The organism is Desulfovibrio sp. OH1186_COT-070 (assembly GCF_003860215.1).
Taxonomy (GTDB): domain Bacteria; phylum Desulfobacterota; class Desulfovibrionia; order Desulfovibrionales; family Desulfovibrionaceae; genus Desulfovibrio.
The window spans coordinates 56956-111868 of the sequence record NZ_RQYH01000004.1 but is presented as its reverse complement, the minus strand read 5'-3'; the positions used below and the strand labels follow the sequence as shown (position 1 = coordinate 111868).

Annotated in this window: 57 protein-coding genes, 1 tRNA gene and 1 pseudogene (2 of these 59 running past the window's edge); 24 read left to right on the top strand and 35 right to left on the bottom strand. The window is 61.2% G+C overall.

Going from position 1 to position 54913, the window contains the following annotated elements; translation table 11 throughout:
• From aroL to lepA, 10 genes are all read left to right on the top strand, one after another.
• Window positions 1-70 carry the 3' end of a shikimate kinase AroL gene (gene aroL / locus EII23_RS02580; protein WP_260424558.1) on the top strand. 494 nt of this gene lie to the left of the window's left edge, so only the last 70 of its 564 coding nucleotides appear in the window; the start codon falls outside the window, past its left edge; the stop codon is at window positions 68-70.
• The gene (locus EII23_RS02575) at window positions 67-1125 is read left to right on the top strand and encodes a glycosyltransferase family 2 protein (RefSeq protein ID WP_124791829.1); all 1059 of its coding nucleotides are present in this window, start codon (window positions 67-69) and stop codon (window positions 1123-1125) included. The genes aroL and EII23_RS02575 overlap by 4 nt, the downstream gene beginning before the upstream one ends.
• Window positions 1126-1274: 149 nt before the next feature.
• Window positions 1275-1694 carry an ATP synthase F0 subunit B gene (locus tag EII23_RS02570; RefSeq protein WP_124791828.1) on the top strand — a complete coding sequence of 140 codons (420 nt, stop codon included), beginning with the start codon at window positions 1275-1277 and terminating at the stop codon, window positions 1692-1694.
• 86 nt (window positions 1695-1780) lie between these two features.
• Complete coding sequence (locus EII23_RS02565) at window positions 1781-2362, top strand: ATP synthase F0 subunit B (protein WP_124791827.1); 582 nt, start codon at window positions 1781-1783, stop codon at window positions 2360-2362.
• Complete coding sequence (atpH, locus tag EII23_RS02560; protein WP_124791825.1) at window positions 2359-2910, top strand: ATP synthase F1 subunit delta; 552 nt, start codon at window positions 2359-2361, stop codon at window positions 2908-2910. Before EII23_RS02565 ends, atpH begins: the two co-directional genes overlap by 4 nt.
• A gap of 4 nt (window positions 2911-2914) precedes the next feature.
• Complete coding sequence (atpA, locus tag EII23_RS02555; RefSeq protein ID WP_124791823.1) at window positions 2915-4423, top strand: F0F1 ATP synthase subunit alpha; 1509 nt, start codon at window positions 2915-2917, stop codon at window positions 4421-4423.
• 26 nt (window positions 4424-4449) lie between these two features.
• Window positions 4450-5334, top strand: coding sequence for a F0F1 ATP synthase subunit gamma (locus tag EII23_RS02550; RefSeq protein ID WP_124791821.1), 885 nt, complete (start codon window positions 4450-4452; stop codon window positions 5332-5334).
• Window positions 5335-5345: 11 nt separating this feature from the next.
• Window positions 5346-6764 carry a F0F1 ATP synthase subunit beta gene (atpD, locus tag EII23_RS02545; RefSeq protein ID WP_124791819.1) on the top strand — a complete coding sequence of 473 codons (1419 nt, stop codon included), beginning with the start codon at window positions 5346-5348 and terminating at the stop codon, window positions 6762-6764.
• Between the two features lie 69 nt (window positions 6765-6833).
• Window positions 6834-7235 (top strand): F0F1 ATP synthase subunit epsilon, encoded by a 402-nt coding sequence (locus EII23_RS02540; RefSeq protein WP_124791817.1) that lies wholly within the window; start codon window positions 6834-6836, stop codon window positions 7233-7235.
• Between the two features lie 245 nt (window positions 7236-7480).
• Window positions 7481-9286: a translation elongation factor 4 gene (lepA, locus tag EII23_RS02535; RefSeq protein WP_124791815.1), complete on the top strand. Its 1806-nt coding sequence runs from the start codon at window positions 7481-7483 to the stop codon at window positions 9284-9286.
• Window positions 9287-9299: 13 nt separating this feature from the next.
• Here the strand turns inward: lepA and EII23_RS02530 are convergent, their stop codons facing one another.
• The 14 genes from EII23_RS02530 to trmFO form a co-directional block, all read right to left on the bottom strand.
• Window positions 9300-9614 (bottom strand): hypothetical protein, encoded by a 315-nt coding sequence (locus EII23_RS02530; RefSeq protein ID WP_260424557.1) that lies wholly within the window; start codon window positions 9612-9614, stop codon window positions 9300-9302.
• Window positions 9615-9621: 7 nt separating this feature from the next.
• On the bottom strand, window positions 9622-10791 hold the full coding sequence (locus EII23_RS02525) for a phosphoglycerate kinase (protein WP_124791813.1): 1170 nt from the start codon (window positions 10789-10791) through the stop codon (window positions 9622-9624).
• 71 nt (window positions 10792-10862) lie between these two features.
• Complete coding sequence (gene tkt / locus EII23_RS02520) at window positions 10863-12866, bottom strand: transketolase (RefSeq protein WP_124791811.1); 2004 nt, start codon at window positions 12864-12866, stop codon at window positions 10863-10865.
• 30 nt (window positions 12867-12896) lie between these two features.
• Window positions 12897-13613 (bottom strand): ribulose-phosphate 3-epimerase, encoded by a 717-nt coding sequence (rpe, locus tag EII23_RS02515; RefSeq protein WP_124791809.1) that lies wholly within the window; start codon window positions 13611-13613, stop codon window positions 12897-12899.
• Between the two features lie 63 nt (window positions 13614-13676).
• Window positions 13677-14033: a MerR family transcriptional regulator gene (locus tag EII23_RS02510; protein WP_124791807.1), complete on the bottom strand. Its 357-nt coding sequence runs from the start codon at window positions 14031-14033 to the stop codon at window positions 13677-13679.
• Between the two features lie 40 nt (window positions 14034-14073).
• The gene (pheT, locus tag EII23_RS02505; protein WP_124791805.1) at window positions 14074-16485 is read right to left on the bottom strand and encodes a phenylalanine--tRNA ligase subunit beta; all 2412 of its coding nucleotides are present in this window, start codon (window positions 16483-16485) and stop codon (window positions 14074-14076) included.
• Window positions 16486-16595: 110 nt separating this feature from the next.
• Window positions 16596-17000, bottom strand: coding sequence for a translation initiation factor IF-2 (locus tag EII23_RS02500; protein WP_124791803.1), 405 nt, complete (start codon window positions 16998-17000; stop codon window positions 16596-16598).
• Window positions 16960-17997, bottom strand: a complete 1038-nt coding sequence (pheS, locus tag EII23_RS02495; RefSeq protein ID WP_124791801.1) for a phenylalanine--tRNA ligase subunit alpha — start codon at window positions 17995-17997, stop codon at window positions 16960-16962. Before pheS ends, EII23_RS02500 begins: the two co-directional genes overlap by 41 nt.
• Before the next feature lie 154 nt (window positions 17998-18151).
• Window positions 18152-18505, bottom strand: a complete 354-nt coding sequence (rplT, locus tag EII23_RS02490; RefSeq protein ID WP_124791799.1) for a 50S ribosomal protein L20 — start codon at window positions 18503-18505, stop codon at window positions 18152-18154.
• Window positions 18506-18688: 183 nt separating this feature from the next.
• Window positions 18689-18886 (bottom strand): 50S ribosomal protein L35, encoded by a 198-nt coding sequence (gene rpmI, locus EII23_RS02485; RefSeq protein WP_124791797.1) that lies wholly within the window; start codon window positions 18884-18886, stop codon window positions 18689-18691.
• Between the two features lie 114 nt (window positions 18887-19000).
• On the bottom strand, window positions 19001-19531 hold the full coding sequence (gene infC, locus EII23_RS02480) for a translation initiation factor IF-3 (RefSeq protein ID WP_124791795.1): 531 nt from the start codon (window positions 19529-19531) through the stop codon (window positions 19001-19003).
• A 1-nt stretch (window position 19532) separates the two neighbouring features.
• A complete protein-coding gene (thrS, locus tag EII23_RS02475; RefSeq protein WP_124791793.1) occupies window positions 19533-21464 on the bottom strand; it encodes a threonine--tRNA ligase in 1932 nt (643 codons plus the stop codon).
• A 164-nt stretch (window positions 21465-21628) separates the two neighbouring features.
• Window positions 21629-21705: transfer RNA gene (locus EII23_RS02470), tRNA-Val, on the bottom strand.
• Between the two features lie 83 nt (window positions 21706-21788).
• A complete protein-coding gene (trmFO, locus tag EII23_RS02465; protein WP_124791791.1) occupies window positions 21789-23156 on the bottom strand; it encodes a methylenetetrahydrofolate--tRNA-(uracil(54)-C(5))-methyltransferase (FADH(2)-oxidizing) TrmFO in 1368 nt (455 codons plus the stop codon).
• Between the two features lie 499 nt (window positions 23157-23655).
• Here trmFO and dut point away from each other — a divergent pair, with 499 nt between their 5' ends.
• The 3 genes from dut to EII23_RS02450 all read left to right on the top strand — a co-directional run bounded on the left by dut (window position 23656) and on the right by EII23_RS02450 (window position 25818).
• A complete protein-coding gene (gene dut, locus EII23_RS02460) occupies window positions 23656-24153 on the top strand; it encodes a dUTP diphosphatase (RefSeq protein WP_124791789.1) in 498 nt (165 codons plus the stop codon).
• Window positions 24154-24260: 107 nt separating this feature from the next.
• Window positions 24261-25466, top strand: coding sequence for an aspartate aminotransferase family protein (locus EII23_RS02455; protein WP_124791787.1), 1206 nt, complete (start codon window positions 24261-24263; stop codon window positions 25464-25466).
• 130 nt (window positions 25467-25596) lie between these two features.
• Window positions 25597-25818, top strand: a complete 222-nt coding sequence (locus tag EII23_RS02450) for a TraR/DksA family transcriptional regulator (protein ID WP_124791785.1) — start codon at window positions 25597-25599, stop codon at window positions 25816-25818.
• A gap of 147 nt (window positions 25819-25965) precedes the next feature.
• On the opposite strand, the gene EII23_RS02445 is transcribed toward EII23_RS02450, so the two are convergent.
• The 12 genes from EII23_RS02445 to EII23_RS02390 form a co-directional block, all read right to left on the bottom strand.
• Complete coding sequence (locus tag EII23_RS02445) at window positions 25966-26970, bottom strand: inorganic phosphate transporter (RefSeq protein ID WP_124791783.1); 1005 nt, start codon at window positions 26968-26970, stop codon at window positions 25966-25968.
• The gene (locus EII23_RS02440; protein ID WP_124791781.1) at window positions 26963-27592 is read right to left on the bottom strand and encodes a DUF47 domain-containing protein; all 630 of its coding nucleotides are present in this window, start codon (window positions 27590-27592) and stop codon (window positions 26963-26965) included. Before EII23_RS02440 ends, EII23_RS02445 begins: the two co-directional genes overlap by 8 nt.
• Window positions 27593-27737: 145 nt before the next feature.
• Entirely contained in the window at window positions 27738-28790 is a 1053-nt protein-coding gene (locus EII23_RS02435; RefSeq protein ID WP_124791779.1) for a pseudouridine synthase, read from the bottom strand.
• A gap of 1 nt (window position 28791) precedes the next feature.
• Window positions 28792-29997, bottom strand: coding sequence for a GAK system CofD-like protein (locus EII23_RS02430; RefSeq protein ID WP_124791777.1), 1206 nt, complete (start codon window positions 29995-29997; stop codon window positions 28792-28794).
• Window positions 29994-30647: a 3'-5' exonuclease gene (locus EII23_RS02425; RefSeq protein WP_124791775.1), complete on the bottom strand. Its 654-nt coding sequence runs from the start codon at window positions 30645-30647 to the stop codon at window positions 29994-29996. Before EII23_RS02425 ends, EII23_RS02430 begins: the two co-directional genes overlap by 4 nt.
• Before the next feature lie 4 nt (window positions 30648-30651).
• On the bottom strand, window positions 30652-32064 hold the full coding sequence (gene mnmE / locus EII23_RS02420; protein WP_124791773.1) for a tRNA uridine-5-carboxymethylaminomethyl(34) synthesis GTPase MnmE: 1413 nt from the start codon (window positions 32062-32064) through the stop codon (window positions 30652-30654).
• Between the two features lie 56 nt (window positions 32065-32120).
• Window positions 32121-33170 carry a protein jag gene (locus EII23_RS02415; protein ID WP_124791771.1) on the bottom strand — a complete coding sequence of 350 codons (1050 nt, stop codon included), beginning with the start codon at window positions 33168-33170 and terminating at the stop codon, window positions 32121-32123.
• Between the two features lie 107 nt (window positions 33171-33277).
• Window positions 33278-34939 (bottom strand): membrane protein insertase YidC, encoded by a 1662-nt coding sequence (gene yidC / locus EII23_RS02410; protein WP_124791769.1) that lies wholly within the window; start codon window positions 34937-34939, stop codon window positions 33278-33280.
• A gap of 8 nt (window positions 34940-34947) precedes the next feature.
• Entirely contained in the window at window positions 34948-35220 is a 273-nt protein-coding gene (gene yidD / locus EII23_RS02405) for a membrane protein insertion efficiency factor YidD (RefSeq protein WP_409360222.1), read from the bottom strand.
• Window positions 35217-35606: a ribonuclease P protein component gene (gene rnpA / locus EII23_RS02400; RefSeq protein ID WP_124791767.1), complete on the bottom strand. Its 390-nt coding sequence runs from the start codon at window positions 35604-35606 to the stop codon at window positions 35217-35219. Before rnpA ends, yidD begins: the two co-directional genes overlap by 4 nt.
• A gap of 28 nt (window positions 35607-35634) precedes the next feature.
• The gene (gene rpmH, locus EII23_RS02395) at window positions 35635-35769 is read right to left on the bottom strand and encodes a 50S ribosomal protein L34 (protein WP_124791764.1); all 135 of its coding nucleotides are present in this window, start codon (window positions 35767-35769) and stop codon (window positions 35635-35637) included.
• A gap of 246 nt (window positions 35770-36015) precedes the next feature.
• A complete protein-coding gene (locus EII23_RS02390; protein ID WP_124791762.1) occupies window positions 36016-36660 on the bottom strand; it encodes a hypothetical protein in 645 nt (214 codons plus the stop codon).
• Between the two features lie 109 nt (window positions 36661-36769).
• On the opposite strand from EII23_RS02390, the gene thrB reads away from it, so the two are divergent.
• Window positions 36770-37306, top strand: a complete 537-nt coding sequence (gene thrB / locus EII23_RS02385; protein ID WP_124791760.1) for a homoserine kinase — start codon at window positions 36770-36772, stop codon at window positions 37304-37306.
• Window positions 37307-37374: 68 nt separating this feature from the next.
• Here the strand turns inward: thrB and EII23_RS02380 are convergent, their stop codons facing one another.
• Together EII23_RS02380 and EII23_RS02375 are read right to left on the bottom strand one after the other, a co-directional pair.
• Window positions 37375-37941, bottom strand: a complete 567-nt coding sequence (locus tag EII23_RS02380; RefSeq protein ID WP_124791758.1) for a translation initiation factor 2 — start codon at window positions 37939-37941, stop codon at window positions 37375-37377.
• A 75-nt stretch (window positions 37942-38016) separates the two neighbouring features.
• Complete coding sequence (locus EII23_RS02375) at window positions 38017-39015, bottom strand: OmpA family protein (RefSeq protein ID WP_124791756.1); 999 nt, start codon at window positions 39013-39015, stop codon at window positions 38017-38019.
• A gap of 393 nt (window positions 39016-39408) precedes the next feature.
• Here EII23_RS02375 and EII23_RS02370 point away from each other — a divergent pair, with 393 nt between their 5' ends.
• From EII23_RS02370 to cobM, 4 genes are all read left to right on the top strand, one after another.
• Window positions 39409-40293: a hypothetical protein gene (locus EII23_RS02370; RefSeq protein ID WP_124791754.1), complete on the top strand. Its 885-nt coding sequence runs from the start codon at window positions 39409-39411 to the stop codon at window positions 40291-40293.
• Entirely contained in the window at window positions 40290-41525 is a 1236-nt protein-coding gene (gene cbiD, locus EII23_RS02365; protein ID WP_124791752.1) for a cobalt-precorrin-5B (C(1))-methyltransferase CbiD, read from the top strand. The genes EII23_RS02370 and cbiD overlap by 4 nt, the downstream gene beginning before the upstream one ends.
• On the top strand, window positions 41522-43045 hold the full coding sequence (gene cbiE / locus EII23_RS02360) for a precorrin-6y C5,15-methyltransferase (decarboxylating) subunit CbiE (RefSeq protein ID WP_124791750.1): 1524 nt from the start codon (window positions 41522-41524) through the stop codon (window positions 43043-43045). The genes cbiD and cbiE overlap by 4 nt, the downstream gene beginning before the upstream one ends.
• Before the next feature lie 80 nt (window positions 43046-43125).
• Window positions 43126-43905, top strand: a complete 780-nt coding sequence (gene cobM, locus EII23_RS02355) for a precorrin-4 C(11)-methyltransferase (protein WP_124791748.1) — start codon at window positions 43126-43128, stop codon at window positions 43903-43905.
• Between the two features lie 264 nt (window positions 43906-44169).
• On the opposite strand, the gene EII23_RS02350 is transcribed toward cobM, so the two are convergent.
• The 5 genes from EII23_RS02350 to EII23_RS02330 all read right to left on the bottom strand — a co-directional run bounded on the left by EII23_RS02350 (window position 44170) and on the right by EII23_RS02330 (window position 48080).
• Window positions 44170-44451, bottom strand: a complete 282-nt coding sequence (locus tag EII23_RS02350; protein WP_124791746.1) for a hypothetical protein — start codon at window positions 44449-44451, stop codon at window positions 44170-44172.
• A gap of 365 nt (window positions 44452-44816) precedes the next feature.
• A complete protein-coding gene (locus EII23_RS02345; protein ID WP_124791744.1) occupies window positions 44817-45002 on the bottom strand; it encodes a hypothetical protein in 186 nt (61 codons plus the stop codon).
• 215 nt (window positions 45003-45217) lie between these two features.
• Window positions 45218-45964, bottom strand: coding sequence for a TRM11 family methyltransferase (locus tag EII23_RS02340; protein ID WP_124791742.1), 747 nt, complete (start codon window positions 45962-45964; stop codon window positions 45218-45220).
• Window positions 45964-46827, bottom strand: a complete 864-nt coding sequence (locus EII23_RS02335; RefSeq protein WP_124791740.1) for a type II restriction endonuclease — start codon at window positions 46825-46827, stop codon at window positions 45964-45966. Before EII23_RS02335 ends, EII23_RS02340 begins: the two co-directional genes overlap by 1 nt.
• Before the next feature lie 176 nt (window positions 46828-47003).
• Window positions 47004-48080 carry a DNA adenine methylase gene (locus EII23_RS02330; RefSeq protein WP_124791738.1) on the bottom strand — a complete coding sequence of 359 codons (1077 nt, stop codon included), beginning with the start codon at window positions 48078-48080 and terminating at the stop codon, window positions 47004-47006.
• A gap of 150 nt (window positions 48081-48230) precedes the next feature.
• Here EII23_RS02330 and EII23_RS13325 point away from each other — a divergent pair.
• The 6 genes and pseudogenes from EII23_RS13325 to EII23_RS02305 all read left to right on the top strand — a co-directional run.
• Window positions 48231-48382, top strand: a pseudogene (locus EII23_RS13325) (IS5/IS1182 family transposase); the annotation flags it as partial.
• Window positions 48383-48432: 50 nt separating this feature from the next.
• Window positions 48433-49347, top strand: coding sequence for a serine O-acetyltransferase EpsC (epsC, locus tag EII23_RS02325; protein ID WP_124791736.1), 915 nt, complete (start codon window positions 48433-48435; stop codon window positions 49345-49347).
• A 39-nt stretch (window positions 49348-49386) separates the two neighbouring features.
• The gene (locus EII23_RS02320; RefSeq protein ID WP_124791734.1) at window positions 49387-49986 is read left to right on the top strand and encodes a MarC family protein; all 600 of its coding nucleotides are present in this window, start codon (window positions 49387-49389) and stop codon (window positions 49984-49986) included.
• Between the two features lie 42 nt (window positions 49987-50028).
• Window positions 50029-51339, top strand: coding sequence for an NCS2 family permease (locus tag EII23_RS02315; protein WP_124791732.1), 1311 nt, complete (start codon window positions 50029-50031; stop codon window positions 51337-51339).
• A 105-nt stretch (window positions 51340-51444) separates the two neighbouring features.
• Entirely contained in the window at window positions 51445-52062 is a 618-nt protein-coding gene (gene lepB / locus EII23_RS02310) for a signal peptidase I (RefSeq protein ID WP_124791730.1), read from the top strand.
• A gap of 18 nt (window positions 52063-52080) precedes the next feature.
• Window positions 52081-53613 carry a YifB family Mg chelatase-like AAA ATPase gene (locus tag EII23_RS02305; RefSeq protein ID WP_124791728.1) on the top strand — a complete coding sequence of 511 codons (1533 nt, stop codon included), beginning with the start codon at window positions 52081-52083 and terminating at the stop codon, window positions 53611-53613.
• Between the two features lie 81 nt (window positions 53614-53694).
• Here the strand turns inward: EII23_RS02305 and EII23_RS02300 are convergent, their stop codons facing one another.
• The gene (locus EII23_RS02300; RefSeq protein ID WP_124791726.1) at window positions 53695-54702 is read right to left on the bottom strand and encodes an Ldh family oxidoreductase; all 1008 of its coding nucleotides are present in this window, start codon (window positions 54700-54702) and stop codon (window positions 53695-53697) included.
• A protein-coding gene (locus tag EII23_RS02295; RefSeq protein WP_124791724.1) for a hydroxyacid dehydrogenase crosses the window boundary here: on the bottom strand, window positions 54703-54913 show its final stretch. Its footprint extends 722 nt past the window's final position; only the last 211 of its 933 coding nucleotides appear in the window; its start codon lies off the right edge, out of view; its stop codon occupies window positions 54703-54705.

Genomic DNA, 54913 nt, shown 5'->3' with positions numbered 1-54913 from the left:
TCTGGGCGAAGTCTGCGCATGCGCCCTGCGCCTGCTGGGCGCGCCCCCACTTGCGGAAAAAAGCACATGACAGCCCGCGGGGAAAGAGAGCCGGCAATCTCGGTACTGCTGCCTGCCCGCAACGCCGCCGCCACCCTGCCTGCGGCCCTGTGCAGCCTGCTGGACCAGACCCCCGCACCGGGCTGCCCCCTGCCCGATTTTGAAGTCATTGTGGCGGACGATGGATCCACAGACCAGACCGCCCTGCTGCTCCGGAGCCTGCACGCCCAGGCCGCGCAAAAAAACATCCCTCTGCGCTGCCTGCACCTTCCGCCCAGCGGCCTTGCCCCGGCTCTCAATGCCGGTCTTTCTCTGGCGCGGGGGGCGCTCATTGCCCGCATGGACGCCGATGATACGGCCCATCCCCACCGTCTGGCTCTACAAGCGGCCCATCTCGCGGCCAATCCCGGCCTGTGCCTTTCGGCAAGCCGCGTTGCCTTTGGCGGCGACCCCGTCCGGGCCGCGGGTTTTGCCCATTTTGTGGAATGGCAGAACAGCTTTTGCAGTCCGCAAGAGCTTGCCCACATCCGTTTTCGCGATACCCCCGTCTGTCATCCTTCGGTCATGTTCCGGCGCGAAGCCGCCGAAAAATGGGGAGCGTACCGGCACGGGGACTTTCCCGAAGACTGGGAGATGTGGCTGCGCTGGCTGGACAGGGGAGCACGCATGGAAAAACTGCCCCAGACCCTGCTGGTCTGGAACGACTCCCCCCGGCGCGCCACCAGAGCAGACAGCCGCTACGCACGGCAGGCCTGCGACCGCCTGCGGGCCTTCTGGCTGGCCCGCCACCTGCGAAAACACAATCCCTTCCACCCACAGGTCTGGGTGCTGGGCGCCGGGCGCGTGGCCCGTGCCCGCCTGCGTCCGCTCTGGGAATACGGCCCGCAGCCCGTGGCCTTCATTGACATTGACCCCAAAAAAATCGGCAACCGTGTGGAAAATGTTCCGGTGCGCGGCAGGGGAGATCTGCCCCCGCCGGGACAAGGCTTTCTGCTCAACGCCCTGACCGCACACGGCGCGGCAGAGGAGGCTGCCTGCTGGCTTGAACAGGCAGGATACACAGACCGGGACTGGCTGCCCGCCTGAGTCTTTTGCCGCAGACCCGAAAAAATTTTCGGGAGTTTGCGAAATTTGTCACCAATACCCTTTGACAGAACAGCTGGCTGCGGTTAAGCTGCAAAAGCTTAACGTTTTTTCCTTCCTTCAATCCGCCACCCAACGGGAGGATATGCGGCATGCTGGACATCAACATCACTTTCTTCTTCCAACTGGCGAATTTTCTCATTGCCGTCTATATTCTCAATATCCTCCTGATCCGGCCTGTACGAAAAATCATCAAAGAGCGCAAAGGCGTCATGAACGGCATGGCCGAAGAGGCTGGTTCGTTTGAATACCAGGCTGAGGAACGCCTCAACAACTATGAGGCGTCTCTGGCTGGTGCCCGCCAGAACGCGGGCCTTGCCCGCGAGCAGGGGCGCGCCCTGGGTGCGCAGGAGCAGCAGAAGCTCGCGGGCGAGGCGCAGCAACAGGCCCGCGACATTCTGGAAAAAACGCGGGTATCCATGCAGGAGCAGGCAAAAAAAGCTCTGGCAGATCTGCGCGGACAGACCGGGGCTTTTTCCGACAGCCTTGCCCGGCGGCTTCTCAAGGGCTAGTTGCGGCTTTTTTCGGCGCTATTGGCGCATGCGCGCCGACAGGCAGAGCCACTTTCGGACACAAATTCTCGAACAGGGGGTGGGCCTTGAGCAAATGGAGACATGCGGGTTTTGTTCTGCCGCTGGTTTTTTGCTGTGCCGCACTGGCGGCCATACCCGCGGAGGCTCTGGCCTCCGGGGAGCACGCCGCGCCGCGGTGGGGGGATTTTGTCTGGCGTGTTCTGAACTTCATCATTTTTGCCGGTATCCTCTGGTACTTTGTGGGCGGACTGGCCAAACGCTTTTTCAAAAACCGCCGCGAAGGCATCAAAAGCGAGCTTGACGGCCTTGAGGCGCGCCGCGCCGCCGCGAGGGAAAAGCTGGCAGCGGTGGAAAAACGCATTGCCAGCCTTGACGCGGAGCGCGAGGCCATTCTGGCCGAAAGCAAGGCACAGGCCGAGGCCCTCCGGCAGGGCATTGTGGAGGAAGCCCGCCGTCAGGCAGCCCAGATTGTGGAGCAGGCCCGCCTGACTGCGGAAAATGAAGGCCGCGCTGTCTTTGCCGAAGTGCGCGCCGCCATTGCCGATGAGATCGTGGACGCCACCGAAAAGATCCTGCGCGCAAAGCTGGACGCCGGTGACCACGAAAAACTCATCGCCAACTCGCTTACCAAGGTGGTGCTCCATTGAACAACACCGCAGTTGCACGCAGATATGCCAACGCCATCTTCGCGTTGGGCAAAAAGGACGGAGACAAAGCCCTGAGCGCGCGCGGCGCATGTCTGGCGGCTCTTGGCGAAATGCTGGCTTCCGCCCCGCAGCTTGACCTCACGCTGAAAAGCCCTGTCATCAGCGTAGACGAAAAAAAAGCGGTTCTCGCCAAGCTGCTGGGCAAGCTCAAGGCCGACAACACATTGCGCAACTTCTGCTTTCTCTTGGCCGACAAGGAAAGGCTCGCCTTTCTGGCCGAGATCGCCGCGCGTTACGGCAAACTGCTGGATGAGGCCAAGGGTGTTATCCGCGGCCAGTGCGTCACGGCGGTCAAGCTGGCCGTGGACAAAAAGGCGGAAATCGTGAAAGCCCTGCAGGAAAAGGCCGGGGCCGACATTGAACTGACCTTTGCGGTGGACAAAAACATACTGGGGGGAATGGTGCTCAAAATGGGCGACCGGGTGCTGGACGCAAGTCTGCGCGCGCAATTGGCTATCCTTCGGGAGAATTTCAAGAGGGGTGAATAAGCACATGCAGATCAAAGCGGAAGAAATAAGCAAGATTATCGAGGAGCAAATCCAGAATTACGAGCAGCGCGTGGAGATGAGCGAAACCGGCACCGTGCTCTATGTCGGTGACGGCATCGCCCGCGTCTACGGCGTGCAGAACGCCATGTCCATGGAACTGCTGGAATTTCCCGGCGGCGTCATGGGTATGGTGCTCAACCTCGAAGAGGACAACGTGGGCGTGGCCCTGCTCGGTTCGGATGTGGGCATCAAGGAAGGCGATCCTGTCAAGCGCACCGGCAAGATCTTTTCCGTGCCCGTGGGCGACAAGGTCATGGGCCGCGTGCTCAACCCGCTGGGCGAGCCCATCGACGGGCTTGGCCCCATTGAAGCCGCGGAAGTGCGCGCGGTGGAAATCAAGGCGCCGGGCATCATCGCGCGCAAGAGTGTGCACGAGCCCATGCCCACGGGCCTGAAGGCCATTGACGCCATGACGCCCATTGGCCGCGGCCAGCGCGAACTGATCATCGGTGACCGCCAGACAGGCAAAACCGCCGTGTGTATTGACGCCATCCTGGCCCAGAAAGAAACCGACATCCACTGCTTCTATGTGGCCATCGGCCAGAAAAAGGCCTCTGTCGCCCTGGTGGCCGACACCCTGCGCCGCCACGGCGCGCTGGAATACACCACCATCATTTCGGCCACGGCCTCGGATCCTGCCCCCTTGCAGTACATTGCGGCCTACACCGGCTGCACCATGGCCGAGCATTACCGCGACAACGGCAAACACGCCCTGATCATTTACGACGACCTTTCCAAGCAGGCCGTGGCCTACCGCCAGATGTCCCTTCTGCTCCGCCGCCCTCCGGGACGCGAAGCCTTCCCCGGCGATGTCTTCTACCTGCATTCGCGCCTGCTGGAACGCGCGGCCAAGGTCAACGACAGTCTGGGCGCGGGTTCCCTGACCGCCCTGCCCATCATTGAAACCCAGGCCGGGGACGTGTCTGCCTACATTCCCACCAACGTGATCTCCATCACCGACGGTCAGGTCTATCTGGAGCCCAACCTGTTCAACGCGGGTGTGCGCCCGGCCATCAACGTGGGGCTCTCCGTTTCCCGTGTGGGCGGCGCGGCCCAGATCAAGGCCATGAAGCAGGTGGCGGGCACCATGCGTCTGGACTTGGCCCAGTACCGCGAACTCGCGGCCTTTGCCCAGTTCGGATCGGATCTGGACAAGGCCACCAAGGCAAAACTGGAACGCGGAGCGCGGCTGGTGGAACTGCTCAAGCAGACCCAGTACCAGCCCATGCCGTCCCACGAACAGGTGGCCTCCATCTACGCGGCCACCCGCGGCCACATGGACGATGTGCCGGTGGACAAAATCCGCGTCTTTGAGGCGGACATGCTCGCCTTCCTGCGCGATACCAGAAAGGATGTGCTGGACGCCATCAAGGACAAGAAAGTCATTGACGAGGCAGTGGAAAAAGCGCTTACCGAGGCCATTACCGCCTTCAAGCAGGGCTGGAAAGCCTAGGAGCCCCCAAGAGACGGGAGACAAGCATGCCTTCACTCAAAGACGTCAAAATGAAGATCGTGGGGGTCGGCAAGACCAAGCAGATCACCAAGGCCATGAACATGGTGGCCTCGGCGAAGCTGCGCGGCGCGCAGGCCCGCATCGAACGCTTCAGGCCGTATGCGGCCAAATATCATGAGGTGCTCGCGGAACTGTCCGGCAAGGCGGAGGGCAACGCCCATCCCCTGCTCACGGAACACGAAGAAAAAAAGCATTGCGCCATTGTGCTGGTGACTTCTGACCGCGGCCTGTGCGGCAGCTTCAACAGCAACATCATCTCCGCCGCCCTGCAACTGGCCAGGGAGAAGACCGCGGAGGGCATGGAGATCCATTTCACCTGTGTGGGGCGCAAGGGGCGCGATGCCATGCGTGCCGCCGGACACACCATTGCCACTGCTTATGCCGACCGCATGGGCAGCATAGACTTTTCTCTGGCCGCGACCGTGGGCCAGGAGGTCATTCAGGGTTACGAGAGCCTTGCCTATGACGAAGTCTGGCTGATCTACGGGGAATTCGTGTCCATGGCCCAGCAGCCTCCGCGTACCCTCTGCCTGTTGCCCCTGCAGCCCCCCAAGGCCGATGACGCCGTGGCCGGTTCCGGAGAGCCGCGCTGCGAATACGTCTATGAGCCGCAGGAAGAAAAGCTGTTGGCGGAGCTTCTGCCCCGCTATATCAATGTGCAGATCTACCGAGGCATCCTGGATACCTCGGCCAGCGAGCACGCTGCCCGCATGGCCGCAATGGACAATGCCACGCGCAACTGCAACGAAATGATCAACATGCTGACCCTGCTCTACAACAAGACGCGGCAGGCCTCCATCACCAGCGAACTCATCGACATCGTCGGCGGCGCGGAAGCGCTGAAGGGTTAAGGAGCCAAAACATGAGCAAAAATATGGGTAAAGTCGTTCAGGTGATCGGCGCCGTCGTGGACGTCGAGTTCAGCGACGGCAATCTGCCGGATATCTTCACCGCCCTGGAGATAAAAAACCCGAACAACAACGACGCCCCGGAGCTTGTCTGTGAAGTGGCGCAGCATCTGGGCGACAATGTGGTGCGCACCATCGCCATGGACGCCACGGAAGGCTTGGTGCGCGGCATGGAGGCGCTGGACACCGGCAAGCCCATCATGGTGCCTGTGGGCAAGGCTTCCGTGAGCCGCATTCTCAACGTCATCGGCCGCCCCGTGGACGAGCTTGGCCCCATCAAGGCCGAAAAATACTATCCCATCCACCGCCCCGCCCCCGAGTTTACCGAGCAGAACACCAAGGTGGAACTGCTGGAAACCGGCATCAAGGTTGTGGACTTGCTGGTGCCCTTTCCCAAGGGCGGCAAGATGGGCCTCTTCGGCGGTGCTGGCGTGGGCAAGACCGTTATCCTGATGGAAATGATCAACAACATCGCCAAGCAGCACGGCGGTTCGTCGGTGTTTGCGGGCGTGGGCGAGCGCACCCGCGAAGGCAACGACCTGTACAACGAACTCAAGGAAGCCGGGGTTCTGGAGCGCGCGACACTGGTCTACGGCCAGATGAACGAACCTCCGGGAGCGCGCGCCCGCGTTGCCCTCACGGCTCTGGCCTGCGCGGAATACTTCCGTGATGAAGAGCATCAGGACGTGCTGCTCTTCATCGACAACATCTTCCGCTTCACCCAGGCCGGTTCGGAAGTATCCGCCCTGCTGGGCCGCATGCCTTCGGCCGTGGGCTACCAGCCCACACTGGGAACAGACCTTGGCGCCCTGCAGGAACGCATCACCTCCACCAGCAACGGTTCCATCACTTCGGTGCAGGCCGTGTACGTTCCTGCGGACGACCTGACAGACCCGGCCCCGGCGACCACCTTCTCGCATCTGGACGGAACCCTGGTTCTTTCCCGCCAGATTGCGGAACTGGGCATCTATCCCGCCGTGGACCCGCTGGACTCCACCTCCCGCATCCTGTCCCCTGATGTGGTGGGAGAAGAGCACTATTCCGTAGCGCGCCGCGTACAGATGGTTTTGCAGAAGTACAAGGAACTTCAGGACATCATCGCCATTCTGGGCATGGACGAACTGTCGGACGAGGACAAGCTGACCGTGGCGCGCGCACGCCGCATCCAGCGCTTCCTTTCGCAGCCCTTCCATGTGGCGGAAACCTTTACCGGAACGCCGGGCCAGTACGTCAAGCTTGAAGACACCATCAAGGGCTTCAAGGGCATTCTTGACGGCGAATACGACCATCTGGCCGAAGGCGACTTCTATATGCTGGGCGACATCGGACAGGCTGTGAGCAAGTACGAGCAGCGCAAGCAGCAGGATGCATGACAACTTCCGGGCGGTTCGGGCTTTCCCGGAACGGGAGGCCCGGACCGTGCCGCAGCATGAGGAGTATGTATGGGCACTCTGCAACTTGAAGTGGTGACGCCTGACAAAACCGTGGTCAGCAGTGCGGTGGAAATGGCCGTTTGCCCCGGGGTGGAAGGCGAATTCGGCGTGCTGCCCAAGCACGTTTCCCTGCTTTCCGCGCTGAAAATCGGCGGACTGCGCTACCGCATTGACGGCAGGGACGAGTACGTCTTCATTTCCGGCGGGTTTGCCGATGTGAACAACGATGTGCTGACCGTTCTTGCGGAATCGGCGGAACTGGCTCAGGACATTGATACGGCCAGAGCCCAGGCCGCCAGGGAGCGTGCGGAAAAGCGCCTTGCCCAGCAAGACGATCGGGTTGACGTTGCCAGGGCCGAGGCAGCCCTGAGCCGTGCCGTCACCCGCCTGTCTCTGGCCCAGTTGCGCTGAGGGCGGCGCGAACAGAAGCACGCCATGCTTTTTCGCCCAAAGTTTTTTGCGGCGTGACGGCATAACGTCCGCGAAGCGCGCATTTACCATCAATTTGAGGCCGTACCGGCTTGCCGGTGCGGCTTTTTGCATACCGTGCACGGCTCGCAGCATGGACTTTTTCAGCATTTTTTTCTATAGTATATGATTGCGGAAGCCGCGCACCAGCGTCCGCGCCTCCCTTGCACCGAACCCCGGACACGACCATGCCCAAACAGGAAAATATCCGCAATTTCTGCATCATCGCCCACATAGACCACGGCAAGTCCACTCTGGCTGACCGCATTCTGGAACTGACCAAGGTCGTCAGCCAGCGGGAAGCGCGCCAGCAGTACCTCGACCGGATGGATCTGGAGCGTGAGCGGGGCATTACCATCAAGGCCCAGACCGTGCGCATTCCCTACACTGCGTCTGACGGCAAAACCTATCAGTTGAATCTTATCGATACTCCGGGCCATGTGGACTTCAACTACGAGGTTTCCCGCTCGCTGGCGGCCTGCGAAGGGGCTTTGCTGGTGGTGGACGCAACGCAGGGAGTGGAAGCCCAGACCCTGGCCAACGTCTATCTGGCGCTGGATCACGACCATGAGATCATTCCCGTTCTGAACAAGATTGATCTCCCTAGTGCGGAAGTGGAGCGCGTCAAAACGGAGATAGAGGAGGGCATCGGCCTTGACTGTTCCGAAGCCGTGCCTGTTTCAGCCAAGACGGGGCTGGGCGTGGATGCCGTGCTGGAAGCCATTGTTGCGCGCCTGCCCCCGCCGGAAGGCGACCCCGAAGCTCCGCTCAAGGCGCTGATTTTTGACTCCTGGTACGACAGTTATCAGGGCGTGGTCATTCTTTTCCGTGTCATGGACGGAACCGTCAGACTCCATGATTCCGTCCGCCTCATGAGCACGGGCAAGGAATACGAAGTCCTGCGGCTCGGCGTTTTTTCGCCGGAATCCACTGATGTGGCGTCCCTGCGCGCGGGCGAGGTGGGTTTTTTGTGCGGCTCCATCAAGGAACTCGGCGATGCCCGTGTGGGCGACACCATCACCCTGGCCCAAAATCCGGCGGCCGAGCCTGTGCCGGGCTTCACCGAAGTCAAGGCCATGGTCTTTTGCGGCCTGTACCCCACAGATTCCGACGAGTACGAAAACCTCAAAAGCGCCCTGGAAAAGCTCCAACTCAATGACGCGGCCTTTTCTTTCGAACCGGAAACATCCCAGGCTCTGGGCTTCGGTTTTCGCTGCGGCTTTCTTGGCCTGCTGCACATGGAAATCATTCAGGAGCGGCTGGAAAGGGAGTTTGAGGTCGGCCTGATCGCCACCGCGCCCTCTGTTGTCTACAGGGTGGACACCAATGACGGCAAAACCCTGGAAATCGACAATCCCAGCCATTTGCCCGACCAGACCAAAATCCAGGCGTTGTACGAGCCGTATGTGGCCATGGACATTCATGTGCCCAACGAATTTGTGGGCAATGTGATGAAGCTGTGCGAAGAAAAACGCGGCACGCAGAAAAACCTGCACTATCTGGCCGCCAACCGCGTGGTGCTCAGCTACGAACTGCCCTTCGCGGAAATCGTTTACGACTTCTTTGACCGCCTCAAGTCCGCCACCCGCGGCTATGCGTCCATGGACTACCATCCCTTGGACTACCGCGCCTCACATCTGGTGCGGCTGGACATCATGCTCAATGGCGAGATTGTGGACGCGCTGGCGGTCATTGTGCACCGCGACCGCGCCTATGCCTACGGCCGGGCACTGGCCCTCAAACTCAAGCGCAGCATCCCGCGCCAGCTTTTTCAGGTGGCTATTCAGGCGGCCATCGGGCAAAAAATCATTGCCCGCGAAACCGTATCGGCTTTCCGCAAGGACGTGACCGCCAAATGCTACGGGGGCGACATCAGCCGAAAACGCAAACTTTTGGAAAAGCAGAAAGAAGGGAAAAAGCGCATGAAGCGCATGGGCAATGTGGAATTGCCCCAGGAGGCTTTTCTGGCGGCCTTGCGGGTGGGCGACGAATAAGCGCCCCCGCATCCTACCGCATCTTGCGGATATCCTGCTCCGCAACTCCCATGCGCCGCATGCACATGTCATAATAGGCCCGCCACGGAAAACTCTCACGGAAAAAATGACGGCCCTCGGGATTCATTTCCGTGGCTTCCCGACGGCACTGTTCGTGGGCCGCGCGCGCCTGCTCCTGCTCAAAGGTCAGGGGAGCGGCTTGGCGTGTGGCGCAGCCAGCCAGAAAAAACGCAAGGCAAAGGGCCGCAAACCCTGCTCCGGGCAGCATTTGACCACGCAAAGGCGCGCGGCCAAATGCTGCCCGCTTCAACGTACGGCAGAAAGCCATAAAAGACCTACGCCCTGTCGGCAAGGGCGGCCACCGAAGGCAAAATCTTGCCTTCCAGCAATTCCAGCGAAGCTCCGCCCCCTGTGGAGATATAGCCCATCTTGTCGGCGAGGCCATATTTTTCCACAGCCGCCACCGAGTCGCCGCCGCCCACCACCACAAAGGCCTTGCCTTCGGCCAGATGCCGGGCCAGGCTCTGGGTGCCTTCACCAAAAGGTTCTGTTTCAAAAGCGCCCACAGGGCCGTTCCAGACCACGGTTGCCGCTGTGCGCAGCATGTCCGCATACATGGCCACTGTCTGCGCCCCCACGTCCAGAATCATCTGGTTCTGCGGCACGGCATCCGCGGCCCGCGTGACAGCCTGCTGCCCCGGTGCCAGTTCCGCCGCGGTCACCACGTCCACGGGCAGGGGCAGAAGGCGGTTCAGGCTTCTGGCCCTTTCCATGATTTTTTGCGCGGCGGGGATCAGATCCGGCTCGCAGAGGGACGCTCCCACGCTGTACCCGGCCGCCGCCAGAAACGTATTGGCAATGCCCCCGCCCACAATGAGCATGTCCACCTTTTCCAGAAGGTTCTCCAGAAGCGCCAGCTTGGTGGAGACCTTGGAGCCGCCGATAATGGCCGCCAGCGGACGGGCGGGATTGTCCAGCACTTTGGCAAAGGCATCGAGTTCCGCCTGGAGCAGAGGCCCGGCGCAGGCCAGAGCCGCAGCCCGGACAGCGCCTTCTGTGGAGGCATGGGCCCTGTGGGCCGCCCCAAAGGCATCCATGACGTAAACTTCCCCCAAGGCGGCCAGACGGGCAGCCAGATCAGGATCGTTTTTCTTTTCGCCCTTCAAAAAACGGATATTTTCCAGAAGCGTCACTTGGCCCGGCAGCACGCGAACGTCTTCCAAGGTGTCCGCCAGTTTCACGGGCAACCCCAAAAGTTCGGAAAGCCGGGCCGCCACGGGCTTGAGCGAAAATTCTTCCTCATACTGTCCTTCCGTGGGCCGCCCCAGATGGGAGAGCAGCACAAGCCCGGCACCTTTTTCCAGCGCAACGCGCAGTGTGGGCAGGGCGGCGCGTATGCGCTTGTCGTTGCTGATCTTTCCGCCCTTCATGGGCACGTTGAAATCTTCCCTGATGACCACGCTCTTTCCCGCGAGGTCGAGATCCTGCATCTTTTTGACGGGCATGACCCCCTCCTTTCAGCAATTTTTTTCTGACACCAAAAATTGCATGACCAAGCTTTCCGGCTGTGGTCCGCTCAGGCAAGGGCCGTGAGCACATCCTCCGCCACTTCCACCACATGCTCCACACGAAAACCGAAGCGTGCAAACAGTTCGCTGGCAGGGGCCGATGCGCCGAACCGCTCCATGCCCACCACCGCGCCGTCCAGCCCCACATATTTGCGCCAGTAGTCCGCAGCAGAAGCCTCAACAGCGATGCGCGCGCGCACGGCGCGGGGCAGAACGCTTTCTTTCCAGGCAGCGTCCTGGGCATCAAAAATTTCGGCGCACGGCAGGGAGACCACCCGCACCCTTCGTCCCGAAGCCGTGAGGCTGTCGGCGGCGGCAAGCGCCAGATGCACTTCGGAGCCTGTTGCCAGCAGGATGAGATGGGGCGTACCCTCGCAGTCGCGCAACACATATCCGCCGCGGGCAATGGCGGCCACCTGCTGCCGACTGCGTGAACATGCGGGCAGGGCCTGGCGCGAGAGTGCCAGCACACTGGGCGTGCAGGAATTTTCCAGGGCACAGCGCCAGGCAAGGGCTGTTTCTGTGGCATCGCAGGGCCGCCAGACATGGCAGTTGGGCGTCAGACGCAGCATGCCCAGTTGTTCCACAGGCTGGTGGGTAGGCCCGTCTTCGCCCACGCCTATGGAGTCATGGGTCAGCACCCATACCGCGCGCAACCCCATGAGAGAAGCCAGACGCAGGGCGTTCTTGGCCTGATCCGCAAACGACAAAAAGGTTCCCGCGTAGGGGATGAATCCCCCGTGCGCGGCCAGCCCGTTCATGATGCAGCTCATGCCGAATTCCCGCACCCCGTACTGCACATAATTTCCCGTTCCCCGGCTGGCATCCATTGCCACAGACGCGGAAGTCCGCGTGCCCACCGAACCGCTCAGATCCGCGGAGCCGCCCACAAGTTCGGGCAAATACGGCACAAGGGACTCCAAAACCTTTTGGGAGGCCACACGGGTGGCCAGACTTTCCCCGCAGGCCGCAGCCGCCTCCACCATGCGCCCGGAAATCTGCTCCCAGTCGGCGGGAAGATCGCCGCGCATACGCCGCAGAAATTCCTCCGCCAGTTCCGGATGATCCTTGGCGTAGGCTGCAAAAGTGTTTTCCCACCGGGCTTGCAGCTCTTTGCCACGTTCACGGCCATCCCAGGCGGCACGCACGGCATCGGGCACGGCAAAAGGCGGTTCTTCCCAACCCAGAGTCTTGCGCATGGCAAGGATATTTTCCGCGCCGAGAGGCGAGCCGTGGCAGGACGCGCTGTCTGCCTTGGCCGATCCGTATCCGATGGATGTCCGGCAGATGATCAGGCTGGGATGATCCACATCGGCCCGCGCCCCGGCCAGGGCCGCGTCCAGAGCTTCGGGGCTGTGCCCGTCCACAGGCCCGATGACCTGCCACCGGCACGCGCGGTAGCGGGCCGCCACGTCCTCGGTGAACCAGCCGTCAATGCTGCCGTCAATGGAAATGCCGTTGGCATCGTACAGGACAATGAGCTTTCCCAGGCCCCAGGTTCCCGCAAGAGAGCAGGCCTCGTGGGAAACACCTTCCATGAGGCAGCCGTCACCCGTAAAAACATAGGTGTGGTGATTCACAATGCTGTGTTCCGGCGTATTGTACCGGGCGGCCAGCAGTTTTTCTGCCAGCGCCATGCCCACAGCCGAGGCAATGCCCTGCCCCAGCGGGCCGGTGGTCAGGTCAATGCCCAGTTCCGGTTCCCTCTCGGGATGCCCCGGCGTTTTGGATCCCCACTGGCGAAAATTGCGGATCTCCTCCGTGGGCATGTCATATCCGCTCATGTGCAGCAGGGCGTACAGCAGCATGGACGCATGGCCGTTGGAAAGCACAAAGCGGTCGCGGTCAGGCCAGTGCGGATCTGCAGGATTGTGCTTCAGGACATGACGCCAGAGGGCTTCGGCCATATCCGCCATGCCGAGGGGGGCGCCGGGATGGCCGGAGCGGGCCTGCTCAATGGCATCCACGGCAAGAAAACGGAGGGCATTGGCGCACTGTTTGCGGGTGGGCATGAAAAAATCCTTTTTCTTGGAGGTGGCGGATCATGCCCGCGGCAGGCGGGCTTTCCATTGGGCTGCGGCCGACAGCGCAGGACGCGCCACCCGGCCCGCCAGCGGCCGCAAAAAGGCCTCCAGCCGCTGGTCATAAGGTTTGTGACCAAAAAAGGCTGATCCGGAAACCAGAATGTCCGCGCCGGCTTCCGCCAGCAGGGCCGCGTTTTCCGGGCAGGCTCCTCCGTCCATCTGGATGGGCACTCCGGCCCCTCCGCTCTCGTCCAAAACGCGCCGGGCGCTGCGGATTTTTTCGTATGTGCCGGGCAAAAAGCTCTGTCCGGAAAAACCGGGGTTGACGCCCATGACAAGCAAAAGATCCATGTCCGCCGCCAGCCAGCGGAGGGCATTCACGTCCGTGCCGGGATTGAGGGCCAGACCGGCCTTGCGCCCCATGCCCCGGATGGCAGCCAGTGTGCGCTGCGGATGCCTGTCGGCCTCGGCGTGGATGACCAGAAGATCCGCCCCGGCCTCGCAAAAGACTTCCAGATAACGCGCCGGATCCTCCACCATGAGGTGCACGTCAAAAAAAAGCCCGCTGACCCGGCGCAAGGCCGCGATCACCGGGGGACCAAAGGTGATGTTGGGCACAAACGCGCCGTCCATCACGTCCAGATGCACCCAGGTCAGCCCGGCGGCTTCCAGAGCGGACAGTTCTTCAGCCAGGCGGGAAAAATCCGCCGAGAGCAGGGAGGGAGAAAGAATCATGGTTTTTTCCTGAAAAAGCTCGTGCTTTGCCTGTTGCATCCCGGCAAGGGGGAATGCGGCGACTCATCCTTCCTTGCCGAGCAGACGCTGTACGGCCGCAAGCTCGCGCTTGAGCATGCGCATGAAATTGGCGTCCGGCACGGCGACAATTTTTTCCGGCAAGGATTCGTCCAGCACAGCACTGCCCTGGAGCACACGCCGGGCGCCTTCGATGGTCATGCCCTGCTCGTGCAGCAGCTGCCGGATACGCCGCAGCAGGGCCACATGCTCCGCAGCATACAGGCGCTGGCCCTTGGCCGTACGAAAAGGATCCAGTTGGGGAAATTCCGTTTCCCAAAAGCGCAGAACATGCGGCTTGAGGTTGAGCATTTCTGCAACCTCGCCGATGCGGTATCTGTGTTCCGGCTGCGAATCCGGCATGCCCACCTCTGCCCAACAGCCCGCGCACGGCGCGGCCGCGCTATACCGTGACTCCCAGAGTCTTTACCAAGGATTGTGCCACCTTTTCCCGCTCCTTGTCCACCTCCGCATCCTTGAGGGTGCGCTGCGCATGGCGGAAAGTCAGGCGGAAAGAAAGCTTGCGCACAGGCTCTTCCCCGGCGGCAGGTTCCGGCTCGAAACAGGCCACCAGCACCACATCTTCCAGAAGGGGCAGAGCCATGCCGCGCATATGCTCCATGATGAGCCCCACCGTGACTCCCGGCCCGGCAGCCACCGTAATGTCACGCCGCACCGGCGGATAGACGGGCAGGGCTGCAAAGCGCACCCGCACGGCATCGTGCAGGTCCCGCAGGATTTCCAGATTCAATTCCGCCAGCCACACATCCTTGCGGGCATGGTATACGTCCGCCATCTGGGGTTTGACGCGCCCCATGACACCTGCCTTCTTTCCTCCGATCTCGATATCCACGCACGGCAAGAGAAAGGGGTGCGCCTCCGCCGCGCGACACAGCGGCGGCTCCAGATGCAGAAAGTGCAGCAGATTTTCCACCAGTCCCTTGAGGTCGGCATAGTCCGCGTCTTCCTCGGGCTGCGGCCAGGCCGCGTCATGCCGGGAGCCGCAAAGCAACAAACCCAGCATGCCCGTTTCCCGCACACCGCTCTCTGCGGAAGGTTCGGCCGCAAAAACGTGGGCCAGTTCAAAAATCCGCAAGCCAGCCGCTCCCTGCGCCAGATTGTTGCGCAGGGTATGGAGCAGGCCGGGAGCCAGCACTGTGCGCAGGGCGTCCTGCTCCGCGGAAAGGGGATTCATGATGGAAACCCGGCCTTCGCGCGGCAGGGAAAGAAGATCCAGATCCCTGTGCCCCACAAAGCTGTAATTCACGGCTTCGTTCAGGCCGAGCCCAGCCCCCCACCGCTTGAGGCGCGCCCAGAAACCGTGGCGCGATTCCGGGGCTCCGGCACGCGCGAGAGAGCGCGTCAGCGGCGGCAGAACCGGCTCAATGCTGTCCAGACCGTGAAAACGACCGATTTCTTCCACCAGATCGGCCTCGCGGGTCAGGTCAGGACGCCACGACGGCTGCACAACATGCCACACAGCGCTGTTTTCGCCCGTGTCCACGGCGCAGCCCAGGCCAGCAAGCGTCCGTTTTGCAAATTCCGGCTCAATGCGCACCCCCAGCAGGGCATTGGCACGGGCCGGACGAAAGTCCACACGCGCAGCCCGGAAAGGGCGCGGCTGGCTGACGGAAAGCCCGCGCCGCACGCGGCCGCCGCCCAGGGCGGCCATCATGGCGCAGGCCCGGTCCAGCGCCCACAGTGTGCGCTCCTGGTCGATGCCGCGTTCAAAACGGTAGGAAGATTCGGAGGAAAGCCCCAACCTGCGGGATGTTCTGCGGATGGATGCCGGCTGGAAGACGGCGCTTTCCAGAAAGACCGTGCTGGTGGACGCCGTGACTTCCGTGGCCAGCCCGCCCATGACTCCCGCCAGAGCCACCGCACGTCCGGCATCACAAATGCACAAATCCCCCGCCGCAAGGCGGCGCTCCTGCCCGTCCAGCGTGACAAGGCATTCCCCTTCCACGGCCCGGCGCACCACAATGCGCCCGCCCTCCAGCCTGTCCAGGTCAAAGGCGTGAAGGGGCTGACCGCATTCAAAAAGAATGTAGTTGGTCACGTCCACAATATTGGAAATGGGGCGCACGCCCACAGCATGCAGCCTGTGGCGCACATGCGCGGGCGACGGCCCCACGCGCAGCCCGCCAAGCACGCGCCCCGCATACAGCCAGCAAAGCTCCGGCTCTTCGATATTCACGGGAACAAGGGCTTCCGGAGCGGACTCGTCCTCCGTCAGGGGCAGTTGCGAAACGGACAGGGGCAGACCGAAGGCCAGAGCTGTTTCACGGGCAAGCCCCAGCACGCTCAGGCAGTCCGCCCGGTTGGGCGTGACGGAAATATCCAGAATTTCCCTGTCCAGAGCCAGTTGATCCACCAGCGGCCTGCCCGCCACAAAATTTTCCGGCAGAACCATGATGCCGCTGTGCTCGTCGGCAAGGCCCAACTCCCGTTCGGAACAGATCATGCCCTCCGACGGCGCTCCGCGCAGTTTGGCCTTCTTGATCACCAGCCCGTCAGGCATCACTGTGCCCACCAGAGCCACGGGAACTTTCTGCCCTTGGGCCACATTGGGCGCTCCGCAAACAATGTCCAGCAGGGCTTCCTGCCCGGCGTCCACCTTGCAGATGTGCAGATGGTCCGATTCGGGATGGGCCTCGCAAGACACCACATGCCCCACCACAATGGACGCAATGGCGTCATGGGGCCGCCGGATGTCTTCCAGTTCCAGCCCCAGCATGGTCAGTCTGTCGCCCAGAGCCTGGGCAGTGCCTTCGTAGGGAGTGAACTCACGCAACCATGAAAGTGAAAGCAGCATACTCTTTCCTGTGGGCGCACCGCACGCTGCGGACGCAGAGGTTGTACATCGCCGCCGGCTCCTCCGGCAGCGGAAAGGGCGGGGACTCCCGGCACACGCCGCGTGTCCGCCTACCGGAAATTCCAGACCGGCGTTCTGTCTGCCGGAACATCGGGCAGAGGGCGCTCTGCCGGGGGAGCTTCCCGCACGGGAGACGGCCTGCGGCGGGGGGCATCTGCGCGGGCATCGCCGCCCCGCACGGCATTGCCGTATGCGTCGGTATATCCCATGCCGCCTTCAGGCGTACGCCCCACAGACGCACCCGGTACATTTTCCAGTGGACGCGGGCCTCCCGGCGGCTCAAGACCGGAGCGCCGCGCACTGTACGCCGAAGCCGCCATGGCCGCAGGCTCCGGCACGATCAGGCACAAAGCCAGAAAAGCCAGCGCCGCGCGCGCCCAGCAAGTAGCACGACCGTGCAGGACGGTGCCCGCCTCACGCACCGAATTGCCCCAGAAAGCGCGTATCGTTCTCAAAAAACATGCGCAGATCGCCGATGCCGTACTTGAGCATGGCCACACGCTCCACCCCCATGCCAAAGGCAAAGCCGCTCACATCGGCGGGATAGCCCACAGCCTCGAAAACCGCCGGATCCACCATGCCGCAGCCCAAAATTTCCACCCAGCCCGTGCCCTTGCACACGCGGCAGCCCGTGCCGTCAATCTGCCCCTGACCGCCGCAGATGCAACACGAAATGTCCGCTTCTGCCGAAGGTTCCGTAAAAGGGAAAAAGCTGGGGCGAAAGCGCACGCGGGTTTCCGCGCCAAAAACCGCATGCACAAAGGCCGTCAGCGTGCCCCGCAAATGGGCCATGCTGACGCCGTCACCCACCAGGAGCCCTTCTATCTGGTGAAACATGGGGGTGTGGGTCAGATCACTGTCGCGCCGGTAGACCTTGCCGGGCGCGATCACGGCCAAGGGGGGGCGGGAGGCCAGCATGGCGCGCACCTGCACGGGTGACGTATGCGTCCGCATGAGGACGCTGTCGGTGATGTACAGGGTGTCCTGCATGTCGCGGGCGGGATGTTCCGGCGGCATGTTCAGGGAGGCAAAGTTGTAATGATCAGTTTCCGCTTCCGGCCCGGAGGCCACATCAAAGCCCAGCCCCTGGAAGACACGACAGATTTCTTCCGTCACCAGCGTTGTGGGGTGCAAGCTGCCGCGCCAGGGAGCGCGGCCGGGCATGGAGGGATCAAAGCGCCGCAGGGCCTCGGCCTCGCGGGCAGCCTCCAGAACCGCCTTGCGGGCCTCGAAAAGCTCGTTGCAGCGTTCCTTGACGCTGTTGGCCGTCTGCCCCACCGCAGGGCGCGCACCTGGCTCCAGCTCCGGCAGGCAGGACATGATCCGGGCAATACGCCCCTTGCGCCCCAGCACGTCCACGCGCAGGGCTTCCAATTCCTCCGGCCTCGTGGCCCGCTCCAGCCCATCGGCCAGTTGGGGGACAATATCTTCCAGTGCAGCAATAAGATCCATGAGGGCTTTCCCGCGCCGGGAACCGGCGCTGACGTTAGAGCATAATAAAGAACGGACAGCGCGAACGCCGTCCGTTTCTATCATATGGCCCCGTGTTCCCGCAAGCGGGCGGGGCCGTCCACGCAGGCTGCATCCGGCACCAAAAGCAGGCGGCTTACGCCAGAGCCGCCTTGGCCAGATCCACAATCTTGGAAAAATCGTCTTTCTGATACACAGCCAAGTCCGCCAGCACCTTGCGGTTGAGATCAATGCCCGCCTTCTTGAGTCCGTGCATGAAGCGGCTGTAGGAAAGCCCGCTGAGGCGCGCGCCCGCGTTGATACGCAGTATCCACAGGCTGCGGAAATCGCGCTTGCGCAGTTTGCGGCCCACATAGGCATATTGCATGGAGCGTTCCACAGCCTCGCGGGCAGTGCGGTACAAACGGCTGCGTCCGCCGCGAAAACCCTTGGCGGCGGTCAGGTATTTCTTGTGGCGGCGATGGGCTGCCAATCCTCTCTTCACACGCATGAGCGTATCCTCCTTGCTCCCGGCAGGCGGAGGGAAGCCTGGAAAGGAGCGTATGGCATAAAACTGTCTGCCCTCCGGAGAGGGATGCGGATTGAACTCTGGTCACGGCTCCACACGCGCCGCTGGCGCACATGCGCCTTGCCGCCAACGGTAACCCGCCACGCGGCATGTGCCCACAGGCAATCAACCGTTGGGCAGCATCCGGCGCACGGCCTTTTCGTTGGCACTGTCCACAATGGCGGACTGGCCCAGGCGCATTTTGCGACCAGGGGCTTTCTTGGTCAGAATGTGGCGCATGTTCTGGCGGCGACGCTTGAACTTGCCGCTGCCGGTGAGCGAAAAACGCTTGGCAGCGGAACGCCGGGTTTTGATCTTGGGCATGGCGTACTCCTTGGCAAAAACATATGCTCCCGGCGCGCAGGGCACACCGGAAGAAACGGCATGATGCCCCAAAGCCTTGCACCGCGCAAGAAAAATTTCCCCTGCACAGAAAGGCTATTTTTTGGGCACCAGCATCATCTGCAACGTGCGGCCTTCGGCGCGCGGCTCCTGATCCACCTTGGCCACATCGGCCAGATCCCGCACCACTCTTTCCAGAATGCTCATGCCACGGTCCTTGTGGACAATTTCGCGCCCCCGGAAAAATACCGTGATCTTGCAGCGGTCGCCTTCTTCCAGAAACCGCCGGATATGGCGGACCTTGGTTTCGTAATCGTGATCGTCGGTCTTGGGGCGCACCTTGATTTCCTTGATCTGCACCACAGCCTGACGCTTTTTGGCTTCCTGCTTCTTCTTCTGCTGTTCGTACTTGAACTTTCCGTAGTCCATTATCCGGCACACAGGGGGCTCGGCCGTGGCGGAAACCTCCACCAGGTCCATGCCCGCCTCCTTGGCCAGAGCAATGGCTTCGTTGCGTTGCAGAATGCCCAACTGCTCGCCGTCGGCGGCGATGACGCGCACCTCCCGCGCCCGGATCAGTTCGTTGCGGCGCACGCCGTCCTGCGGCACGTCGCGCCGGAATCTCATGTTAGGAGAAGCTATAGCACATACCTCCCTGTTTGAAAGGCTCTTCGGCATCCGCCCGGACAAGCCCGGCAATCTCCGTCACGGATTTGAGCCCCAGATTTTCTCCGCTGCGCAGGCGCACGCTGGCTCCGCCCTCCTGCGCCTCCTTCTCTCCAACCACAAGGACATAGGGAACCTTGGCCACCTGGGCCTCGCGCACCTTGAAGCCCAGCTTCTCGTTCCTGAGATCGGACGCAACCCTGATTCCCGCATCTTTCAGCCGGGCACAAAGCTCCTGCGCCGCGGCGTCTCCAGCCCCGGTAACCGTAAGCACGCGGGCCTGCTCCGGCGCGAACCAGACGGGCAAAGCCCCAGCATAGTGCTCCACAAGAATGCCGATGAACCTTTCCAGCGAACCCATGATGGCCCGGTGCACCATGACAGGCCGATGACGCCCGCCGTCCTGACCGATATAAGCCAAATCGAAACGCTCGGGGAGGGTAAAGTCCACCTGTATGGTGGAACACTGCCACTCGCGCCCGATGCAGTCCAAAAGGCGCACGTCGATCTTGGGGCCGTAAAAGGCTCCGTCCCCCTTGTTCACGGTATAGGGCAGGCCAGCCTTTTCCACCGCGCCCACAAGGGCGCTGGTCGCCATTTCCCACGCCTCGTCCGTGCCTATGCTCTGTTCGGGACGGGTGGAAACCGCCACTTTGTATTCAAAGCCGAACAGTCCCATCAAATCCCGTACCAGATGGATGACGCCGAGGATCTCCTCCTCCAGTTGTTCCGGCATGCACAGAATATGGGCATCGTCCTGGGTGAACTGGCGCACGCGCAAAAGGCCGTGCAGCACGCCGCTTTTTTCGTGGCGGTGCACCACCCCCAGTTCAAAGTACCGCTGCGGGAGGTCACGGTAGCTGCGCAGCTCGTTTCCGAAAATGAGCATGTGCGCAATGCAGTTCATGGGCTTGATGCCGTAGGCATCCTCGTCAATGCTGCTGAAATACATGTTGTCGCGGTAATTGTCGTAATGCCCGGATTTCATCCAGGTTTCCACGCGCAGCATCTGCGGCCCCTGAACAAGCTCATACCCGCGCCGCAAATGCTCGCGCCGCCAGAAATCCTCCAGAATCGTGCGCACCAGCATGCCCTTGGGCAGCCAGAAAACCATGCCCGGAGCCACATCTTCCCTGAAGGAAAAAAGGCGCAGATCCTTGCCCAGCTTGCGGTGGTCACGCCTTCTGGCTTCCTCAAGCTGTTGCAGATACGCTCCGAGCGCCTTTTCGTCGGCAAAGGCCGTTCCGTAAATGCGCGAGAGCATGGCATTTTTTTCGTCACCGCGCCAGTAGGCTCCGGCCACGCTCATGAGTTTGGAGGCGCGCACAAAACCCGTATCCGGCACATGCGGACCACGGCAGAGGTCGGTAAATTCGCCGCAGGTGTACAGCGAAACCGTGTCCCCCTCAATGCCCTCCACAATTTCCACCTTGTAGCTTTCGCCTGCGGCCCGAAAAAACTCCACAGCCTCGGCCTTGCCCATTTCCCGGCGCACAAAAGGCTGACGGGCGTCCACAATGCGCCGCATCTCTGCCTCGATAGCCGGAAAATCCTCGCTGGAAAAAGGCCGCGCCACGGCAAAATCGTAGTAAAATCCGTTGTCAATGGCCGGGCCGATGGTCACCCTGGCTTCGGGAAAGAGCCGCTTGACAGCCGCCGCCATGACATGGGCCGCAGAATGGCGGATCAGTTCCAGCCCGCGGGGATCTTCCCCGAACACCGGCGTCAGCGCATCACAGCCCGCAGGCAGGGGTGCGTGGAGATCCAGCAGTTCGCCGCTGGCTCCACATGCGGCCACCACTGCCTTGAACCTCTTCCCGCTCAGGGCTTTGCGGAGCGTGGACGCCACGGAATCCCCGGCTTCCACCATCTGCCCCTCCACACGGACATCCATGTCACTCTCCTTGCGCGGCGCACAACAAATGCATAAAAAATGGGGAGGCAAACCTCCCCACTGCGCCAGTACCGGTCTTTGGCTGCCCTGCGGCAACCTTTGCTATGGGCGGGGCACCAAACCTTCCGCCGCCTGTGAGGGGGCAAGCCCCTGTGCGTCTTTTTTGGTAGGAACGAGCAGACTTGAACTGCTGACCCCTTCCGTGTCAAGGAAGTGCTCTAGCCACCTGAGCTACGCTCCTACAATGAGGCAGATTCGTCTTATACCCGCAAGATAAAGCTCCGTCAATATTTTTTTGCCATATGGCAGAACCGGCCCGACCTCTCACGCCAGCCCCTCCTCCCGCCGGGCTTGCAGCCAGGCGCGAAAAGCTTCCTGCGCCCGTGCCGCATACAGGGCTTTGCGGTCCTTTTTTCTTGCCCTTTCTCCCAGTTCCGGCATGAGCCCAAAGTGCGCATTGGAAGGCTGAAAATGCCTGGCCGGTGTGCGCAGATGGCGCAACAGCGCCCCCAGGGAGCTTTCTGCGGGCGGCAGGGGCAGATCCCTCCCCCGTGCGCGGGCCGAAAGCAGCAGGCCCAACCACAGGCCGCAGGCCGCCGACTCCACATAGCCTTCCACGCCCGTAATCTGCCCGGCAAGATGGATGCCTGGGCGCGCCACAAGCGAAAGATCGTCCGCCAGGGCAAGGGGCGCATTGACATAGGTATTGCGGTGCATGCTGCCGAAACGGGCAAATTCCGCCGCCTCCATGCCGGGCACGAGCCGGAAAACGCGCGCCTGCTCGCTCTGGATCAGCTTTGTCTGGCAGCCCACCAGATTGCAGGTATCGTTGTTGGCGTTTTCCGCGCGCAGTTGCAGCACGGCCCAGGGGCGGCGTCCGGTGCGCGGATCCACAAAGCCCACCGGCTTGAGCGGCCCGAAAACCAGTGTGCGCGCTCCCCGCCGGGCCAGAGCCTCCACAGGCATGCAGCCCTCGAAATGCTTTTCCTGCTCGCAGCCGTGGGCTGCAACTGTCCGGGCTTCCAGCAGGGCCTCATAAAAAGTTTCGTATTCTTCCCTGCTCATGGGGCAGTTCAGGTAATCCCCCTGCCCTGCGGGCTCGCCGTTCTCCTGCCCGTAGCGCGAAGCGCGAAAAACCACGGAGTGGTCCAGCGAATGCGTCCAGACAATGGGCGCAATGGCATCGTAAAAGTAGCAGTGCTGCGCGCCCACAGCCTGGGCCAGAGACGAGGAAAGCCCGTGGGACGCCAGAGGCCCGGCGGCAATAACCACCCGCCCCCCTTCCCGCGCAAAGGGTTCCAGCACCGGGTCTTCCAGAGAGCTGACCTGTTTTTCCACACGGCGGATATTGCCCTCGGCCTCGACCCGCGCGGTCATGGCCCGGGCAAAAGCCTCCCTGTCCACAGCCAGGGCCTTGCCTGCGGGCACGCGGCATCCCTCGGCCACGGCCAGAAAGTCGCTGCCCAGAAGACGCATTTCGGCCTTGAGCAGCCCAATGCCCGATGTGGACTCGTCAGAACGCAAGGAATTGGAGCAGACCAGTTCAGCCAGACAGTCGCTCACATGAGCAGGCGAACGGTGGGCAGGCTTCTGCTCCAGCAGGGTGACGCTGTGCCCGTCACGAGCCAGTCGCAGGGCGCATTCGCAGCCCGCAAGGCCGCCGCCCACCACGGCAATGGACATTTTTGACATGATATTTCCTCTACCCCGATCCGGGGAAATGCTCCGGGTTCCCGCGTTCAGCCCGCCCACAAAAAACGCTTTTTCACTGCTCTCCCGGCAGCTCACGGAGATGATCGCATCCAGATTATAAACGTCCACGTTACGGGAAACGCTGCGCCCGCCTTCATTTTGGACTGTTCGGAATTTCCGGAGATTCGCCCCGGAAAATTCCATTTTGGAAGTCATTTCATGGTCAGCCTGAGCCATTCGTGCGGGAAACAGCCGAAAAAGTCCAGGTATTTTCCAAACCAATCTGTTTGAGTATCGGGATGCCATGCAGCGTGCAAGGAGGGAACCTGACAGGTCTGTATTTCGCGGCGTGTGCGGTCGGCGATGGCTTGCCCCCGCGCGCGAACTGCGCTACCCTCATGCACATCCTCATGGACAAGTGTATCCCCCTTGCCCCCGCGCGCGAACTGCGCTACCACAAGCGTCTCTCTGAAAAAACTGCCAAACGCGGAACGTCTGCATGAACCCCATCGTCCCCCCTGCTTCTCCCGGCCCCGATGCCCGGCCTGTGGATGTGGCCTTTGTGCGCCAGGAGGCGCGCCTCCATTACCGGCAGAGCCTGACCCCTGCCACACGGGATTCGGTGGGGCTGGATCTCTGCGCCTGTCTGGAAACAGAAGAAGCCCTCATTCCCGCCGGTGCGCGGCTGCGCGTGCCCACGGGCATCAGCGTGCAGCCCCACGTCCCGGGAGTAGCCGGTTTTGTTTACTCGCGCAGCGGTCTTGGCGCGTGCGAGGGGCTGGTGGTGGCGCAGGGCGTGGGCGTTATCGACCCCGACTATACCGGAGAAATTTTTGTCTTTCTGCTGAACACCTCCGGAGAGGAGCGCCGCATCAAAAACGGCGACCGCATCGCCCAACTGGTGTTCCAGCCCTGCGTGCGGCCGCTCTGGCGTGAAGTGGCGGCCCTTGCCCCCACGGACCGCGGTAGCGGAGGTTTCGGGCATACCGGCCGCTAGCCTTTGCCTGCCGCCGCACGCCGCTTTGCATGCCTGCGGCTTGCCGGATGCCGCCTCCCCCGCAAGGCAACCGCCCCTCATTGTCACCAGAAAAAGGAGTTTGCCCCATGTCCCAAGCCTTCGCCTCTGTCAAAAAAGAGGAAGAAAACCTGCTTTGCTCCACCTACAGCCGTTATCCCCTGGCCGTGGCACGCGGCAAGGGCGCGCATCTTTGGGATACGGACGGCAAAAGATATGTGGATCTGCTGGCGGGCATTGCCGTAACGGCCCTCGGACACTGCAATGACGAACTCTGCGCAGTGCTTGAAGCCCAGTCCCGCAAGCTCTGGCATGTGAGCAATCTTTTTTATCAGGAAGAGCAACTGGAACTGGCCCGCCTGCTCCTGTCCACCAGCCATCACGAAAAAGCCTTTTTCTGCAATTCCGGGGCAGAAGCCAACGAAGCCTGCATCAAGCTGGCCCGCCGCTACATGCGCACCGTCAAAAAACGGGACGCCTGCGAGATCGTCACCCTTGAAGGCTGCTTTCACGGGCGGACTCTGGGCGCTCTGGCCGCCACCGGCCGCGCGAACCTGAGCGAAGGCTTTGCTCCCCTGCCCGAAGGCTTTCGCCAGATCCCCGCCGACATGGCCGCCCTTGAAGCGGCCCTGACGCCAAATACCGCGGCCCTGCTGGTGGAGGTGGTGCAGGGAGAGGGCGGCGTTGTGCCCCTTTCCGGCGACTGGCTGCGCGCGGCCGAAGCCCTGTGCCGGAAAAGGAACATCCTTTTTCTGTGCGACGAGGTGCAGGCCGGGCTGTGCCGCACAGGCTCCTTCTGGGCCTTCCAGCAATTCGGGCTGAAGCCCGATGCCATCAGCATCGCCAAGTCTCTGGGCAACGGATTGCCCATAGGCGCCATGCTGGCTACCCATGAAGCAGCGCGGGGCTTTGCGCCGGGCAGCCATGCCACCACCTTTGGCGGCGGCTCACTGGTTTCGGCTGTGGCAGCAAAGACCGTGGAAATCATGCTGCGCGACAAGCTGGCCGACAGGGCCGCCCTTCTGGGCACGCACCTGCGGGCATCTCTGGAAGCTCTGCAAAAACGCTGCTCGCCCAAAATCCGCGAAGTGCGCGGGGCCGGGCTCATGGTCGGCATAGAACTCGACGTGCCGGGCAATGAAGTATGGCAGGAACTGCTGCGCCGCGGCTATATCTGCAACCTGAGCCACGGCACCACCCTGCGCCTGCTGCCGCCTCTGACCATAGAGCAGGACGATCTGGACGTCTTTGTGGCCTGCCTTGAGGACATTTTGCACAAAACGGAAACACGGTAAGGGCTTTACAAAAGCCCTGCCATGCCCTACATAACGCTTTCCGGGACGCAAAGGCTCCCCAAAAAGACAAAAAAATCCACGGCAACCCCCCTTTGGCGGGGTTGCCGCTTGCTTTCCCAAGGAGGACTTTATGGACGTGTTTGATCAGGCGACGGAACTGGAACGCCTTGACCGCGAATCCGCCCTCATGCGCGCCCGCGCTTCCGTGGACCGCGCAGGTCCGGACTGGATCAACGGCGTGGCCTGCTGCCGCGAATGCGGCGAAGCCATTCCTTCCAAGCGCCTGGAAGCCCTGCCGGGCGTGGGCCTGTGCCGCGTCTGCCAGGAGGAACGCGAAAGCGCCGGGCGCTGACCTGTTACGGAGCAGACCCCGGACGCATCCCCGGACACTGCTGGGGGCATCTCCGGAGATGCTTTTCGTGTCGCGGGGAATTGTCCGGTTTTTTTGGAGGCTTGAAAGGCTGCCGGGCACATCGTCGAACGCGCCCCGCCTGTGCCGCTAGTTCCAGATCATGTTCAGTACATGACAGGAAACAAAGCCCACGATGCTCGCCGCCGGAAGAGTCAGAACCCAGGCTACCACCAGACTTCCGGCCACGTTCCAGCGAACCGCAGAGAAACGTTTGCTGGATCCCACCCCGAAAATGCAGGCCGATATGGTATGGGTTGTGCTCACAGGCGCGCCCAGAAGAGAAGCTCCGGTGACCACGGCCGCAGCCGATGTTTCGGCGGCGAATCCATGCACCGGCTCCAGCTTGAAAATGCGGTGCCCCATGGTCTTGACGATCTTCCAGCCGCCGATGGCAGTGCCCAGAGCCATGGCCCCGGCGCAGGAAAACTTGACCCACAGGGGAACCTCCACCGAGTCAATCTTCCCGAAAATGAGCAGAGCCAGCGTGATGATGCCCATGGTCTTCTGTGCGTCGTTGAGCCCGTGACTGGTAGCCATGAACCCGGCGGAAAGCAGTTGCAGACGCCGGAAGGCGCTGTTCACCTTTCGCCGGTGGATATATGCGCAGATCACGTTGACCGCATGCATGAGCAGAAAGCCTGCGGCAAAGCCCGCCAGAGGAGACGCCACCAGGGGAACAAGCACTTTTTCCAGAATTCCCTGCCCATTGAGCGCGCCGAAACCCGCATCAGCCACCGCCGCTCCGATGAGCCCGCCGATAAGCGCGTGGGACGATGACGAGGGAATGCCGAAATACCACGTCAGGCAGTTCCAGAAAATGGCCCCTGCCAGCGCGGCCAGCACAAGCACATGGCTGCCCTCCACCACCTGCGGCAGAACAATGCCGCTGCCCAGGGTTTTTGCCACTTCCGTGCCCAGCAGAGCTCCGCACAGATTGAGAAGGGCTGCCGCCCCCACGGCAAAACGCGGCGTGACAACCTTGGTGGAAACCACTGTGGCAATGGCGTTGGCGCAGTCGTGCGCGCCGTTGGTGAAGTCAAAAATCAGGGCCACGATCACGATGATGGCCAGCAGCACCGGGATGTCAGGCATTTTTCAACACCGCTTCCTCAATGGTTTCCGCAACGGAATTGACCCGCTCCAGCAAAATGCTCATACGCTCATAGGTCTGGCTCCACTTGAGCACCTGCATGAACAGGGCGGGTTCCGGCTCCGGATTTTCGTCCATGACTTCCGCCAGCCCCACGGCCAGCAGCATGTCGCACTCGGAACGCAGGGAGCGAAAGGCCCGCGTCAGGTGACAGTCCTTCCGGTGGGCGAGACCGTCCAGCATTTTCCGGGTGAGTTCCAGCATGGAATTGATGGTACGCACCAGTTGCAGAGCCGGGAAACGGATGCGCCGGAACTCGAAAATGTGCAGGCGGGTGCTCAGGCTGTGCAGACAGTCCATGCATTCTTCCTGCTCCTGATTGATGCGCAGAATGTCCTCGCGGTCAATGGGGGTGATGAAGCTCTGGGAAAGAGCGCGGATGATTTTTCCGTACAGATGGTCGGCTTCTTCTTCCAGAAAGGCGATATCCTTGTAGATACGGTCTCTTTCTTCAGGATTTTCCAGCATTTCCACAAGCAGGGCGACCATCCGTCGCAAAAACCCGTTCTGTTCCGCAAGCATGGCGAGAAAAGGCGCGGATTTGGGCAACAGTGCGGCAAACATCCATACTCCTTGTTGGTTCGGAAAGCCCCGGCGCAAGGAACAAAAAAGACACACGGGCAGGCAACACTTGCGCCATACTCTCCGCAACATACAGGACGGGCAGCCCTGTGCCAAGAGTTCCGGGCGCAAAATTTGTCGGGCAGCGTCAGTCCGGCGCGCCCGCAAGCCATTCCCTGACCAGAGAGGCCAAGTGCGCGGGCAGCGGCCAGGGCGCATCCGCCGTACAATATGCGCCGGGAAAGCGCATGCCGCCGTGATGCAGAAAAAACTTTTCCTGATCTCCGCCATGTCCCTGACCGCAAAAGCCGTACCGCACATCCCCCCAAAGCGGATAGCCCAGAGCGGCGGCGTGAGCGCGTATCTGATGCCTGGCTCCGCGCCGGATGCGGCATGCGGCCAGCGTCATCCCCTGCGGCGGCAGAAGCGGTGGTTCAAAAAAACCGTGCCCCGCCAGGGCGGCCAGCACCTTTGCCCCCTCCCCGTCCTGCGGCTGCCAGACGCGCAACGGCAAAAAATCCGTCCAGCGTTGGGGTTCCGCCCGGACGGAAGTGACGCGGCTTGTCGCACGGTTGTCTGTCTGCACAACGCCCTGTGCGGTCACACTGCCCGGCAGCCTGCCCGTCAGCAAGGCCACATAGCGTTTTTCGCACCTGCCCGCAGCCTCCGCAGCGCGAAAAGCGTCTTCCGCCGCAGGGCTGAGCGCCCCGCAGACCAGACCAGATGTGGCGTGATCCAGCCTTTGCAACAAACGGCAAAAGGCAAGATGCCCGTGCCCCCCTTCCCGCAGCAGGCGGGGCAGCGTACCTTCCAGACCGGGGTTGCCGCCAGCCAGAGTGACAGTGTGCCATCCCGCGGGTTTGAAAAAAAAGCAGAACTCCCCGTGCACTTGCACCAGGCGCGGCATACCCGCCGGGAAAAAACCGGACCCGGATTCCGCCTCCTTTTTCGGCGCAAGGGCAATCCTGTCTCCCGGACACACCCGGTAAGCCGCCCGGCACGGCTTTCCGTTGACCAGCACACCTCCCGCCTCAAGGCAGCGCCTGCGCCCCCGCAGCCCCAGATGCGGCAGAAGCGCGCCCAAGGCATAATCCAGCCTGTGCCCCGCCATGTGCGATATGTCCAGCGCGCCGCCCTTGTCCCCGGCTTCCGGAATTTCCGCTCCTTCCGCACAAGCGTCTTTTTTCCCGCAGCCTGTCATGTCAAAAAACCTCCCCGGCGCTTCCGGGCACAAGTTCCATCAGGGCGCGGGCCGTGAGCAGCGGATCGTGGCGCTGGGGGTCGTTGCCGCACACCATATCCCTTTCTGTCAGGCGCACACCCATGCGCTCCAGAGCCTGACGCTCCGCGGCGTCAAGCCCGCCCTCGTAGCAGCCATTGCGGCTGTCTGCCAGAACATGGTGCAGCAGGCTGTCTGTGGGCGCATCGGGCGCATCTTCGCGCAGATGCCGCAAAAGCATCTCCACCTGCCGGGAAACCGTCAGTCCTTGCAGTTCCACATCGCGTCCGGAATTGGGGATAAATATCTTGGGACAGGGCGTCTGGGCCACGGCGCGGCCTACCCCCTGCGGCAGAAGATTGGCCAGCACGCTGGTATAAAAACTGCCCATGGGATAACAAATGGCCGCCGCGCTGCGCAGATAGACGCCGCAGGTCGGGGCCAGGGGAGGGCGGCAGGCCGTCTGCTCCAAAAGCCGCTCCCCTTCCCTGTCCGGCTCATGCACGGTCAGAAAAAGTTGCCGTACGGGCTGGGCCAGATGCCTGAAATGGTGCTGGCCCACAACCGTTGAACCGTCCGCCAGTCGGGCCGCCAGATGCAGGCTTTCGCCCACAATGGGCAAAACCACTCCCCGCGTGTGGAGCAGGCGGCTGAAAAAAGCCATGACCGGGGAAAAATCGCGCTTGTGGTGCAAATATCCCCCGGCCAGGACAAGGTTGCCCAGACAGGCGCGGAAGGGATCAAAATCCGCGGGCATCCGCTGAAGAAAAAAATTCAGGTGCAAACGCAAAGGTCCGGCAAAGTCCGACGGCATGCCCGCCCAGACAGCATGGTTTTTTTTGCCCATGCTCTCCAACTCCTGCCTGAGCTTGCGGCGCATGTTCTCGTGGTCTATTCTGTCCGTGCCTTTTGGGGCACCCGCTCTGTCCGGCAGGCGGGATGCGCAGAAATCCAGCACGGAAGAAGGCACCAGATCACCGTCGGCCAAGGCCAGCAACCTGTTGCGCATGTCGCCCACGGCAGGCATGGCAAAGGCCCGGCGCAGGGCAGCCGAACTGCCCCCGGAATCAAAGGGCGTCACCAGATGAACGGAATTGCGGGTAAATACGGCAAGCTGGCGGCTCAGGTCGCGCAAGGCTGTGCCGCCGGTAAAAAACACCAGACGCGGCCCCGGCGCGGGGGCAGTCATCCCTCTTCCTCCGCTTCCGCGCCCTGCGGCAGGCAGGCCTCCACTCCGGCAGGGCATGCGGGGATCAGCCCCAGTTCGCACATGCGCAGAAAAAGCAGCCGCCCGATCCAGGCATCGGTGGCGGCATAGACGATCTGGCGCGGCGTCAGCTCTGCCAGATCCCAGTTGGAGCACTGCGATCCCTTGGAAATGCGCCAGCCAAAAAAGTGGGCAGCCATACTGCGCAGCCCGTGGCAGGGCAACTTGTGCGCGCGGGCCACGCCGCCGAGATCCGTCAGGCCCGCCGGTTCAAAGTCGTGCAGTCTGGTCAGATCGCACATATCGTCCCTGATGCCCACACCAGCCTTGATTTGCAGGGGATTGGCGAGAATTTCCGCAAGGTGGGGGCCGAAAGGCAGGGCGGAAAGCTGTATCAGATAAACCGCGCGGGCTGTGGCAAGCTGCACCAGAGCAGGGGCATTGCGTTTGCCCTTGCGGAAGGAAGGCCGCGTCTCCGTGTCAAAACCCAGCAGCCGCGTCGAACGCACGTCAGGCAAGGCGGCTTGCCACTGCTCGCAGGAACGCACCACATGCACAGGGCCGTCATAGCGGAACTGGGGCAGGGCATTGATTTCTTCGCTGCTCAGGCGGCGCGGCATGTCGGTCTTCATGATATCATTTGCCGATGCAGAATTGCTCAAAAATGCTGTTCAGCACCTGCTCGGCACTGGACAGGCCCGTGACCGCCTCCAGATGCCCGGCAGCCAGATCCAGGCGCGCGGCACAACAATCATGGGGCTGCCCTTCCAGCACATCCAGACGCAGAGCCTCCAGATGCTTCAGAGCTTCCTCCAGTTCCAGCGACTGCCGCGCATTGGGGGCCAGACCATCGCCGGGAACATGCTCGCGCCCGTCGGCCAGCAGAAGCGCGCGCAGCCTTTCGGCCAATTCCTCCACGCCTTCGCCCGAAAGGGCGCTGACAGCGCAGCATTCCGTTTTTTCCAGCCAGCGCGGGGGAAATACCGCAGGCAAACCGAGATCGCTCTTGTTCCAGACCGCCAGCACCGGGCAGGTTTCCGCAGCCTCCAAGACCTCTCTGGACGCGGCATCAGGACACCGGGCCGCGGCAGCCCCGGCTTCGCCCAGGCGCCCGCCGTCCAGCACAAGCAGCACGGCATCAGCTTCGGAAATTTTTTCGCGGCTTCGCTCCACGCCCATCTGCTCCACAATTCCGGCATCCCGGCGCAAGCCCGCCGTGTCTGTCAGGCAGACAGGCAGACCGTCAAGCATGCAGGCTTCTTCCAGAAAATCCCGTGTGGTGCCGGGAATGTCCGTGACCAGAGCGCGATTGCGCCCCAGCAGCGCGTTGAGCAGGCTGGATTTTCCGGCATTGACGGATCCGGCCAGCACCACCCGCGCGCCGTGTTGCATGGCTCCCGCTCTCCGGCTGCCTGCCAGCAGGCGGCGCACCCCCAGAATCAACCCGTCGACCAGAGCGCAAAAACTTTCCGCATCCAGTTCAGGCACTTCTTCTTCGGGAAAATCCACAGACAGGCATACCCGTGCGCGCAACCCGTCCAGATCTTCCCGCAGGGCCTTCACCCGCTGGCCCAACAAACCGTCAAGCCGGGCCAGACCGTACCGCAATGCCTCGCGCGACGGTGCGGCAATCATTTCCGCCACGGCTTCGGCCTGGCTCAAATCCATACGGCCGTTGACAAAAGCCCGGCGTGAAAACTCCCCTCTCTCGGCCTGGCGCACGCCCCGGCGCAGAACGCTCTCCAGCACCGCCCGTACCAGAAAGGCCCCGCCGTGGCAGTGTATTTCCACAACGTCCTCGCCGGTGAAGGAGCGCGGACCCGGCATGTGAACGGCCAGCACCTCGTCCAGAGGCTCGCCGTTTTCATCCAGAATGCGGCCCCGGTGCAGAACCCAGGGGCGAAAGTTCGCAAAATGGGGAGAAAGCGGCAAAAACATCCGGCTCAGGACTTCCTTGGCCTGCGGCCCGGAAATCCGTACAATACCGATACCGCCGGTTCCGTGCGGGGTGGCGATGGCGGCGATGGTGCTTTGCGGTTCGGCATTCATGCGCGTATCCCCGGCCTTCCGCCGGGCGGGCAGCGGCAGGCACGTTCACGGCGGTTCTAATTTCTGTCGCTCTTTCTGCGTGTGATGACCACACGCTTCAGCGGGCCGTCGCCCGAACTGCGCGTCTGGACATCCTCCACTTCCTGCAGGCAGACGTGAACAATGCGCCGATGGTAGGAAGAAAGAGGGCGCGTGGAGCAGGAACGCCCGCTCTCCCGTACCCTTGCGGCCAGAGCCAGGGCCATTTCGCGCAACTTGTCGTCCTGGCGCAGCCGGTAGTCCCCCGCATCCAGATGGATACGCACACACGCGGCCATGCCGTGAGAAACAATGCGTGAGAGCATGTATTGCAGGGCAGCCAGCGTCTGTCCCTCACGGCCGATGAGCAGGCCGGAGTCTTCCCCGCAGTCAATGCCCACATGCACCTTGCCGCCTTCCACACGCACGGAAAGCTCGGGATCCCGCCCCAGAATGGGCTTCACCAGCGTGCGTGCCGCCTCCAGCACAGAAGAGCGAAGACGTTCGGCGTCCAGTTGTTCCAGAGGTGTGGCGGGCAGTCCTTCAGCGCCTTCTTCAAGCTCGTCATCCGGCCCTTCCGGGCTCGCCGCTTCGGCGGCTCCTTCCTTTGGCCCGCGTCCGCGCCTGCCCCGGCGACTTTCCTGCGAAATTTCCTTTTTTTCGGGGGCAGAGGGCGCGGCTTCGGCCACAGGCTCCGCAGCCGCATCTTCTTTCTGCAGAGAAGCGGGCGCGCCTTGTGTCGCGGCATCGTCGCAAGCCGGCCGTGCCCCGCCGCGCCTGCCGTTTCCGGCATTGCTTTCCCTGACCATTTGCGGTTCTTTCGCCGACGCTCTCGAAGTCCCCTCCTGCGCAGAAGAAACTTCCTCCGCGCCGGATTTTTTGCCCAAAATGCTTTCCACCGCTTCGCGCAGCCGGACGCGGCGCGCCCGTACCTTGGCCTTGCGTGCGCCCACGATGCCGAAAATGCCCGACTTGGCGTCCTGGATGATTTCTATTTCAAGCTTTTCCCGCTCTGTATTGTAATAGGCACATGCGTCGGCAATGGCGCTGTCCAGATCCTTGTTCTGGAATTCCTTGAACCCTTCCATGCGAAATCCTCATTGGAGCAGACCGTGGCGTCTGCGACATGCGCGCGGCCCGTGCAAAATTGCCGCAAGACCCCGCGCGCAACAAAAAATATCCGCAAACTCCGGCGTCACTGCTTGCCGACAGCCGGAGAAGCGGCCTTCCTGATCATGATTCTTTGCTGCACGATGGAAAGAATGTTGTTGACCAGCCAGTACAGCACAAGCCCCGACGGAAAGCCCAGAAAAAGCACGGTAAAGATCAGCGGCAGAAACATCATGATCTTCTGCTGCATGGGATCTGTGGCTGGCGGGCTCATTTTCTGCTGCACAAACATGGTCACCCCCATGATGATGGGCGTGATGTAGTACGGATCCTTGGCCGACAGATCGGCAAGCCAGAGCAGGTCTGTCCCCGGAAGTTGGCTGACAAAATGCGCATGACGCAGTTCGATGGCTGTCAGCAAAGCCTGATACAGACCGAAAAAGACCGGCATCTGGATCAGAATGGGCACGCATCCGCTGGCCGGGTTGACGCCGTAAGTTTTGTAGAGAGCCATGATTTCCTTGTTCATGAGCTCCTTGTTGTCCTTGTGCTTTTCACGGATGGCCAGCATGTGCGGTTGCAGTTTCTTCATCTGCTCCATGGAGGCATAGCTCTTGGCCGTCAGGGGCCAGAACAGAACCTTGATGACAATGGTCAGCAGAATGATGGCCACCCCCCAATTGTGCACATAGCCGTAAAAAAACTTGAGAAGCCAGAGCAGCCCCTTGGCAATGATCTGGAACATGCCCAGATCAATGCTTCTGGCCAGTTCCGGCGACACGGCTTCCAGACCGTCGCGCGTCTTGGGCCCTATCCAGTAGGCGACCGTCACTTCCCGCTCCTGCCCCGGAACAAGCAGCACCTCCGGCTCTTCCAGAGCCGCGCGGTATACATTCTGCCGCATGCGGCCCTTGACCGTCACACCAGCGGGATCACCAGGCAGGACAGCGGCAAGGAAATAAGTGCTCATGGCCCCACCCCAGTGGATCTTTCCGCTGGCCTGCACCCCTGTGGTTTCCAGGGTTTTGGGTGAAGATTCGTCCTCCAGGCTGCCGTCATTGTCCCAGGCCACGCGCATGGCATCATAATTGCCGCCAGAGGCGTTGCTGCCGTCCGCAGCCACGGTATATCCGATGCGCATGCTCCGCGCCTGGGAAGACGTGTTGGCAATGCGGATTTTCTCCCGGATCAAATATGTTCCGGCGCTGAAAGTCAGTTCGCGCGTCACGCGCAGGCCGTCCACCTCGCCCGCGAGCCGCAACGCGCCCTCCTGCCCCTGGGCGACCGCCAGATTGTCGGGCGCACCTTCTGCCGTCCACTGTCCCGTGCTCCAGGAGGGCTGGCCGTTGATGACCAGCCCCAACGGAGCCACTGCCGCCGCCTGAGGTGTGACCATATCCACCAGAGGGGCCTCGGCTTCAAGCCCGGAGCGGAACTCCATGAGCCTGAACGAACGCAGAATGCCGCCGCCGGTATGGATGACAGCCTCGTACAGCGGCGTACGCACGGTCATATCCCGCCCCGCCGCAGGAACAAAGGCGGGCAGCGGAGCCTGCGCAGCAGCTTCCTGCGGTGCGACGGCCTCCTGTCCTTCCTGCTGGCGGCTCTGCTGCTGGGCCTGCTGCTGGGCAACCACAGCGGGGTCGGGCTTTTGCACCCAGCCCATATATTCGGCCAGATAGCTCCAGCCGACAATGACCACAAGGCAGAGGAAAATGGCGAGAATCAGATTTTTACCGTCTTGCATGGGGACGCTTACTCCTGGGAGAGAGGCGGAACATCACGGCGATGTCGCGGTGGTGGAACAGGATCATGGCCCGAGCCGCCCCACGGGTGGCAACGGGCCAGACGTTTGAGCGCCAGCCATCCCCCCCGCAAAAGCCCGTGGGTCAGGACGGCTTCTGCGGCATACTGGGAGCAGGTTGGCCAATAACGACAGACAGGAGGCAGAATGGGAGAAAGGCAGCGCTGGTATACGCGTATGGGGAAAACGCAGATTTTGCGCACCACATGCCGCGCCTCCATCATGCCTGTCCGTCCCGGTCACGGCGCTCCGCGCAACTGCGGGCCGCGCGTCGCATGAGAGGCAGCAGTTCCGAAGCCACGTCAGTCAGGCCCAACGCGCTTTCTCCCGCATGTTTCTTGGCAACGGCGACAATATCGGCATCCACGGGCAGATCTTCGCGGTACAGTCGGCAAAATTCCCGCAGCAGCCGCTTGATACGATTGCGCGTCACGGCACCGCCCACCTTGCGGGTTACCGCCGCGCCGGAGCGCGTACCGCAAGACTGTGCGCCCGGCGCAACAAAAACAAGAAAGTGCTCGGAATGAAAACGCCTTCCGTCTTCATAGCAGGCCTGAAAGTCCGCCCGCTTGCGAATACGCCGCTGGCGCGGCAGGCCGTACTGGCGCATGACCGTCCCGAAACGACACTCCGGCCGCTCAGGCGCTGAGACGCTTGCGGCCCTTGGCGCGGCGACGGCGCAATATTTCCCGTCCGCCGGGGGTGGCCATGCGGGCGCGGAAACCGTGCGCACGGGCTCTTTTTATCTTGCTGGGCTGATATGTTCTTTTCATCGGGAACTCCTCACAAAAAAATTCCGACATGCCGCAAAACGACAGCGGAGGCAGACAGGCACAAACCCGCTTCGGCCACTCCGGGGAGGCGCTTCATTTCCGAAAAAAATCGGCGTACCCGTACCGGGCAATGCCCAAAGAAAGACCCTGTCGGCAAAAGCGGACAACAAGAAAAAATTTCTTACACGGCGGCAGGCATGCCGTCAAGGAAAGAATGCCGAGCAGGCCGGAGCCTGGAGCGCACGTTTACAGACGCCCTGCTTCCGCGCCCGGCAGGGAAGCCCCGCCTGTGGGCAGCAAAATATCGCGCAGCCGCGGCTGCTCTCCGGACTCTTTTGCCTTGTCCTGCGCAGGTTCTGCCGGTCGGGAGGGTGTAGCAGGCATTTCGGGCGCGGGCGTGGCAGGCGTATCTGCCTTGGGCGCAGGAGCTCCCCCGGCAGGCGCGGGGGTCTGTGGCGCCTTCGGCGCTCCGGACACCTGCAGGGCCGTAGACCCCACTCCCTTGGGAGCGGGGCTGGTCGGAGCAGCGTTGGCCACCGGTGCGGCGACCCTGGAAGCGCGGGGGCGGGATCGCCCGGTGCGGGGCTTGCTCTTGTTCGGCACAGGCGCTACTTGCAGTTCGGGCAACGAAGCCGGGTCCGTAAACCGTGCCCCGCTCGTGAGAATCTGCCGGGGTCTGGTCAGCGTGTTCCAGTACAAACGTGCGCCGCCGCCGTGCATCCAGGTATGGTTGAGGCTGCCCTCACGCAGGCCGCAGTCCGCGCATGTGCCCGCAGATCCCGGCAATTCGCCAATATGGCGGACACTCTGGGAAGACGCTTGCCCTGCAAGGGCAGGAGAACAGAAAAGCAGCAGAAAAAGGCAGGCCATGAAGCCGGTGTTTGTACGCATGGGGAACGCTCCTTGTCTGCCCTCATCGGCGTGCGGCGCAAAAACTTTAGGCCGGGAACGTATTGCGCGCCCTGTCGACACGCTGTGGGGATTTTGCTATACGGCCTCCATGTGCACAGCAAACGCCGCCCCCGCCAAAACCGTGCCCTGCATCAGCCTCATCGGCATGGCCGGAGCCGGAAAAAGCACTGTGGGCAAGGTGCTGGCCCGCAAGCTCGGCTGGGCCTTTGTGGACAGCGACCACCTCATTGAGGCCGTCTACGCCGCACGGCTGCAGGACATTACCGATGCCTTGGGAAAGTCGGCCTTTCTGGACGTGGAGTGCACCGTCGTCACCGCTGTCCGCGCCCGGCGCACAGTCATTGCCACCGGGGGCAGCGTGGTCTACCGCCATGAGGCCATGGCGCATTTGGCAAGCCTTGGCCCCGTAGTGCATATTGAGGTCCCCTTCCGTATCATTGAAGAGCGCGTTGCGCGCAATCCCGAAAGGGGCATTGCCATGAATCCCGGCGAGACTTTACAGGAACTTTTCGCCGAGCGGGAGGCACTGTACGCGCGCTACGCTTCGTTGCGCTGCCCGGCAGAGGGAAAGTCCCCCGCCCAATGCGCCCACTGGATATGGAACAAACTTCGCCGCAGCCTGTAGCACAGGCGCGGCGGGCCAACGGCAAAGCCCGCAAGGCGCTGTCTGCCGTCGGCCCCCCAAATCCCCGATCAATAATGCCAGCTTTTGCCGTCGTAGCGGATGAGCTCGGTCAGGTTGCGGGTCTTGACCTGACGGCAGGGAGCAGCAAGAGCGTCCTTCTTGCTTTTTCCCCGACATTCCATGAACTTTTCCTGATACCGCACAAAGCCCACATACTGGCCCGCCGATGTGCCGGGGCGCATTTCGGTACGCACCTGCCCGGCATCCACTTCCACATAGGTGGCCACAAAGTCCGCTCCGTCCCGGCTCACCTGCTTGGCCGCCTTGGAGGGCACCAGCGTGCGCCCGGCCTGCGCCGCGAGTTTGCGGCCGGTGGCTTCCAGCTCTGCGGCAATCTGCGCTTCGGTTTTGGCGCCTCTGGACGGCGCTTTTTTCTCGGCCTTCTTTTTTGCTTTCTTGTCTGCCCCGGTCTTGCCTTTGGCTGCTTCCTCCGCCGCCGGGGCCTCGGGAGCGGGAGCCGCCTCGGCCTGCTGCGGGGCAGCCTCTTCCTCAACAGAAGAATTGCCGCCAAAAAGGGCGCAGCCGCCAAGGGCAAAACCCAACGCCAACACGGTGCACATCATGCTCTTGCGCATAGATTCCTCATAGGGAAAGCCGAGCGGCATATGCCGCCCGGCTTTTTTGGGTGTCGTCAAAAGTACCTTGCCAGCCTATTCAAAGGCGGCTTCGGTGCGCCGGTTCATGGCGCGCCCTTCGTCGGTCTTGTTGTCATACTTGAAGGACTTGCCGCGGCCGATGGTGGTCATGCGGCTGGCGGGAACGCCCTGCTTCACCAGGAAGTTCTTCACGGAGTTGGCGCGCTGGCTGGAAAGCTTCATGTTGTAAGCATCGCTGCCCACCCAGTCGGTCCAGCCCGTGAGCACCACGCGCTTGTTGGGATTGGCCTTGATCAGGGACGCGGCTTCCTTCAGGATGCCCATGGCCTTGCCGTCAAGGGCATAGGAATTGAAGGCAAAATGCACGCCGCGCAGCACGATGACGTCTTCGTCACGGCAGAACACGGCCAACACGAAACGCTCGACAGCGGCATCGCTGGTAGCCAGTTCTTCAGCGCGCACCACCACGGTGGCGGGGTTCAGGGCAGCAATCTGCTTGATGGTTTCTTCGCCGTTCTTGGTGTCGGCCAGGGAAATCACATGAATGACCAGATCGCGCTGGCTGGCGTACATCTGGCGGGCAACTTCCACCAGATCGGCACCGCGGTTGTTGTCGCCGTCGGTAACCAGAATGACGGCGGCGTCGCGCTTCATGCTGGACAGGAAGGGTTCATAGGCCTGCAGGCCATCGCCCATGCGGGTCATACGGCCAAAAATGGTGAAGCCGGTGCGCAGCTTGGCGATGGCGGCATCCATGGCGGCGCGGTTCCAGGGGCCCTGCTCAAGCAAAACGCCGTTGGGCGAAATGGTGTGCAGGCCGCCGTTGTAGGCCAGATTCGGAATGGCGGCATTCACGCGCGAAAGCACGTTTTTGGCCACCACGATCTTGTCTTGTTTGAGCTGGGGATTCTTCATCATCATGGAGCCGGAATAGTCCACAACGAAGTCGAAGCTCTCGATTTTCTTGTTGCAGTTCGGCGCGGCCGAAGCGGCCACGGCAAAGCCCAGAACAAGCGCAGCCGCAAGAACCAGAAGACGGAAAGATTTTTTCATGATGCCTCCCAAAACAGTGTTTGATTTCGTCGATCTGTGCGGTACAGATCGCATAACCCGCCTGACAGCCCCCGACTCTTGAGTCCGAAAGCTGCTCACAGCATATGTGCATTTGGGAAAAACCGCAAGATAAATAAAAGACTCGGCTTCTTTGCCGCTTTCTCCTGCGCCCGGCGAGCCGTTTTTCCCCTGCCGCGCCCTCCCGAAGTTCTGCCCCGCAATGCCGCCGCATACGTTCCTGCCCTGTGCGCCAACCCTCCATCCCGCTTGAAAAAAACACTGATTCGTGCAAACTTTTCCTCGGGAGGCCACGCCGAAAAAAACTTCGTCCCTGCGCAGCGGCGCGTCCGCCGTTCAGACAAAAATCCCCCGCCCACCGGCAAAGAAGGCTGCATGCCCCATACAGCATTTTCCAAGTGGAGCCCCGGCGGCAACACCACCCTGCTTTTCCCCGCCGCCGGGCTGGACAGCGCCCGGCAGGCCGCTCTGGCCCGACAGGTTCTGGAGCCCTCCGTCCTTGGCGGCGAGCAGGTCGGCTTTGTGGATGTGGGCAACAAAAGCCTGTGCATGGCCGGAGGCGAGTTCTGCGTCAACGCCGCCCGTGCCGTGGGCGCGCTGCTGGCCTGCCGCTGCGGGGAGGCCGTGCCCCCCCCTTCCGCCGCTGCCGCAAACATGCTCGCAGACATGCTCCCCAATGCCGCATGCGCCTTCCCCGCACTCGGGGAATACCGTGACGCCATCCGTGTTTCGGGCTGGCACAGCCCCGTCCGCCTGCGTGCGCGCGGCAACGCGCCCCATTGGCGCGTGGAAGCCGAACTGACCCTGCCCGTGCTGCCTCCCCCAGAAAAGCGGGGAGACGCTTTTCTGGTGCGCTTGCCGGGCATCTGCCATCTTCTTGTGGAAGAACCCGCCTTTCCTTCTCCAGACCACTGCCATGACCAGGCGGCCGCACTGCGCGCGAAGCACGGCCTGACCGGAGAGTCGGCCGCAGGAGTCATCTGGTGGCGGCACAACGGGGAGCAGCCGGAAATGCTGCCTCTGGTTCATGTGCGCGATACGGACAGCGCCTTTCTTGAAAACGCCTGCGGTTCCGGCGCTCTGGCTCTGGCCCTGCACCTGGCCCGTGGCGGAACGCGGCGCGACTTCTCCATCCGGCAGCCCGGCGGAACATCTCTGGACGTGCGCCTGTCTTTTCGGGACGGGGCCGATACGGCCGCCGTTGACGGCCCCGTCAGTCTGGTGGCCAAAGGGCATGTATGGCTGGACGATCCGGCATGAAAACGGCAAAAGGCCTGCGCGAGGGCTTCACCACCGGCAGCGCCGCAACGGGCGCGGCTCTGGCTGCCCTGCACCTGCTGCGCCACGGGCATGCGCCCGCAACGGTGCGCGTGCCCCTGCCGCCCTTTGCCGGGGGCGTGCCGCGCGGACACTGCCAACTGGCGGTGGACGCCTGCTCTCCCGGCCCTGCCCCGGAACTGCCCGCGCTGGCGGAGCAGAATGCGCTGTTGCGGGCTGCCCATGCCCGGATCGTCAAGGACGGCGGCGACGATCCCGACGTGACCACCGGCGCGCACATCACGGCCACGGTTCTCGCCCTGCCGGAAGATACGCCCGCGCAGGACGCTATCCGCATCGAGGGCGGCCCCGGTGTGGGCCGCGTCACCCTGCCGGGCCTGCCCGTTCCGCCGGGACAGGCCGCCATCAATCCCGTCCCGCGCGAGCAAATGCTTTTTGCCCTGCGCCATGCCCTGCTGCATCCTCCCGACCCCGTGTTCCGGGGCTCACTGACCGTCATTGTCAGCGTGCCCGAAGGAGAACGCCTGGCAAAAAAAACCTTCAATCCGCGTCTGGGCATTCTTGGCGGTATCTCCATTCTGGGCACGCACGGCACTGTGCGCCCTTACAGCCATGCTGCCTGGAAAGCCACCATCCAACAGGGGCTGGCTGTGGCCGCAGCCACAGGCTGCCCGCTCCTCTGCCTGACCACCGGCAGGCGCTCCGAGCGCCTTCTCATGCAGCGCTACCCACATCTGCCAGCCTCCTGCTTTTTGCAGGTCGCGGACTTTGCCGGATTTTCTCTCAAAAAGGCGGGGGCCCTGCCCCACAAGGACATTGTCTGGGGCTGCTTTTTCGGAAAATTGCTCAAGCTGGCACAGGGCCATGCCTGCACCCATGCCCATACTGCCCTGCTGGACATGGCGGCCCTCGCCCACATATGCCGCGCCGAAGGCGCGGCCTGCGCGGAAACGGTGGCAAACTGCGCAACGGCGGCCCATGCGCTGGAACTTCTTTTGCCTGATCCGCGCGGCCCCAAAATCCTGCTGCGCGTGGCGGAGCAGGCCGCGCGCCACGCGGCCCATCTGGCGGGACGACCGGTCAGGCTGCACCTTTTCCATACCGACGGCAGGGAACTTCTGACGCTGTGCCCCCCGCAGACGGACGCCACGGGCACGACCGTCATGCCCGCCTCTTGCCGGAACCCTCACAAACCACAACGGAAATCCCGATGAAGCAGCAGGCCGCATTGCCCGGCATGAACCTTCCGGAACAGACGCCCCCGGCTCCGCTCGCCGCGGAAGACACTCGCGAACAGCAGGCTGCCCCGGCTTCTGCCACCGGCAAGACTCGCCCCCATGACCACGAGCAGCCCCGTGAAAAGCCGGCCTCTCCGCCCGCAGCCGAATCGCCGGAAGAAAGCGGGGAATGGCCGCCCACGGCGGAAATTCTGCAATCGCTCTTTGTTTTTGAGCCCTCCACCGCGAAACTCCACCCCATTGTGGTTCTGGGGCTGGACTGCGGACGTCCGCGCGGTCTGGCGGCCCTCACGCCGTGCCAACAGGAGATGGCCGCCAAGGCCGACGTCATCTGCGGGGGCAAGGCCCTGCTGGAAGAGTTTGCCGCGCCGGAAGCAGACTCCCCGGCAAAAGACCCTGCCCTGACCGCCCGCCTGCTGCCCCTGACGCTGCCTCTGGAACCGCTGCTGACCCGCCTCAGCCAGTTGCGCGCAACAGGCAAAAGGGTGCTGGTGCTGGCCGACGGGGATCCCCTGCTGTTCGGCATAGGGGCAACGCTGGCGCGCCGCCTCGGGCCGGACAGCCTTTTGCTGCTGCCTGCGGTCAGTTCCCTGCAGCAGGCGTGCGCGCGCCTGGCCCTGCCCTGGCACAGGGTTGTCTGCCTGTCCCTGCACGGACGCGATGACCTTGCCCCCCTCAACGCCGCTGCGGGAAAAGACGTTCCCCTGTGCGTGCTGACCGATGCGCGCATGCCGCCGGATGTTCTGGCCAGGCACCTTCTGGATCGCGGTGTGGACTGGTTCCGCACCCATATTTTCGAGCGCATGGGCGCAGACGACGAAATCCGCTCTGACCTCAGCCTGGCCGAGGCCGCAGGGCAGACCTTTGGCCCGGCCTGCACCATGCTGCTTGTGCCCGAATCCCCGCCGCGCCGTCCGTGCCTGGGGCTGGAAACCGCGCAACTGGCAACGGAGAAAGGCCTTGTCAGCAAAAAGACGGTTCGCGCTGCGGCTCTGGCCCTGCTGGCCATTGAGCCGCGCCATGTGGTGTGGGATATCGGCGCCGGGTCGGGCGCTGTTTCGCTGGAAGCCGCCGTGCTGGCCCATGAGGGCCGTGTGGTGGCTGTGGAAAGGTCCGCCGGACGGGCCATGAGCATTCAGGAAAACCGCCGCCGCTTCGGCGCAGCCATTCTGGATGTTCGCCTGGGCAAGGCCCCGGAATGCCTGGCATCCCTGCCCGACCCCCAGCGGGTATTTATCGGGGGCGGGCTGTCGGGCGAAGACGGCGAGGACATCCTGCACCACGTCTGCCGCCGTTTGCCTGAAGGCGGGCGCGTGGTCGCCAGTTGCGTTTTGCTGGACACCCTTTTTCTCTGCCGCCGCTTTCTGGAGCGTTTGGGCTGGCCGGTGGAGATTGTTCAGCTTTCCACGGCTGTGGGCAGGGAACTGGGAAGCGATGTGCATCTGGCGGCCCAGAATCCCGTTTTTCTGCTGCTGGCCAGCAAACCCGGAAACTGACCCGGCCACGAAGGGCAGGCCCTGTCCGTCCAAAAAGTCCGGCGGCCCTGCTCCGGCCGCAAAAGCCAGAGAAGGTACACATGCCCCATAATCCCGCTTCCGCTCCCGGCCTTGTGTCTTTTGTCGGCGCAGGCCCCGGCGACCCCGAACTGCTGACCCTCAAAGGCCGCAAGGCCATCGAGAGTGCGGCTCTGGTGCTCTACGCCGGTTCTCTTGTGCCCAGAGCCGTGGTGGACTGCGCCTCCCCCAATGCCAGAGTGGTGGATTCCGCACCGCTGACCCTGGAAGAATGCCACGATCTGGTGCGCCGCACAGCCCTGCAGGGCCGGAGCGTGGCCCGCGTTCATACGGGAGACCCCTCCCTGTTCGGCGCGCTGCGCGAACAGGCGGCCCTGCTGGATGCCGACGGCATTCCCTGGCGCGTCATCCCCGGCGTGACCGCGGCCTGCGCCGCAGCCGCGGCCGCAGGTCTTTCCTTTACCATCCCGGAGGCGGCCCAAGGCCTCATCATCTGCCGCGCAGAGGGGCGCACGCCCGTGCCCGAAGCCCAGCAGCCCGGCGCTCTGGCCGCTCACGGCGCCCCCCTGGCCGTGTATCTTTCTTCGGGATCGGCCAGCTCGCTTCAGGCCCAGTTGCTGCGCAGCCTGCCGCCCCGCACCCCTGTGCTCTGTGCGCACAGGGTGGGCTGGCCCGCAGAGCAACTGCACTGGACAAACCTGGAAAATCTGGCCCAATGCGTGACCGACAACGGCCTGGAACGCCAGACGATCTTTCTCGTCCTGCCTTCCCACCACACGCCCGGAGCGCCTTCGCGCCTGTACGCGGCCGATTTCAGCCACGCCTGCCGCGAGAAAAAATGACCGCGCTCTCCCCGCAAGCAAAAACTGCCGGAGAAAGAAGTCTTTCTCCGGCAGCGTGTGAGCGGACGAATCTGCGGTGCATCCCTCCATGTCACGGAAAAGTGATGCTTTGGTTATGACTCCGCGCCGTGGAGACACGGCGGGCAGTGTTGCGCCGGGGCAAGATCCGCAAGGCTCTTGCCTCCCGCGCTTTTCAACAGGGCACAGTGCTGTGGCGGCAGCGTCCCCGCAGGGCATTGGGGGCCTGCGGAGGCCTGTACCCGCCTACTGGTCCGGCGTTTCGGGAACGCGCTGCACCAGAGCCCGCGCCAGCAAGGCTGTGGGAAGCCGTGTCTGCGGCGAAGGCCAGCATAGCTGACGCCGCACAAATCCCGCCATATCCAAAGCCAGCCCCGCATCGGTAACTGTTGCGCGGCAGGCCTGCCTGTTTGCCTCCAGAAGGTCCAGATAACGCTCCACAAGCGCTCTTTTTCCTTCTTCTCCGGCACATTGCCGCTCCGGCGGGGATACGCCCGTCGGAGATATTTCATTGATGTGTTGCGACATGACCATTCCTCCCTGAATGGATCACTGCTTCCTTGCAACCGGGATGCGCTGCGGGAAGGCAGAGTGCCCTTCCGCCCGCTTCTTCCACCGCTCAACATTCCCTGATCGGACAAATGCGAAAAAACTTTAGCCGCAATCCGCAGAAAATGACAACATTTACGGACGCGGAAACGGCCTTCACGCCATTTCGTCCCGTGGAGCATTCGCCTGCCTCGATTTTTGCGCGCTCAACGGGGACAGTATATGGGCGTCCTGGCAGGACGCCGACAAAAAAAGCCTGCCGGAAAAAATCTCCCGACAGGCCGGACGCTCCCGCGCCTGCCGTGTCCAATGCCCGCACAACAGCACGGCAGGGCGGGGATGCTTCAGACCGAGGTGTTGAGCCTGACGCCAATACCTTCGGCGGCAAGGCCCTGACTGCGGGCCAGGTTCTGCTGCATTTCCGCGCTCTTGTCCAGGCTGCCGTTGATCACGGCGGCGGCCATGCCTGCCTGAAAATCCAGAGCTTCTCTGGTGATGCGCACACTCATGCCCATTTGCACGTCGTTCATGGTTTCCTCCTCGAACACCTGTCTGTTCTTCTTTGCCTATCGGCAGAAGCGCGCATTGCCTGAAGGCCTGCGGCACAAAAAATCTGCCTTGGGAGTACTTGTTCCCCCCTCGAAAAAGGTCGCATCTGGATTTTCCCGGAACAGACACGCAATCAGCCCGCTCCCGTTCTGGGAAGACATGAAATGAACAACGAAATGAAGTATCATTTTATCATCTACTTCTTGAACACAAATAAATACTCATGTCCTATCAACAAAAAATTGTACTTCACACTATTTGTTTTCCAATATCCTGTAGCCTTGCAGTTGTGCTGCTCTTTGATGATAAGCTCCTTGAGCGTAAACCCTGTATCCTCAAAGATCCGCATAACCTCGAAAGACAATGGTATCATATATCCTTTCTTTCGGGTATCTCCCATAAGAATAGCACAGAATTTATCTTTTTTCAGCACTCGATAGCTTTCAGAAGCGACTTTTTTCATCTCTTCGAGGAATTTCTTTACAGAAAAATGTGAGAGATCAGACTCTATATCTTCGCTATATTGTATGATATTTGAATATGGCGGATGAGAGCAGATCAAGTCAATGCTCTTGTCAGGGATAAAATCAAGATTGCGAGCATCTCCTTTTTTGATATAAACTTTTCCATTTGCATCTTCGTGTTCAAAATCTGTTTTATCTTTGCAGCGGTCAAGTGCAATATCATTCACATCGACTCCGATAATATTTCGGTTTAACAGCTTTGCTTCAACGAGGGTTGTCCCACCACCAGCAAACTGGTCAAGCACCAAATCGCCTTCCTGCGAATAACGCAACAGGATATTGCGGGGAATATAGGGAGACCAGTTCCCACGCCATTTGGCATCGTGTGTTGCCCAATCCCCACGCTTTGGAAATGACCAATGCGTGGTCATTTCCAGTTCAAAATCTTCCGGCTTCCATTTTGTGATTTTTTTCGCCATTATTTACAAATCTCGCTGATGATGCCGCTTTCCATGTCCTTAATGTTGTAAATATGCTCCATAATATCAAAAGTTTCTCTCAAATTATTACGGGCACTTATCCAGCCTTTTCCATCAGTAAACCATACAAAGGAGAGTTCATCTATTGTATCTACCTCCAGTGCAAGTGTTTTGTAACTGCGAGCAGTCTCATTGAGCTTGCTACCACCACTAGCATAAAAATTGGCTTCAACCGCATATATCATGTTAGCTGTCTTGATCACAAAATCGAAGCGTTTTTCCATCGCCCCCTGATTGGAGATTGCAGAAAGGTCTACGCCCCATTTCTCCGTCATCTTAGACACATACATCTCCTTGAAGTAACTTTTATCCTTGATAAAACCTGCCTCAACGATAAAGCTCTCAACCAGATCTTCCATAAGGTGCCCACCACGGTTCTTGCGCCCATTGGAGTCCAAGCCTGTTTCCACACCGGTAGCATAGTCCACAAGGTTGTTCACAAGATGGCGGGAAATGAGGTCGAACAATCCGGTTTTTCTCATAAAGACTTTATATTGCCCAACAGACAGGTTTTGCTTCTTGAAGCTGTAAGAAAAAGCCCCTTCCCCATCAGCAGCGTAGATTTCATCCGCTCGCACAGCCAGCAGCAAAGGGATACATTTCAGGATTTCAGGATATCGGGAAAGAAGATCTTCAAATTCAACCTCAATATTCCCTGAGCCAATGAGCGAGTTCAAAATATTCAGCTCAACTTTCATCTTATCAACGTTATGGTAAACTTTTTCAAAATCAATATAGTATCCATAGTTGGAAATGCTACCACGAAAACCAGAAAGCCATACATCAAAATCTCTATCTGACATATTGAACTACTCCCATTTACTCTACAATGTTTTTTCCATTACAGTGTGATAGGACGATTTCATAGTAATATTACTGTGTTTCCAATATTTCCATATCAAAAATCTTGCCCAATTTCATCCTCGGAATATGCATATTTCTACCGTAGGACATTACGCATATTCCCAGGACTACATATCTACCTCCTGAAGTTTGATATAAGCAGTTCTTTTATTTTACCTCTATCAGTGCTCTTGCTATTTATCATGCGCGTTGCTTCAACTCTCTTGATATGCCTTCCAGAATAGATGTTATCAAAAAAATTATCATCAGGGTTTGTATTTTTTGGATCAGAGTTACTCACAACAATATGTGCACCCGTTTTGTCCATCTCGAGAACAAAGTTCGCCAACTCAATTTGCCGCTCATCGTCAAATACATCTTCTGTATACGCTGTAAAACTTGCTGTTTCACTCAAAGGACGATAGGGAGGATCAAAATATACAAATGTATCTTTATCAATAAAATCAGCAGATTTTCGATAGTCCCCACAAAAGATCTTTACCCCTTGTAGCTTTTCAGATACTGCCCGGAGATTTATGTCATCACAAATCGGCGGTTTTTTATATGCGCCCATCGGAACATTAAATTGCCCCTTCCGGTTTACCCGATACAATCCATTAAAGCAGGTTTTATTGAGGAATATAAATAATGCAGCTCGCTCAGGACTGGCCGAAGTATCGCTGCAAATTTTACGCTCGTTAAAACGCTCTCGTTTTCTTATGTAGTAAGACCTGCGATTTTCGGTTCCCATTGGAACATAATCCTCTTGCATTTGCATAAGCAAATCAATCAATTTATTGACTTCATTTTGAACAACAACATAAGCATTGACCAAATCCGGATTAGTATCGCTGATATATACCGCATCCAAACGATATTTTCCCAATATATCAAACAATACCGAACCTCCACCCACAAATGGCTCTGCATATTTTGTTATTTTTCCATCTACAAAAGGATAATATTTTTCGATCTCTGAAAGTAGTTGACCTTTTCCTCCTGCCCATTTCAGAAAGGGTCTTGCCCGTCCGCCAGCGGGAGGTATATGCCGAATACTCCTTGCATCAACGGGCTTTTCTGCCGTAGCCGGCATAATCCAAGAGTTTCCCACCAGTTGAGCTTGATCAATGCGCCCTTCAGAACAAAGGACAGCAACACGCCGCTGGGATATGCCCCACTTATCAGCTGCTTCTCTTGCAGACATGATATCCATAAACTGTTCCCCCCCAAGAGCTGTTTGTATTATATTCGATATCTCGAATAGTTACAATACCGCTTCAGGCATGGCAGCCACAAATTTGTCCAAAATCTTATTTTGTGGCACAATTCATTTTTCTGCACCCGCAAGCGAGGAATACATGCCATAGCAGCCCACAGGCGGCACGATATTTCTGATCCAGCCTGGAAAAAACTTGATCCCAGTTTGCTCGGCCGTAAGGAGATTGGGGCGACAGAACTCACATCAACCGGCGCTTTGTCAATGCTGCCTTCTGGATTATGCGCACAGGCGCTCCGGAACAGGGCATCCACGGGCACACGCAAAATCCGGCACAGAGGACATTGCCATGAAAAAGAAAAGAAACGACCTGAACGCCTCCTCCATCCCTCTGGTGGACAATCTGGTGGAGCGGCTCTGTCATCCCCTTTCTCTGGATACCGTCTGGCGCCGTTCCGTCCAGGGGGAGCCCATGCCTTCCCTCCCCATACTTTCCGAAGTGCTGGAGCGTCTGCGCGCGGCCATTTTTCCCGGCTATTTCGGCGCCCCCGACGTGCGCCCCGAATCCATACGCTACCATCTGGCCGCCAATCTGGACAGCATCTGGCGCATGCTCAGCGAGCAGGTGGTGCGCGGCCTGTGCTTCAGTTGCGCCGGACAGGACAGATCCTGCGCTTCGTGTGAAAACGAGGGGCGGCAAGCTGTTCTGGCTTTCATGGACCGTCTGCCCGAAATCCGCCGCCTGCTGGCGGGCGACGCCAAGGCCGCCTATGAGGGAGACCCGGCAGCCACCAGTCCGGGCGAAGCCATTTTCTGCTATCCGTCCATGCAGGCCATGTTCCATCACCGCATCGCCCACGAGTTGTACAAGCTCAAGGTTCCGCTCATACCGCGCATGATTGCCGAGATGGCCCATTCCAAAACCGGCATCGACATTCACCCCGGCGCGACCATTGGCGAAGAGTTTTTCATTGACCACGGCACGGGCGTGGTCATCGGCGAAACGTGCATCATCGGCAACAACTGCCGCCTGTACCAGGGCGTGACCCTGGGCGCGCTCTCCTTCCCCAAGAGCAGCGACGGCACGCTGACCAAGGGCATTTTGCGCCATCCCATTCTCTGCGACAATGTGACCGTCTACGCCGGAGCCACCATTCTGGGGCGGATCACCGTGGGCAAGGGCGCGGTGATCGGCGGCAATGTGTGGGTTACCAGCGACGTTCCGGAAAAGGCCCGCGTCACGCAGGAAAAACCCCTCGCCTGAACCGGAAAACTGCCCGCGCTGTCGGCGCAAGGAGAGTGTATGGAATTTTTTTCCGATGTGGTGGCCACCAGCCTCAAAATCTATGCCCTGATGACGCCCCCGGCTGTGCTGAGCGCCTTTCTTGGCGGCACCAAGCACATGGACAAAAAGCAGAAGCTCACGGTGGCCACCAAAACGTCTTGTGCCATATTTGTTATCGGCGCAGTACTCTATCTGTTCGGGCCGCATATTTTCAGTCTGTTCGGCTTCACTCTGGACGCCTTCCGCATCGGCGCGGGCGTGCTGCTTTTTCTTACCGCCGTTTCCCTGATGAACGACAACGGCAGCCATACGCTCTCGCCCGAAGAAGGCGACATCAGCGTTGTGCCCCTGGCCATCCCCCTGGGCATGGGGCCGGCCTCCATCGGCGCGGTGATGGTCATGGGTGCAACAGCCGTGAACGCCGACAAGGTGCTGACAGGCATTTTCTCCCTGTTCATTGCCGCGCTGGGCATGTTCGTCCTGCTGGTCATGGCCGAACCCCTGGCCCGCATGCTGAGCAGAACGGGCATTGCCGTACTCTCCAAGCTGACGGGTCTGCTGCTGGCCGCCATTGCCGCCCAGGTCATTTTTACCGGCGTCCGGGCCTTTCTGGGGTAAAAGTTTTTTTGCACAACAATGCAGAACCAAAGGATATCCACCATGAATATTCTGGAAAAGCTGTTCCGCCCCGCCGAAAGGGGCAGCACAGTCAAAAGGGAACTGCTGGCCGGGCTGACCAGCTTCATGGCCATGTGCTACCTGATTTTTGTTGTCCCCTCCATGCTGGCCGATGCGGGCATGCCCAAGGATTCCGCCGTGGCCGCCACCATCTGGATCACGGTCATTGCAACCCTGATCATGGGCTTCTGGGCGCGTTTTCCCGTGGGTGTGGCACCGGGCCTGGGCATCACGGCCTTTTTTGCCTACTATATTTGCGGCCCGGCGGGCTACACATGGCAAACGGGCCTCGGGGCGGTATTCATTTCGGGCGTGATTTTTCTGCTGCTCACCGTGACCAGAATCCGCCAGATGATCATTGATGCTGTGCCCACAGACCTCAAGTACGCCATTGTGGTGGGCATAGGTGCCTTTATCGCCTTTATCGGCATGAAAAGCTGCGGGCTGATTGTTGCCAGCCAGGCCACCTTTGTGACTCTGGGAGATTTGGGAGCCCCCAAAACCCTGCTTGCGGTGACGGGCATCTTCATTACCGGCGCTCTCCTGGCCCTGCGTGTGCCGGGTGCCATGATCATCGGCATTGTGACCATTACCGTGACGGGCATGGTTCTGGGCGTTTCGCGGCTGCCCGAAGGAGAGCTTTTCTCCGCCTCCCTGCCCCTGCCCACGCAGACCTTTCTGCACATGGACCTCATGGGTGCCCTGCACCACGGGCTTTTTTCCATCATCTTCACCCTGACCATGGTGGACCTTTTTGACAATATGGGCGTGCTCATCGGCCTGTCGCAAAAGGCCGGTTTTGTCCGCGAGGACGGGCATATCGAAAATCTGGACAAGGCCCTGATCACAGACTCCCTGGCTACCATGGGCAGCGCCATCGTTGGCGCCACCACAGCCACCAGCTATCTGGAAAGCGCCGCGGGCGTGGCCGAGGGCGGCCGCACCGGCCTTGTGGCCGTGACCATTGCCGTGCTCTTTTTTCTCACCCTTTTCTTCGCACCGCTGGTGGCCCTGGTTCCCGCCTATGCCACAGCCCCGGTGCTGATTATTGTAGGTGCCCTGATGATGCAGGAGGTGGGCAACATCGCTTTCAAGGATTTCACCGTGGCCCTGCCAGCCTTTCTGACCATCATCAGCATGCCACTGACCTTCAATATCGCCACGGGCTTTGGTTTCGGCTTTGTGAGCTGGGTCGGCATCAAGCTTTTTTCGGGCCGCATCCGGGACATCAATCCGGTCATGCTCTGCATCGCGCTCTGCTTCATGATCAACTTCGCGCTCCGTCTGCATTGACCTCTTTCCCGCGTACGGGGCGAGGACAATTCCGGAGCAACGCTTGCCATCACCCGGCGGGCAGGGCATACTTGCGCGCGAAAAAAACGAAACAAGGAAAGCAGCATGAGTCTTGTGCACACATCCCGTCCCACCAAACCCCTCTGGCGCGAATACGGCGAGGCTCTCATTGTCGCACTTGTTCTTGCCCTGATCATCCGCACCTTCATTGTGCAGGCATTCAAGATTCCCTCGGAGTCCATGCTCCAGACCCTGCTGGTGGGAGATCACCTGCTGGCCAGCAAGTTTGCCTACGGAGTCAGGATTCCCTTTACCAACACCCATATCTACCGGGGGGATGATCCCCTCAAGGGCGACATCATCATCTTTGAATACCCCAAAGACCCCAGTGTGGACTACATCAAGCGCATTGTTGCCACTCCCGGCGATACCGTGGAAATACGCAACAAGCAGCTCTACCGTAACGGGGAAGCCGTGAACGAGCCCTATGCCCGCTTCACGGAACCGGACCATGTGGCGCCGGTGCGCGACAATTTCGGGCCGGTCACGGTGCCCGCCGAAAAGTATTTCGTCATGGGCGACAACCGCGACAATTCCTTGGATTCCCGCTTCTGGGGCTTTGTGGACCGCAGCGCCATCCGGGCCAAGGCCTGGCGCATCTACTGGTCATGGGGCGGTCTGGACGACATCCGCTGGAGCCGCATCGGCCAGAAGGTGGAATAACAACGCCCGGATGACTGCATGGTGGTACGGCTGAACAGCGGCGGCGTGGAAGGCGTGGACGCCTATCCTGTGGAGCTGGAAGTGGACATGACACGCCAGGGGCTGCCAGCCTTCACCATGGTGGGGCTGGCCGAAACCGCCGTGCGTGAGGCCAAGGACCGTGTGCTGGCGGCCCTGCGGGCCTGCGGCTTCAAATTGCCCCCGGCGCGCGTCACCGTCAACCTGGCCCCGGCCTGGCGGCGCAAAAGCGGCGCCAGCTATGACCTGCCCCTGGCTGTGGGCCTGCTGGCGGCAGCGGGCATCATTCCGGCTGATCATCTGCACGGCTATTATCTGGCGGGCGAACTTTCCCTCAACGGAGCCTTGCGGCCGGTAGGCGGCATACTGCCGCTGGCCCTCTTGGCGCGCGAGAAAAACGCAGCGGGGCTGATCGTGCCTCCGGGCAACGCGCACGAAGCCGCTGTGGCACAGGGGCTGAAGGTCTATGCTCCGGGGGATCTGGCGCAGTGCGCGGCCTTTCTGGCCGGGAAAATCCCTCTGGATCCCCTGCCGTCGACACACAATGCGTGCCCTGCGCCATCAATTCCGGGCCTGGACTATGCGGAGGTCAAAGGGCAGGAGGCTGCCAAGCGCGCCCTGGAGGTGGCCGCTGCCGGAGGGCACAACATCCTGCTCATCGGGCCGCCGGGCAGCGGAAAAACCATGCTCGCCCAGCGCCTGCCGACGATCCTGCCGCCCCTGGACCTTGAAGAGGCCCTTGAAGTCACCAAGATTTACAGCGTGGCGGGCAAGCTCCCGCCGGACTCGGGGCTTCTGCGCGAACGCCCTTTTCGGTCGCCGCACCACACCATCTCGCAGGTGGCTCTGGTAGGCGGAGGCGGGCATCCCAGACCGGGAGAAGTCAGCCTGGCGCACCGTGGCGTACTCTTTCTGGACGAGCTGCCCGAATTCCACAAATCCGCGCTGGAAGCCCTGCGCCAGCCTCTGGAAGGCGGCGTCGCGGCCATTGCCCGCGCAGCCCACAGCGTGAATTTTCCCGCGGCCTGCATGCTGGTGGCGGCAATGAACCCGTGCCCCTGCGGGTACTACGGCGACCCCGCCCACCAATGCTCCTGCCGCCCGGAGAGCCGCGCCCGCTATCAGGCCCGCTTGTCCGGCCCCCTGCTGGACAGAATCGACGTGCATGTGGAAGTGCCTGCCGTGGCCTACGCCGATTTTCGCGACAGCCGCGCAGGCGCGTCTTCCGGCGACATGCGCCAGCGCGTGCTGGCGGCGCGGGCCATGCAGCGCCAACGCTATGGTGAACACGGCCCCCGTTGCAATGCCGAACTTTCCGGCGCTGCTCTGGAACGCCACTGCATGCTGGACGCCCAAGGGCATGCCCTCATGGAGGGTGCCGTCACCCGTCTGGCACTTTCGGCCCGCGCCTGCGCCCGCGTTCTGCGCATGGCCCGAACCATTGCCGACCTTGACAGCGCCCCCCAAATCACCACAAGCCATCTGGCCGAAGCCGTGGCCCTGCGGGTGCTGGACAGGGGAAGCGCCGCATAGCATGGCGCGCCTGCCGTACACACCCCACAGCCGCAAGCGCTTCCTGAACTCCGGCCAAGGCTCGCGCTCCCCGGAACATTCCTATGCGACTGTCGGGCCTCCCTCCGCGCGACGGCACAGATCCTGCCAGAGCGCATCGGGAAGTTCCACGCCGGTTCTGCGCCTCTCCTCTCTCTGGCGAAAACGCCGCTCTCCGGGAAGGCGCACGCCTTCCTGAGCCAGCATGTGCCCCAGCAGAGCTTCCAGCCTGTCGGCAAACCCGGGATTGAAGCGCACGCAGTCCACAAGCAGAAAACTCTGGCCCGTACCCGGCGCTTCCCCCTCCGCCTCGAAAAAAGACGAAGCTTCATACGCGTGCCTGGCTCCGGGAAGCGTGGCCGCGAGAATCTCCACCATCAGGGCCAAAGCCGCGCCCTTGGCCCCACCAAAGGGAAGCATGGTTCCTTGCAGGGCCTTGCGGGCATCGGTTGTGGGCTGTCCGTCAGCATCCAGCGCCCAGCCTTCGGGGATGCTTTCGCCCTTCTGCCCGGCGTTCATGATCTTGCCGCGGGCCACTGTGCTCAACGACATATCCACAACCAGCGGATCCGGATCGCGCGGGCAGCCAAGGGCCAGAGGATTGGTTCCGAAGGTGGCCTTTGCACCGCCCCACGGGGCCATGGCTGCGGGCGTATTGGCAAAGGCCAGGCAGATCACCCCCTGACGGGCCATTTTTTCCGCAAAATGCCCCAAAACCCCGCAATGGTGGGAACGCCGCACACCCACCATGACTACCCCGTAGCGTCGGCACAGCGGCAGAGCCTCGGCCAACCCCCGTTCAATGGCCGGAAATGCGAAATTGCAGGCCGCATCCATCAGGATCAGTGAGGGGGCAGCCATGTGGAGCACAGCTTCCGCCCGCGCGTCAACCTTGCCGCTGCGCGCCTGATCCACATAAAAAGGAATGCGCGAAAAGCCGTGCGACGGGATGCCGTCCAGTTCCGCAAGAACCAGAGCATCGGTAACCGCATCGGCAACCTCGTCCGGAACTCCTCCAGCCACAAAAACCTTTCTGCCCAATGTGCGCAGGGCATCCACAGAAAGCAGCATCTATTTTGCCTCCTTCAGGGCATGGGCCACTTTTTCCGCCACCAGCGAACTCACCCGCACATTGGACTCGCGCGTCACGCCGCCGATGTGTGCCGTCAAAATGCAGTTGGGAGCACCGGCCAGCGGGCTGTGCGCGGCCAAAGGCTCTGCGGCAAACACATCCAGAGCCGCTCCGCCCACCTGCCCCGATCGCAGCGCCTGGGCCAGTGCC

What these genes read in the sequence shown, in the direction of transcription:
- EII23_RS02435 (WP_124791779.1), bottom strand. Translation starts at nt 28,790, where the DNA reads ATGACAGGCTGCGGGAAAAAAGACGCTTGTGCGGAAGGAGCGGAAATT.
- EII23_RS02540 (WP_124791817.1), top strand. Translation starts at nt 6,834, where the DNA reads ATGGGCACTCTGCAACTTGAAGTGGTGACGCCTGACAAAACCGTGGTC.
- atpA (WP_124791823.1), top strand. Translation starts at nt 2,915, where the DNA reads ATGCAGATCAAAGCGGAAGAAATAAGCAAGATTATCGAGGAGCAAATC.
- EII23_RS02375 (WP_124791756.1), bottom strand. Translation starts at nt 39,015, where the DNA reads ATGAAAAAATCTTTCCGTCTTCTGGTTCTTGCGGCTGCGCTTGTTCTG.
- tkt (WP_124791811.1), bottom strand. Translation starts at nt 12,866, where the DNA reads ATGCCCACCCGCAAACAGTGCGCCAATGCCCTCCGTTTTCTTGCCGTG.
- EII23_RS02315 (WP_124791732.1), top strand. Translation starts at nt 50,029, where the DNA reads ATGAATATTCTGGAAAAGCTGTTCCGCCCCGCCGAAAGGGGCAGCACA.
- EII23_RS02320 (WP_124791734.1), top strand. Translation starts at nt 49,387, where the DNA reads ATGGAATTTTTTTCCGATGTGGTGGCCACCAGCCTCAAAATCTATGCC.
- thrS (WP_124791793.1), bottom strand. Translation starts at nt 21,464, where the DNA reads ATGGATGTCCGTGTGGAGGGGCAGATGGTGGAAGCCGGGGATTCCGTG.
- cobM (WP_124791748.1), top strand. Translation starts at nt 43,126, where the DNA reads ATGCCCCATAATCCCGCTTCCGCTCCCGGCCTTGTGTCTTTTGTCGGC.
- EII23_RS02415 (WP_124791771.1), bottom strand. Translation starts at nt 33,170, where the DNA reads ATGGAAGGGTTCAAGGAATTCCAGAACAAGGATCTGGACAGCGCCATT.
- EII23_RS02550 (WP_124791821.1), top strand. Translation starts at nt 4,450, where the DNA reads ATGCCTTCACTCAAAGACGTCAAAATGAAGATCGTGGGGGTCGGCAAG.
- EII23_RS02340 (WP_124791742.1), bottom strand. Translation starts at nt 45,964, where the DNA reads ATGGCGAAAAAAATCACAAAATGGAAGCCGGAAGATTTTGAACTGGAA.
- cbiE (WP_124791750.1), top strand. Translation starts at nt 41,522, where the DNA reads ATGAAGCAGCAGGCCGCATTGCCCGGCATGAACCTTCCGGAACAGACG.
- rnpA (WP_124791767.1), bottom strand. Translation starts at nt 35,606, where the DNA reads ATGCGCCAGTACGGCCTGCCGCGCCAGCGGCGTATTCGCAAGCGGGCG.
- thrB (WP_124791760.1), top strand. Translation starts at nt 36,770, where the DNA reads ATGTGCACAGCAAACGCCGCCCCCGCCAAAACCGTGCCCTGCATCAGC.
- EII23_RS02300 (WP_124791726.1), bottom strand. Translation starts at nt 54,702, where the DNA reads ATGCTGCTTTCTGTGGATGCCCTGCGCACATTGGGCAGAAAGGTTTTT.
- cbiD (WP_124791752.1), top strand. Translation starts at nt 40,290, where the DNA reads ATGAAAACGGCAAAAGGCCTGCGCGAGGGCTTCACCACCGGCAGCGCC.
- pheT (WP_124791805.1), bottom strand. Translation starts at nt 16,485, where the DNA reads ATGCTGCTTTCACTTTCATGGTTGCGTGAGTTCACTCCCTACGAAGGC.
- atpD (WP_124791819.1), top strand. Translation starts at nt 5,346, where the DNA reads ATGAGCAAAAATATGGGTAAAGTCGTTCAGGTGATCGGCGCCGTCGTG.
- lepB (WP_124791730.1), top strand. Translation starts at nt 51,445, where the DNA reads ATGAGTCTTGTGCACACATCCCGTCCCACCAAACCCCTCTGGCGCGAA.
- EII23_RS02570 (WP_124791828.1), top strand. Translation starts at nt 1,275, where the DNA reads ATGCTGGACATCAACATCACTTTCTTCTTCCAACTGGCGAATTTTCTC.
- infC (WP_124791795.1), bottom strand. Translation starts at nt 19,531, where the DNA reads ATGAGATTCCGGCGCGACGTGCCGCAGGACGGCGTGCGCCGCAACGAA.
- EII23_RS02530 (WP_260424557.1), bottom strand. Translation starts at nt 9,614, where the DNA reads ATGGCTTTCTGCCGTACGTTGAAGCGGGCAGCATTTGGCCGCGCGCCT.
- trmFO (WP_124791791.1), bottom strand. Translation starts at nt 23,156, where the DNA reads ATGTCAAAAATGTCCATTGCCGTGGTGGGCGGCGGCCTTGCGGGCTGC.
- EII23_RS02370 (WP_124791754.1), top strand. Translation starts at nt 39,409, where the DNA reads ATGCCCCATACAGCATTTTCCAAGTGGAGCCCCGGCGGCAACACCACC.
- epsC (WP_124791736.1), top strand. Translation starts at nt 48,433, where the DNA reads ATGAAAAAGAAAAGAAACGACCTGAACGCCTCCTCCATCCCTCTGGTG.
- EII23_RS02440 (WP_124791781.1), bottom strand. Translation starts at nt 27,592, where the DNA reads ATGTTTGCCGCACTGTTGCCCAAATCCGCGCCTTTTCTCGCCATGCTT.
- rplT (WP_124791799.1), bottom strand. Translation starts at nt 18,505, where the DNA reads ATGCGTGTGAAGAGAGGATTGGCAGCCCATCGCCGCCACAAGAAATAC.
- EII23_RS02345 (WP_124791744.1), bottom strand. Translation starts at nt 45,002, where the DNA reads ATGAACGACGTGCAAATGGGCATGAGTGTGCGCATCACCAGAGAAGCT.
- pheS (WP_124791801.1), bottom strand. Translation starts at nt 17,997, where the DNA reads ATGGATCTTATTGCTGCACTGGAAGATATTGTCCCCCAACTGGCCGAT.
- EII23_RS02330 (WP_124791738.1), bottom strand. Translation starts at nt 48,080, where the DNA reads ATGGATATCATGTCTGCAAGAGAAGCAGCTGATAAGTGGGGCATATCC.
- EII23_RS02335 (WP_124791740.1), bottom strand. Translation starts at nt 46,827, where the DNA reads ATGTCAGATAGAGATTTTGATGTATGGCTTTCTGGTTTTCGTGGTAGC.
- EII23_RS02445 (WP_124791783.1), bottom strand. Translation starts at nt 26,970, where the DNA reads ATGCCTGACATCCCGGTGCTGCTGGCCATCATCGTGATCGTGGCCCTG.
- EII23_RS02425 (WP_124791775.1), bottom strand. Translation starts at nt 30,647, where the DNA reads ATGAAGACCGACATGCCGCGCCGCCTGAGCAGCGAAGAAATCAATGCC.
- rpe (WP_124791809.1), bottom strand. Translation starts at nt 13,613, where the DNA reads ATGATTCTTTCTCCCTCCCTGCTCTCGGCGGATTTTTCCCGCCTGGCT.
- yidC (WP_124791769.1), bottom strand. Translation starts at nt 34,939, where the DNA reads ATGCAAGACGGTAAAAATCTGATTCTCGCCATTTTCCTCTGCCTTGTG.
- yidD (WP_409360222.1), bottom strand. Translation starts at nt 35,220, where the DNA reads ATGATGGAGGCGCGGCATGTGGTGCGCAAAATCTGCGTTTTCCCCATA.
- EII23_RS02575 (WP_124791829.1), top strand. Translation starts at nt 67, where the DNA reads ATGACAGCCCGCGGGGAAAGAGAGCCGGCAATCTCGGTACTGCTGCCT.
- EII23_RS02450 (WP_124791785.1), top strand. Translation starts at nt 25,597, where the DNA reads ATGGACGTGTTTGATCAGGCGACGGAACTGGAACGCCTTGACCGCGAA.
- mnmE (WP_124791773.1), bottom strand. Translation starts at nt 32,064, where the DNA reads ATGAATGCCGAACCGCAAAGCACCATCGCCGCCATCGCCACCCCGCAC.
- EII23_RS02305 (WP_124791728.1), top strand. Translation starts at nt 52,081, where the DNA reads ATGGTGGTACGGCTGAACAGCGGCGGCGTGGAAGGCGTGGACGCCTAT.
- rpmI (WP_124791797.1), bottom strand. Translation starts at nt 18,886, where the DNA reads ATGCCCAAGATCAAAACCCGGCGTTCCGCTGCCAAGCGTTTTTCGCTC.
- rpmH (WP_124791764.1), bottom strand. Translation starts at nt 35,769, where the DNA reads ATGAAAAGAACATATCAGCCCAGCAAGATAAAAAGAGCCCGTGCGCAC.
- EII23_RS02510 (WP_124791807.1), bottom strand. Translation starts at nt 14,033, where the DNA reads ATGCCGGATTCGCAGCCGGAACACAGATACCGCATCGGCGAGGTTGCA.
- EII23_RS02380 (WP_124791758.1), bottom strand. Translation starts at nt 37,941, where the DNA reads ATGCGCAAGAGCATGATGTGCACCGTGTTGGCGTTGGGTTTTGCCCTT.
- EII23_RS02525 (WP_124791813.1), bottom strand. Translation starts at nt 10,791, where the DNA reads ATGCCCGTCAAAAAGATGCAGGATCTCGACCTCGCGGGAAAGAGCGTG.
- EII23_RS02390 (WP_124791762.1), bottom strand. Translation starts at nt 36,660, where the DNA reads ATGCGTACAAACACCGGCTTCATGGCCTGCCTTTTTCTGCTGCTTTTC.
- EII23_RS02455 (WP_124791787.1), top strand. Translation starts at nt 24,261, where the DNA reads ATGTCCCAAGCCTTCGCCTCTGTCAAAAAAGAGGAAGAAAACCTGCTT.
- dut (WP_124791789.1), top strand. Translation starts at nt 23,656, where the DNA reads ATGAACCCCATCGTCCCCCCTGCTTCTCCCGGCCCCGATGCCCGGCCT.
- lepA (WP_124791815.1), top strand. Translation starts at nt 7,481, where the DNA reads ATGCCCAAACAGGAAAATATCCGCAATTTCTGCATCATCGCCCACATA.
- EII23_RS02350 (WP_124791746.1), bottom strand. Translation starts at nt 44,451, where the DNA reads ATGTCGCAACACATCAATGAAATATCTCCGACGGGCGTATCCCCGCCG.
- EII23_RS02430 (WP_124791777.1), bottom strand. Translation starts at nt 29,997, where the DNA reads ATGACTGCCCCCGCGCCGGGGCCGCGTCTGGTGTTTTTTACCGGCGGC.